The organism is Geodermatophilus sp. SYSU D00691 (assembly GCF_054050275.1).
In genome coordinates this window covers 1-41,777 of the sequence record NZ_JBJGYZ010000046.1, presented here as the reverse complement: position 1 = coordinate 41,777, position 41,777 = coordinate 1, and the positions used below count along the sequence as shown (strand labels likewise).

Below are 41,777 nucleotides of genomic sequence, written 5' to 3'. Positions count from 1 at the left end.
TCACACCCAAACAAAAAACACCCCACCCACGACCCCACAAACACCCCCCCCCCCCCCCCCCCCCCCCCCCCCCCCCCCCCCCCCCCCCCCCCCCCCCCCCCCCCCCCCCCCCCCCCCCCCCCCCCCCCCCCCCCCGCGCGGGTCAGGGGGCGAGCGTCGGGTCGCAGTCGCGCAGCAGCTGGGTGCAGCGCTCCTGCTCGGCGGTCTCGCCGATCGCCTCGGCGGCCCGCGCCAGCACCGTGACGCAGCGCAGGAAGCCGCGGTTGGGCTCGTGCGCCCACGGCACCGGGCCGTAGCCCTTCCAGCCGTTGCGGCGCAGCGCGTCCAGCCCGCGGTGGTAGCCGGTGCGGGCGTAGGCGTAGGCCTCGATCGTGTCGCCGAGCTGCCGCTCGGGGCGGTCGATGGCCTCCTCGGCCAGCGCCGCCCACGCCGCGCTGAAGGTGGGGTGGTGCGCCGCCACCTCGGCCGCCGGGACGCCGTCGGCCAGCTCCCCCGCCGCCTCGTCGTTGGCGGGCAGCAGGGTGGCCGGCGGTTCCCCCAGCAGGTTCTGGTGCGAGTGGGTCATCAGGCGCCCTGCGACTGGCCGGCCGACAGCAGGTCCTCGCAGGCCTCGACGACGCGCGCGGCCATGTTCGTCTCGGCGGCCTTGAGGTAGCTGCGCGGGTCGTAGGCCTTCTTGTTGCCGACCTCGCCGTCGACCTTGAGCACGCCGTCGTAGTTGCTGAACATGTGCCCGGCGATCGGGCGGGTGAAGGCGTACTGGGTGTCGGTGTCGACGTTCATCTTCACCACGCCGTAGGACAGCGCCTCGCGGATCTCCGACTGCGCCGAGCCCGAACCGCCGTGGAAGACGAAGTTGAAGGGCTTGGCGCCGTCGCCGAGGCCGAACTCCTGGGCGACGACGTCCTGGCCCTGCTTGAGGATCTCGGGGCGCAGCTTGACGTTGCCCGGCTTGTAGACGCCGTGCACGTTGCCGAAGGTCGCCGCGAGCAGGTAGACGCCGCGCTCGCCGAGGCCGAGGGCCTTGGCGGTCGCCACGAAGTCGCCGGGGGCGGTGTAGAGCTTCTCGTTGATGTCGTGCGCGACGCCGTCCTCCTCGCCGCCGACGACGCCGATCTCCAGCTCCAGCACGATCTTCGCCGCGGCGGTCTTGTCGATCAGCTCCTCGGCGACCTGCAGGTTCTCCTCCAGGTCGATCGCCGAGCCGTCCCACATGTGCGACTGGAACAGCGGCTCCTGGCCGGCGTCGACGCGGTCCTGGGACAGCGCGATCAGCGGCCGCACGTAGGCGTCGAGCTTGTCCTTGGGGCAGTGGTCGGTGTGCAGCGCGACGTTGACCGGGTACTTCTCCGCCACGACGTGCGCGAACTCGGCCATCGCGACCGCGCCGGTGACCATGTCCTTGACCCTCGTGCCGGAGGCGAACTCCGCGCCGCCGGTGGAGAACTGGATGATCCCGTCGCTGCCGGCGTCGGCGAACCCGCGCAGCGCGGCGTTGACCGTCTCGGACGACGTGCAGTTGATCGCCGGGTAGGCGAACCCGCCCTCCTTCGCCCGGCGGATCATGTCGGCGTAGACCTCAGGGGTCGCGATGGGCATCCCTGGCACTCCTCGCGTCGGCGGCGTACTCGCGGTCAGCATCCCACCCGGGCCACCGGCTGCGGCAGCCGCCCGATCACGGCTCGACCCGCAGCCCCAGCGCGGTCACGAGGACGACGGCCTGCGCGAGGTCCACCACCGCCCCGCGCAGCTCCACGGCGGCCGGGTCGAGGGCGGTCAGGTCGGAGCCGCGCAGGTCGGCGCGGGAGAGGTCGGCGCCGCCGAGCTCGGCGGCGGAGAGGTCCAGGTCGCGCAGCACCGCCCCGGTGCAGCGGGCCCCCGAGAGGTCGGCCTCCCGCATCCGCGCCCCGGTGACCGACGCCCGCGCCAGGTCGGCGCCGGCCAGCCCGACGAACGACCAGTCGCCGCCGGTGACGGTGAGCAGGTCGAACGAGCACCGGTCGAACCGGCTGCCGACGAGCTTGCACCGGTCGAACTCCGCCTCGAAGAACGAGCAGCCGGTGAAGGTGCAGTTGAGGAACGCCGCCTCGGTGTGCCGCGAGCCGTTGAACCGGCAGTCGTGGAACGTGCAGTCCTCGAAGACGGCGCCGTCGTCGGTGACCTCCGACAGGTCCACGCCGCTGAACGACACCCCGCTGTGCTGCTGCCCGCCGATGTCCTCGCCGTACCAGTCCGCGCCACGGATGTCCCCGGTCACCCGCGCTCCACCCGGCTGGCCACGCGGGCGGCGACGATCACCGGGTCGTAGGTGGGCGAGAACGGCGGCGCGTAGGAGAGGTCGGAGCCGGCCAGCTCCTCGGCGGTCAGACCGGCCCAGATCGCGGTGGCCAGGACGTCGATCCGCTTGCCGCTGCCCGGCCCGCCGACGATCTGCGCGCCCAGCAGCAGCCCCGACCCGCGCTCGGTGAGCACCTTGACCGCGATCGGGTCGGCGCCGGGGTAGTAGCCGGCCTTCGTCGTCCCCTCGACGGTCTCGGCGACGACGTCGAACCCGCCGTCCTCGGCCTGCGTGGTGCACAGGCCGGTGCGGGCGATCTCCAGCTCCCCCACCTTGGTCACCGCCGTCCCGAGGACGCCGGCGAAGCGGGCCGGCCGCCCGCCGATCACCGAGCCGGCCACCCGGCCCTGCTTGTTGGCGTGCGTGCCCAGCGCGACGTGCACCGGGTCGCCGGTGAGCCGGTGCACGGTCTGCGCGCAGTCGCCGGCGGCGAACACCTGCTCGTGCGAGCGGCTGCGCTGGGTGCGGTCGACGTCGATGGCGCCGGTGCTGCCCAGCCGGATCCCGGCGGCCTCGGCCAGCGCCACCTCCGGGCCCATGCCCAGCCCGAGGACGACGAGGTCGCAGGGGTAGCGGCCGACGTCGGTGCGCACCGCGGTCACCGCGCCGTCGGCGTCGGTCTCGATCTCCCGCACCGGCTGGTCGGTCTGCACGTCGAGGCCCATGTCGCCCATGGCCTTGCGGACCCGCTCGCCCATGTCGGCGTCCAGCTGGGCCATCGGCTGCGGATCGGCCAGGACGACGGTGACCTGCAGCCCGCGCAGCTGCAGCACCTCGGCCATCTCCAGGCCGATGTAGCCCCCGCCCAGGACGACGGCCCGCCGGGCGCCCGCCGCCAGCGCGGCCCGGATGGCGGCGCCGTCGGAGAGCCGGTGCACGCCGAAGACGCCGTCGGCGTCCAGGCCGGGCACGTCGGGCCGCAGCGGCCGGCCGCCGGTGGCGACGACGAGCGTGTCGAAGCCGATCCGCCGCCTGCCGGCCGCCACCGTGCCGGCGTCGAGGTCGATCCCCTCGGCGCGGGTGCCGGTGCGGACGGTGATGTCCTGGGCGGCGAGGTCGACCGGCGTGCGGGCGATGAGGGCGTCCCGGTCGGCGACGACGTCGCCCACCCAGTACGGGATGCCGCAGGCGGAGTACGAGGCCTCGGGGCCCTGCTCCAGCACGAGGATGTCGAGTTCGTCCGGGCCGCGCAGGCGTCGGGCCTGGGTGGCCGCGGACAGCCCCGCGGCGTCCCCGCCGATGACCACGAGCCGCTTCTTGGCGTCGCTCACGAGCGACAGCGTGTCACCGCCCGCTGAGCGCGGCGACGTCGGCGAGGGCGCCGACCGGGGCGCGGCGCAGCACCTTGCCCGGGTTGAGCAGGCCCTGCGGGTCCAGCGCGTCCTTGATCGCCCGGTGCACGTCCAGCGCGACCGGGCCGATCTCGCGCTCGAGCCAGTCGACCTTGATCGACCCGATGCCGTGCTCGCCGGTGACCGTGCCGCCGAGGGAGAGGCCGAGCTCGAGGATGTCGTCGAAGGCCGCGAAGGCGCGGGCGCGCTCCTCGGCGTCGGTCGCGTCGAAGCAGATCGTCGGGTGCATGTTGCCGTCGCCGGCGTGCCCGACGACGCCGATGGTGAGCCCGCGCCCGGTGGCGATCGCGTCGCAGCCGTCGAGGAACCCGGCGATCCGCGAGCGGGGGACGGCGACGTCGTCGATCAGGGTGCTGCCCAGGGTCTCGAGGGCCGGCAGCGCCATGCGCCGGGCGGCCAGCAGCAGGTCGCCCTCGGCCGGGTCGTCGGTGGCGTGCACGAGGTCGGCGCCGGCGTCGCGGCACAGCTGCGCCAGCGCCTCGATCTCCTGCGCGGCCGCCTCGCCGCCGGCGTCGGACTGGGCGACCAGCAGGGCGTGCGCGTCGCGGTCGAGGTCGGCCTTGAGCAGGTCGTCCACCGCGCAGATGCAGGTGTTGTCCATGACCTCGAGCAGGCTGGGCACCAGCCCGGAGGTGACCACCCGCTCGACGACCTCGCCGGTCTGCGCCGTGGTGGCGAAGGTGGCCACGAGGGTGACCGGGGGCTTCGGGGCCGGGCGCAGCTGCAGCGTCGCCTCGGTGATGACGCCGAGCGTCCCCTCGGAGCCGACGAACAGGCGGGCCAGGTCGTAGCCGGCGACGCCCTTGACGGTGCGCCGGCCGGTGCGCAGCACCCGCCCGTCGGCGAGCACGACCTCCAGGCCCAGGACGTAGTCGGTGGTGACGCCGTACTTGACGCAGCACAGCCCGCCGGAGTTCTGCGAGAGGTTGCCGCCGATCGTGCACCAGTCGTAGCTGGACGGGTCGGGTGGGTAGAACAGCCCGTGCCCGGCGACGGCGTCGCGCAGCGCCTTGTTCACGACACCGGGCTGGACGACGGCCAGCCGGTCGGCCGGGGACACCTCCAGGACGGCGTCCATCCGGGTCATGACCAGCGTGATGGCCCCGTCGACGGCGTTGCTCGCCCCGGCCAGGCCGGAGCCGGCGCCGCGCGGGACGACGGGCACCCCGTGCCGGCTCGCGACCAGCATGACCGCGGACACCTCGGCGGTGCTGCGGGGGAACACGACCGCGGCCGGGGTGCCGGCCTCGGCCAGCATCGCCTGGTCGCGGGCGTAGGCCGCCGTCACGTCGGGGTCGGTCAGCACACCGTCCGCGCCGAGCGCGTCGGTCAGTTCGGCGACCCACGTCGCCGTCACGGTGGTCACGGTCACACCGTACGACCCGCTGCCCGGCGAGATCGGCGGTCTCGCACGTCTTCGCCCGCGGGAGCGTGCGAGAACGCCGATCTCGCCGGGTTCAGCTGAGGCCGAGGTCCGCCAGCTCGAACGCCGCGTGGTACGCGAGGCCGGCCTGCTCGACCGCGGCCCGCCCGCCGCGGTCGACGATCACCGCGACGCCGATGACCTCGGCGCCGGCCTCCTGCAGCGCCTCCGCGGCGGTCAGCGGGCTGCTGCCGGTCGTGGAGACGTCCTCCACGACCAGGACCGCCCGCCCAGCGACGTCGGGCCCCTCGATCCGCCGCTGCAGGCCGTGCGCCTTGCCGGCCTTGCGCACGACGCAGGCGTCGAGGAAGCCCTCGCCGTCGGCGGCCGCGTGCAGCATCGCCGTCGCGACCGGGTCGGCGCCGAGGGTGAGCCCCCCGACCACGTCGTAGCGCAGGTCGCGGGTGAGCTGGCGCATCACGCGGCCCACCAGCGGCGCGCCCTCGTGGTGCAGGGTCAGCCGGCGCATGTCGATGTACCAGTCGGCCTCGCGGCCGGAGGAGAGGGTCACCTTCCCGTGCACGACGGCCAGCTCGACGACGAGCTCGAGCAGTCGGTCACGGTCCGGGAGGGCGGGGGCGGCCGTCATGGCGCCAACCTAACGGCCGCTCAGGCGGCGGCCTCGGGCGCCAGCACCTGGTCGATGATGTAGACGGTCGCGTTCGCCGTCTGCACGTTGCCGCAGATCACCGACGCCGGCTGCGCGGTGATCGTCTGCTCGCCGCTGATCGTGAAGTCCTCGCCGGAGCCCTCGATGGCCACGGTGTCGTTGTTCAGGGTGGTGTGCTCACCGGCGAGCTCGTCGGGCGCCAGCCGCCCCTGGATCACGTGGTGGGTGAGGATCGAGGTCAGCTGCGGCACGTCGGCGAGGACGGCGCCGAGCTGGTCGGGCGGGATCGCCGCGAACGCCGGGTTCGCCGGGGCCAGGACGGTGACGTCCTCCTGGGCGTTGAGCGAGTCGACGAGGTTGGCCGCGGTGACCGCCTGCACCAGGGTGGACAGGACAGGGTTGCTGCTCGCGGCGCTGGCCACCGGGGCGGTGCTCATCCCGGCGAAGCTGCCCGCCCCCTCGGCCGGCACCTGGGAACAGGCCGCCCCGAACGGCTGGTCGGACGTGGGGCCGGTCTCCTCGGCCATCCCGGACGAGGTCGCCGGGGAGCTGCTCTCCGAGCCCGAGGCGCTGCCGGCGTCCGACGAGCCGTCGGAGCTGCACGCGCCCAGGGTGAGGGCCAGCGCGACGGCGGCGGGGAAGATCGCGCCGCGGGTGAGGGTGGTGCTCTTCACGGGGGGGTGCTCCTGTCCTGTCCGTGCGAGACGCCGCGCGCCGGCGTGGCCGGTGCACAGCATGTCGCGGGGCGGGGTGGTGCGCCCGGACCGTCCTGCGGGCGGCCGGGATCGCGTCGCCGGCCACGGTGCCGGTGACGGGTATCGGGGGTGGTGCGGCTAGGTGACGAGGACCCGCACGGAGTGCCAGCCGCTGGCGCCGTCGGGGAACGGCGAGGCGCGGTCCTCGGTCTGCAGGTCGCCGCCGCCGTCGGTCGCGCGGACGGTGATCTCGTGGTGGCCGCCGTCGAGGTCCACGGGCAGCACCCACTGCCGCCAGACGTCGGCGTCGACCTCGGGGGAGAGCTCGGCCTCCTGCCAGTCGCCGTCGTCGATCCGGACCTCGACCTTGCTGATGCCGCGGCCCTGCGCCCAGGCCACGCCGGCGACCGCCCGCCGGCCGGCGCGGACGGGCCGCAGCGGACCGGGGGTGTCGATCCGCGCGGCGGTCTTGATCGGGCCCTGCGCGGCCCAGCCGCGCTCGACCCAGTAGGCGTCGAAGGCCTCGAAGGTGCTGGCCTCGATCTCGGTCAGCCACTTGCAGGCGGAGACGTAGCCGTAGAGCCCGGGGATGATCATGCGGACCGGGAACCCGTGCTCGACCGGCAACGGCTCGCCGTTCATGCCGAAGGCGAGCATCGCGTCGGGGGTGCGCAGCGCGGCGCCGGTGGGGGCGCCGATCGTCATGCCGTCGGTGGATCGGCAGACCAGCTGCGTCGAGCCGTCCTGGATCCCGTTCTCCCGCAGGAAGTCGCCGAGCGGGACGCCGATCCAGCGGGCGGTGCCGGCGAGCTCGCCGCCGACCTCGTTGGACACGCAGGTCAGGGTGATGTCCCGCTCGATCAGGTCGCTGCGGTCGAAGAGGTCCTGCAGCGTGAAGGTGCGCCGCTGGTCGAACATCCCGGACAGCGTCAGCCGGTACTCGGCGGGGCGGATCTGCGGCGTCGTGATCGCCGTGTCCACCCGGTAGAAGTCGCGGTTGGGCGTGAACAGCGGGGTCAGGCCGTCGACCTGCTCGGCGAGGTCGGCGCCGCGCGGCAGGGGGGCCGCCGGCGAGGCCGGGGTGGGCATCGTGATGTCGCCGCGGGCGTCGGCGACGTCGAAGCGCCGGCGCAGCAGCTGGCCGCCGCCACCGGCCAGCGCGGCGACGCCGAGGGCGACCCCGCTGGTGACGAAGAAGCGGCGGCGGTCGAGGCCGGCGCCCTTGCGGTCGCCCATGGCCAGCGCGGCCCGCAGGCGCTCGACGACCTCCTCGTCGCGGGCCTCGGTGCCGGTGCCGGTCGCGGCGACGGCGGGGGCCGGCGGGGTGAGCGGGCGGAGCAGGGCGAGCAGGGCGACGACGCCGGCCGCGGCGCCGACGACCGACGGCAGCGCGTCGAGCAGGCCGCCCGCCGGCCGGGTGAGCGCGGCGACCACGCCGATCAGCCCGAACAGCGCGATCCCCGCCACGCCGAGCCACCGGCGGCGCAGCGCGAGCACGCCGAGCACCAGGGCGTAGAGCGCCAGCAGGACCAGCGTGCCGACGACGAGGGCCACCTTGTCGTTCTCGCCGAAGGTCCGGATGGCGAAGCTCTTGACCGCCTCCGGCGTCAGCGTGATGACCGCGTCGCCGACGGCCACCACCGGCGACGACGCCGGCCGGACGAACCCGGCGACGAGCTGCCCGGCGCCCAGGGCCACCGCGGCGGCGAGCAGCCCGGCCAGCGCCGCGAGCAGCCGGCGCAGCCCGCGCCGGTCGGGACCCGGCTCGGGCCGGGCGCCGGCCGGCGCCGCCGGGCTCTGCTCGGTGGTGGTCACGGGAGTCGTTCGGCGCTGGGCCGGGATCGGTTCATGGCGGGACGTCGGCGCGCGGCCGTCAGCCTCTCTGGCCGGTGGCCCGCAGCCAGCCGCGGTACCGGTACCACTCGTTGGACGGCTTCATCGCCAGCAGGACGACACCGGCCAGGACCAGCAGGAACTGGAAGATGCTCAGGCCCTGCAGGAAGCCCGACACCATCATGCTGTCGCCGCCGCCGAGGGCGAACAGGCCGCTGACGATGCCGAACCCGCCGATGACGAACAGGACGATGCGCGCCCAGTTGCGGCCGTTCCAGGCGAACCACATGAACATCGCCTCGAGGCCGACGATGACCAGGCCGATCACGGCGCTGACCACGAGCACGGCGCGGACCGCGTCCTCGGTGAGGTCGACGGTGCCGCCCTGGGCCGTCGCCTCGGCCACCGCGCGGTCGACGAGGGAGTCGAGGTCGGCGAAGGTCACGATCGTGCCGATCACGCCCAGGATCAGGCTGGCGACGAACGCGCCGATGCCGAAGCGCACGGTGGCGGGGCGCTCCACCGGCTTCGGCCCGCCGCCCCACTGGGCCGCGGGCGCCGCGGGAGCGGGGCCGTACCCGGGCGCCGGCGGGTAGCCCGGCTGCGCGGGCGGGGCCCCGGGGTAGCCCTGCGGCGGCGGTGCGCCCTGGCCGGGTGCGCCCTGCTGCCCGCCGTCCCACCCCTGGTTGCCGGGCTGCCCCGTCGGCTGCTCCGGGAAGCCGCCCTGCCCTGACGTCATGTCCACTCCCTGCTCGGTGTCGGCCCACGATCATGGTGGACCCGTGCACCGCCCGGGCACACCCCGTCCGCGTGTCGGCCCGCCCCGTCCCCTCGGGAGGACGGGGCGGGCCCGGGCTCACGCGCGGCGGACGGTCAGCCCGCTCTCGCCGGCGAAGTCCTCCGCGGCGTCGACCAGCACGTCGTCGCCGTCCCGGATCTCCCCGGCGAGCAACGCCTTGGCCAGCTGGTCGCCGATCGCCGACTGCACCAGCCGGCGCAGCGGGCGGGCGCCGTACACCGGGTCGAACCCGTTGAGGGCCAGCCACTCGCGGGCCGCGTCGCTGACGGTGAGCGTCAGCCGGCGGGCCGCCAGGCGCCGGGCCAGGACGCCGACCTGGATGTCGACGATGCCGGCCAGCTCCTCGCTGCCCAGCGCCCGGAACACCACGACGTCGTCCAGCCGGTTGAGGAACTCCGGCTTGAAGTGCCCGCGGACGACGCCCATCACGGCGTCGCGGCGGCGCTCCTCGGGCACCGACTGGTCGGCGATCAGCTGCGAGCCGAGGTTGGAGGTCAGGATCAGGATGGTGTTGCGGAAGTCCACCGTCCGGCCCTGGCCGTCGGTCAGCCGGCCGTCGTCGAGCACCTGGAGCAGCACGTCGAAGACGTCGGGGTGCGCCTTCTCCACCTCGTCGAGGAGGACGACGGTGTACGGGCGCCGCCGCACCGCCTCGGTGAGCTGACCGCCGGCCTCGTAGCCGACGTAGCCCGGAGGCGCACCGACCAGGCGGGCCACCGAGTGCTTCTCGGAGTACTCGCTCATGTCGATGCGGACCATCGCCCGCTCGTCGTCGAACAGGAACTCGGCCAGCGCCTTGGCCAGCTCCGTCTTGCCGACGCCGGTGGGGCCGAGGAAGAGGAACGAGCCGGTGGGCCGGTCGGGGTCGGCGACGCCGGAGCGCGCCCGACGGACCGCGTCGGAGACGGCGCGGACGGCGTCGGGCTGGCCGACGACCCGCGTGGCCAGCTCGTCCTCCATGCGCAGCAGCTTCTGGGTCTCGCCCTCGAGCAGCCGGCCGGCGGGGATGCCGGTCCACGCCTGGACGACGTCGGCGATGTCGTCGGGGCCGACCTCCTCCTTGAGCATCGAGGCCTGCTCGGCCGCCTCTTCGGCGTCGGCGAGCGCCTTCTCCAGCTGGGGCAGCCGGCCGTAGCGCAGCTCGGCCACGCGGGCCAGGTCGCCGTCGCGCTCGGCGCGCTCGGCCTCGGAGCGCAGCCGCTCCAGCTCCTCCTTGATCTGCTGGATCCGGGTGATCGCGCTCTTGTCCTGCTGCCAGCGGGCGGTCAGCTCGGCGAGCTGCTGGCGCCGGTCGGCGAGGTCCTCGCGGAGGGCGGCCAGCCGCTCGAGGGAGGACTCGTCGTCCTCCTTGGCCAGCGCCATCTCCTCGATCTCCATCCGGCGGACGACGCGCTCGATCTCGTCGACCTCGACCGGGCGGCTGTCGATCTCCATGCGCAGCCGGCTGGCCGCCTCGTCGACCAGGTCGATCGCCTTGTCCGGCAGGAACCGGGCGGTGACGTAGCGGTCGGAGAGCGTGGCGGCGGCGACGATCGCGGCGTCGGTGATGCGGACGCCGTGGTGCACCTCGTAGCGCTCCTTGAGCCCGCGCAGGATGCCGATGGTGTCCTCGACGCTCGGCTCGCCGACCAGCACCTGCTGGAACCGGCGCTCGAGGGCGGGGTCCTTCTCGATGTGCTCGCGGTACTCGTCGAGCGTCGTCGCGCCGACCATGCGCAGCTCGCCGCGGGCGAGCATCGGCTTGATCATGTTGCCGGCGTCCATGGCGGAGTCACCGGTCGCACCGGCCCCGACGATCGTGTGCAGCTCGTCGATGAAGGTGATGATCTGGCCCTCGGCCTCGGTGATCTCCTGCAGGACGGCCTTGAGCCGCTCCTCGAACTCACCGCGGTACTTGGCGCCCGCGACCATCGCGCCGAGGTCGAGCGCCATGAGGCGCTTGCCCTTGAGGCTCTCCGGCACGTCGCCGGCCACGATCCGCTGGGCCAGGCCCTCGACGATCGCCGTCTTGCCGACGCCGGGCTCGCCGATGAGGACCGGGTTGTTCTTGGTCCGGCGGGAGAGCACCTGCACGACGCGGCGGATCTCGGTGTCGCGACCGATGACCGGGTCGATCTTGCCCTCGCGGGCGCGGTCGGTCAGGTCGACGGCGAACTTCTCCAGCGCCTGGAAGGTGTTCTCCGGGTCGGGACTGGTGACCTTGCGGTTGCCGCGCACCGTGCGGAAGGCGGCCAGGAGCGCGTCGCGGGTCGCGCCCGAGCTCTTCAGCACGGTGCCGGCCTCGCCGTCGGAGTCGGCCAGCCCGACCAGGAGGTGCTCGGTGGAGACGAACTCGTCGCCGAGCGCGCTCGCCTGCTCGGAGGCGAGGTTGAGGACGCGCAGCAGCTCGCGGGACGGCGACGGCGCGGAGACCGTCGCCCCGGTGACGCTGGGCATCCGCTTCAGCGCGGCCTCGGCCTTCGAGCGGACGTCCGCGGGCTCGGCGCCCACCGCCTTGAGCAGGGGCACGGCGATGCCGTCCGACTGCTCCAGCAGCGCGGCGAGCAGGTGCAGGGGCTCCAGGGCGGCCTGACCGCGGTCGACCGCGAGCCGCTGGGCGGCGGCGATGGCCTCCTGGGAACGGGTGGTGAGCTTGCTCTGAGCCATGGTCTCGGGCGCAGGTCCTCTCGGGAGCGGCCGGCGGATCGGCCGGGTGGTCTGTCACGCGGTCCAACGACCGCAAGGTTGAGTCTGTTCCGCTCAACCCCAGTCAACTCCGGTCGGGCCCGCGGGTCCAGCCGGGTGCGGCGCGCCGTCCCCACGGAGGTCTCTGGCACGCGAGGTGATAACGCACGACGCAATGAGCCGTAGGATCGGTGCATGAACCGCCTGCCGGCTCCGAGCGTGGTCCTCGACGACCAGCTGTGCTTCGCGCTCTACGCCGCATCCCGCGCCGTGACCGCGCGCTACCGCCCGATGCTCGACGAGCTGGGGCTGACCTATCCGCAGTACCTGGTGATGATGCTGCTCTGGGAGAACGACAACCAGACGGTCGGCCAGCTCGGGTCGAAGCTGGCCCTCGACAGCGGCACGCTGTCGCCGCTGCTCAAGCGGCTGACGGCGGCCGGCCTCGTCACCCGCCACCGGCGGGTGGAGGACGAGCGGTCGGTGAGCATCGCGCTGACCGACACCGGCCGCGCGCTGCGCGACAAGGCGCTGCCGATCTCCGAGGCGATGATCGGCGCGATCGGCTTCGACACCAGCGAGTTCGACGACCTCAAGGACCGCCTGCGGGTGCTGGTCGACCGGGTCAACAGCGGCGACACCGTCTGCTGATCGCGGGGGTCCGCGACCTGGGAGGGTAGGGGCGACGCGCCGGTCCAGCAGGGGGTCGGCCGCGACGTCTGGAGGGACCCATGCCCACCCGTACCGCTCGCACCGCCTGGAACGGCACGCTGCAGGACGGCTCCGGCCAGGTCGAGCTGTCCAGCTCCAAGCTCGGCACCTTCGACGTGAGCTGGCCGAAGCGCACGTCCGACGAGGCCGGCGGCTCCACCAGCCCCGAGGAGCTCATCGCCGCCGCCCACTCGGCCTGCTTCTCGATGGCGCTGTCCAACGAGATCGCCAAGGCCGGCGGCACGCCGCAGTCCCTCGAGGTCACCGCGGACGTCACGCTCGGCCTGCAGGACGGCGCCACGATCACCGGGATCAAGCTCACCGTGCGAGCCGAGGTCGAGGGGCTCGACGCCGGCGGGTTCGACAAGGCGGCCCAGGCCGCCAAGGTGGGCTGCCCGGTGAGCAAGGCGCTCGCCGCCGTCGACATCACCCTCGACGCCGCCCTGGAGAGCTGAGACCCCGGGCACGGGGAGCGATCCCTGCGTCCTAGGGTCGAGGACGCAGGGAGCGCTCCCCACGCCTCAGGCGGACTCGGTGGCGCGGCGCTCCTCGCCGTTCTGCGTGCTGAGCGCGATCTCGCGGATGAAGGCGATCGCCACGACGGCGACGACCGTGACCACCGCGGAGACCAGGAAGATCCGCCCGGTCGCGTCGCCGTAGGACACCCGGATCAGGGCCTGCAGCGCCGGCGGGGCGTCGGTCAGGTCGGCCAGGCCGACGTCCGTCGAGCCGGAGGAGGCCACGGCCGCCGCGACGGAGGGGTGGGTCGTCAGCCCCTCGCGGATCAGACCGGTGACCCGGCCGGACAGGACGGCGCCGAGCACCGAGACGCCGATCGTGCCGCCGAGGCTGCGGAAGAACGCGACCGCGGAGCTGGCCGCGCCGAGGTCGGCGGCGGCCACGGTGTTCTGCACGGCCAGCACCAGGTTCTGCATGGTCATGCCGATGCCGACGCCGAGCACGAAGAGGAAGACCCCGAGCAGCAGCACGGGCGTGGCGTGGTCCAGCCGCGACAGCAGGGCGAACCCGGCGACGACGAGCACCGAGCCGGCGACCAGGTACCGCTTCCACCGGCCGTACCGGGTGATGAGGACGCCCGAGACCGTGGAGCTGAGCAGCATGCCGCCGACCATGGGGACGGTGAGCAGGCCGGCCGCCGTCGGCGAGTAGCCGCGGGAGACCTGCAGGTACTGGCCGAGGAACACCGACGAGCCGAACATGGCCACACCGACCGCCACGCTGGCCAGGATCGCCAGCGTCGTGGTCCGGTCGCGGAACAGCCGCAGCGGCACGATCGGCTCGGCCGCCCGCAGCTCGGTGACGACGAAGGCGACGATCGCCAGCACGCTGCCACCGACGAACCAGGCGGTCTCGGCCGACAGCCAGGCGAAGCTCTCGCCGGCGAGCGTGACCCAGATGAGCAGGCCCGAGACGCCGGCGGTGAGGAAGGCGGCGCCGAGGTAGTCGATGGTCACCTTCCGCCGGGTGACCGGCAGGTGCAGCGTCCGCTGCAGCAGCACCAGCGCGACGGCGGCGAAGGGCACGCCGACGTAGAAGCACCAGCGCCAGCCCAGCCAGCTGGTGTCGACGAGCACGCCACCGAGCAGCGGGCCGCCGACCGTGGCCACGGCCATCGTGCTGCCTAGCAGGCCGGAGTACCGGCCGCGCTCGCGGGGACTGATCATCGCCGCCATCGCGATCTGCACCAGCGCCTGCAGGCCGCCCAGGCCCAGGCCCTGGAGGACCCGCCAGGCGATGAGGGTCTCGGCCGAGCCGGCGAGGCCGGCCAGCATCGAGCCGGCGATGAAGACGACGATCGAGATCTGGATGAGCAGCTTCTTGCTGAACAGGTCGGCGAGCTTGCCCCAGATCGGCGTGGACGCCGTCGACGCGAGCAGGGTGGCGGTGACCACCCAGGTGTACTGGCCCTGACTGCCGCGCAGGTCGGCGATGATCGTGGGCAGGGCGTTGGAGACGACGGTGGAGGACAGGAACGCCACGAACATCGCCAGCAGCATCCCGGAGAGCGCCTCCAGGATCTGCCGGTGCTTCATGCGCCCCTGCTGCTCGACCGGCGGCAGGTCCGCCGCGGTCCGGCCGACGGCGACCGGGGTCTCGAGGGTGGTGCTCAACGGTTCTCCTCGCGGTGGGTGGTCGCGGTCTCGAGGTCGGCGGTCAGCCGCTCCAGCAGCTCGCCGAGCCGCCGCGCGTCCGGCTCGTCCCAGCCGGCCAGCGCCCCGGCGGCCCAGTGGGTCCGCTCGGCGCGCGCCGCGGCCAGCGCGTCGGCGCCCGCGGGGGTCAGGCTGAGCAGCGACGCCCGCCCGTCGTGCGGGTCGGGACGGCGCTCGACGTGGCCGGCGTGCTCCAGCACGGCGACCTGCCGGCTGGCCACCGAGGCGTCGACGCCGGCGTGCCGGGCGAGCGCGCTGAGCCGCAGCGCCCCTTCGCGCTCGAGCGGCACGAGCAGCGCCGGCCCGAAGGACGGCAGGTCGCCGACGACACCGCGGGCACTGAGGTGCCGGCCGGCGCGGACGAGCTGCGACAGGCTCGACGTGATGCGCTCGCACGTGGCGGGGGTGACGGACACGGGATTTCCTCTGACGATCAGGTAGATGCAGACGGCAACCATACATCTTGTTGGTTGCTGTCAACAACCACACAACCCCGTCGGAGTGTTCCCGGAACGCGACGACGCCCGGACCGTCCTGCGGTCCGGGCGTCGCGCGGTGTCTCGTCCTAGCGGCTCGGCTGCGTCTGGCGCGCCTCGCGGGCCTCCCGCGCCTCGCCCAGCCGGTTGAGCCGGCCGAGCAGCTCTCCCAGCGTCGCGACGTCGCTGGCCGGCCAGTCGGCCATGTCGGCCTCCCACCGGGCGCGCCGCGCCTCGCGGATGCGGGCCAGCCGGGCCGACCCCTCCGCCGAGGGCGTCAGCACCTGGGCCCGCCCGTCCTCCGGATCGGCGGCGCGGTCGACCAGCCCGAGCGCGACGAGGCCGGCGACCTGCCGGCTCACCGTGCTCTTGTCGAGGCCGAGCCGGTTGACCAGGTCGCTGGCCCGCAGCGGGCCGGCGTCCTGCAGCAGGGCCAGCAGCCCGTACGAGGCGCCGTCCAGGTCGGGGTGCAGCTCGGCGGCCAGCCGCGCCTGGATGGCGCGGGACCGGCGCAGCAGCAGGCCGATCTCCCGTTCGAGGCGGACGAAGGCCTCGTGCGACTCGGTGCTCACCGGTCGTCCCGCGGTCGCCAGACGACGAGGGCGTTGGTGGACGGGCGCATGGGCACCAGGTCGCCGCCGTAGCCGTAGCCGGCCCGCAGCGCGGACTCGGCGGCCATCCGTCGTTGCTCCGACATCTCGAGCTCCTCGAGCAGCTCGTGGACGCGGGCCTGCAGCGCCTCCACCCGCGACTCGAGCTCGATGATGCGCTTGATCCCGGCCAGGTTGACACCGTCCTCCTGCGAGAGGCGCTGGACCTCGCGCAGCAGGGCGACGTCGCGCGGGCTGTAGCGCCGCCCGCCGCCCGGGGTGCGCCCGGGGCTGACCAGACCGAGCCGGTCGTACTGGCGCAGCGTCTGCGCGTGCATGCCGGCCAGCTCGGCCGCGACCGAGATGACGAAGACCGGCGCGTCGTCGGCCACCGCGCGGGCGGCGCCCTGCGGCGCCCTCCCCCTCGTCGGCGAGCTCACCGGGCACCTCCGTTCCGCACCGCGGCCGTGATCTGCGGCCTCGGGTCGTCGTCCAGCTCCTCGGCCAGCGCCTCGACGGCCTTGCGCTGCGCCGGGGACAGCTTCGCAGGAACGGCGACCTCGACGGTGACCAGAAGGTCGCCCGCGCGCGTCTTGCCGGGCACGCCCCGGCCCCGCACCCGCAGCGTGCGCCCGCTCGCGGTGCCCGCGGGCACCTTGAGCGAGACGCTGCCGTCGAGGGTCGGCACGGTCAGCGTGGTGCCGAGCGCCGCCTCGGCGAAGCTGACCGGCACGGTCAGCGTCAGGTCGTCGCCCTTGCGGCCGAACAGCTCGTGGTCGGTCACGTGGACGACGACGAACAGGTCACCGGGCGTGCCGCCGCGGCGGCCGGGCGCCCCCTTGCCGGGCAGCCGGATGCGCTGGCCGTCCTTGACCCCCGCCGGGATCCGCACGGTGATCGTGCGGGTCTGCGAGGTGATCCCGCTGCCGGAGCAGGTCGGGCACGGGTCGTCGATCACGGTGCCGGTGCCGCGGCAGTTGCGGCACGGCTCGGAGAACGCGAACGCGCCCTGGCTGCGGCTGGTCACCCCGGCGCCCTGGCACACCGGGCAGGTGTGCGGCGAGGTGCCGGGCTTGGCGCCGGTGCCGGAGCAGGTCGGGCAGGCGCCCGGGCTCTGCATCCGCAGCGGCACGGTGACGCCGAGGACGGCCTCCTCGAAGGAGAGGGTCGCCTCGGTCTCGACGTCCTGACCCTTGGCGGGACCGGACGCGGCCTGGCTGCGGGCGCGGGCGCTGCCCGTCCCGCCGCCGAACAGCCCGCCGAACAGGTCGCCCAGACCGCCGGCCCGGCCGCCCCCGGCACCGGCCTGGCCGAGCAGGTCGCCGAGGTCGAACGTGGTGCTCCCACCGCTGCCGCCGGGGAACCCGCCCCCGCCGCCGAAGCCCCCGAACGGGCTGCCCCCGCGGCCGGCGCCGGCTCCGAACAGGCGGCGCGCCTCGTCGTACTCGGCGCGCCGCTTGTCGTCGGAGAGCACGTCGTAGGCCTCGGAGACCTCCTTGAACCGGGCCTCGGCCTGCGCGTTGTCCGGGTTCTTGTCCGGGTGCAGGTCGCGGGCCAGCTGGCGGTACGCCTTCTTGATCGCCGCGGCGTCGGCGTCCTTCGGGACGCCCAGCGCGGCGTAGTAGTCCTTCTCGATGAAGTCCCGGGTGCTCATCGGACGCCCCCTCTCTGCGCTACTCGGACGCCGCGGTGCCGGGCTCGTCGGTGACCTGCGCGACCGGCCCCGCGGGGTCGGTCACCGCCACCATGGCCGTGCGCAGCACGCGGTCGCCGCGGCGGAAGCCCTGCCGCAGCACGGTGCTGGCCGTCGGCACGGCGACGTCGGACGACGTCTCGTGCATGACCGCCTCGTGCAGCGACGGGTCGAACGGGTCGCCGGCCACGCCGAACGCCGTCACCCCGAGGCCGTCGAGGACCCCGAGGACCCGGTCGGCGACCACCTTGAACGGCCCCTCGAGGTCACCGTGGTCCCGGGCCCGCTCGATGTCGTCGACGATCGGGAACAGCTGGGCGGCGAACCGCTCGGCCGCCTGGTCGACGACGAGCTGGCGGTCGCGGTCGACGCGGCGCCGGTAGTTGGCGTACTCCGCCGTGACCCGCTGCAGGTCCTCGGTGCGCTCGGCCAGCTGCTGGGCGACGTCCTTGGTGGCGGGGTCGCCGTCACCGCTCTGCGCCGGGGCGGCCGCCACCGGCGTCTCCTGCTCGCTCATCTGCTCCCCTCGTCCCGGCGGGGTGCCGGCCGGCTGCTCGCCGGCCGGCACCCGCACCTCGCCGCTGGCCGGGTCGATGCGCCGCTTGTCGCGGATGACGACCCGCGGCTCCTCCCCTGACTGCGGTCCGGTCATCGGCGGTCGGTGTCCTCGTCGTCGACGATCTCGGCGTCGACGACGTCGTCGTCCCCACCGCTGGTCGCACCGGGAGCGGGCCCGTCACCCGGGGCACCGGCACCGGCGCCCGCGGCGTTCGCCTCGGACTGCTGGGCGTAGAGCGCCCCGCCGACCTCCTGCGAGACCCGCGCGACCTTCTCCTGCGCGGACTTGATCGCCTCGATGTCCGAGCCGCCCAGGGCCGACCGCAGCTCGGTCAGCGCCTCGCCGAGCTCCTCCTTCTTGTCGGCGGGGATCTTGTCCCCGTTCTCCGCGAGGAACTTCTCGGTCTGGTACTGCAGCGACTCGGCCAGGTTGCGGGTCTCGGCCTCCTCGCGGCGGCGCTTGTCCTCCTCGGCGTGGGCCTCGGCGTCCTTCATCATCCGCTCGATGTCCTCCTTGGGGAGGGCCGAGCCGCCGGTGATGGTCATCGACTGCTCCTTGCCCGTCCCGAGGTCCTTGGCGGTGACGTGCACGATGCCGTTGGCGTCGATGTCGAAGGCGACCTCGATCTGCGGCACGCCGCGCGGCGCCGGCGGCAGCCCGGTCAGCTCGAACATGCCGAGCTTCTTGTTGTAGGCCGCCATCTCGCGCTCGCCCTGGAAGACCTGGATCTGCACCGACGGCTGGTTGTCGTCGGCCGTCGTGAAGATCTCGGAGCGCTTGGTCGGGATCGTGGTGTTGCGCTCGATGAGCTTGGTCATGATCCCGCCCTTGGTCTCGATGCCGAGGGACAGCGGGGTGACGTCGAGCAGCAGGACGTCCTTGACCTCGCCCTTGAGGACGCCGGCCTGCAGCGCGGCGCCGACGGCGACGACCTCGTCGGGGTTGACGCCCTTGTTGGGCTCCTTGCCCCCGGTCAGCTCGCGCACCAGGTCGGTGACGGCGGGCATGCGGGTCGAGCCGCCCACGAGGACGACGTGGTCGATCTGGCCGACGGAGATGCCGGCGTCGCGGATGACCTGGTTGAACGGCGCACGGGTGCGCTCGAGCAGGTCCTGCGTGAGCCGCTGGAACTCGGCGCGGGTCATGGTCACGTCGAGGTGCAGCGGGCCCTCGGCGCCGGCGGTGATGTAGGGCAGGTTGACGTTGGTCGACTGCGCGCCGGACAGCTCGATCTTGGCCTTCTCGGCCGCCTCGCGGAGGCGCTGCATGGCCAGCTTGTCCTTGGACAGGTCGATACCGTTGGACGCGTTGAAGGTCTGCACCAGGTGCTTGACGACCCGCTCGTCCCAGTCGTCGCCGCCGAGGTGGTTGTCACCGGCGGTGGCCTTCACCTCGATGACGCCGTCCCCGATCTCGAGCAGGGAGACGTCGAAGGTGCCGCCACCGAGGTCGAAGACGAGGATCGTCTGCTCGGTCTCGCCCTTGTCCAGGCCGTAGGCCAGCGCGGCCGCGGTCGGCTCGTTGACGATGCGCAGGACGTTGAGGCCCGCGATCTCACCGGCCTCCTTGGTGGCCTGGCGCTGGGCGTCCTCGAAGTAGGCGGGGACGGTGATGACGGCGTCGGTGACGGTCTCGCCCAGGTAGGTCTCGGCGTCCCGCTTCAGCTTCTGCAGGATGCGGGCGCTGATCTCCTGCGGGGTGTAGCGCTTGCCGTCGATCTCCGGCGACTTCCAGTCGGTACCCATGTGCCGCTTGACGCTGCGGATGGTGCGGTCGACGTTGGTGACCGCCTGGTTCTTCGCCGACTGGCCGACGAGGACCTCGCCGTTCTTGGCGAACGCCACGACCGACGGGGTGGTGCGCGAGCCCTCAGAGTTCGCGATGACCGTGGGCTCACCGCCCTCGAGGACGGTCACGACGGAGTTGGTGGTGCCGAGGTCGATTCCGACCGCTCGAGCCATGGAGCTGGCCTCTCTTCCGTGTGTGCTGGGGTGGTGCCGGGTCTGTTCCGGTAGCTGATGCACCAACCTTGCGCTCGGTGCGCTCAACTTTCCTGCCCAGCCTAACGGCACCCCGTCGGCCGGTGTTCCCGCCCCTCCCACCAATTTCCACGGAGGGGCTCGGCCACGATCAGCTCACCTGATCCCGCGGCCTCCTCCCCCACGGTGCAGCAGGAGGGAGGAGCCATTGCGGAGGGGGAGGACGCCGTCCTCGGGCTCAGGCTGCTTCGTCCGGTCGCGCGCCGGGCTCGTCGGTCCGGACGACGCGGAACCGGCGAGGGTCCACGAACGGCGCGACCAGGAGACGCCGCAGCCGTGGCGCCAGTTCCCGCCGCAGCCGGCCCACGTCCTCGTCGGCCAACCGGAGCACGCGGACACCGACCTCCCGGAGCGCGTCCTCGCGCCGCTTCTCGTCCCAGGCCACCTCGGCAGGCGTCCGCCCGTCCCGCGGTTCCAGGTACTTGATCTTCCCGTCGAGCTCCACGGCCACCGCCGCGTCGTCGTACCAGGCGTCGACTCTGCCGAGGAAGCGATCGCCGTCGTAGATCTCGACCTGCAGCTCCGGGCGCGGGAGCCCCTCGGAGAGCAGCGCCAACCGGCCGCGCGTCTCCAGGGGCGACTCGGCCCGGCCGTCCGCGAGGCTCAGCGCTCTCCCGGCGCTGCCGATGCCGACCCAGTGGCTACCGGCCCGGACCGCCGCCTCCAGCTCCGCCCTCGTCACCTTCTCGCGCTGGATCGCTGCGTCGATGGCGACGACGGAGTCCCAGAGCGGCCACTCCCTCGCGCAGTCGACCAGCGTGCGCGCGACCGTGGTGACGTCGAAGGACCGGCCACGGAGGACGTCACCCGGCGGCAACGAGGCCGGCGAGATGCGGTAGCCCCGACCGGTGCGCCACTCCCCGCGATCGGTGAGCCGGACCGTTCCGTGGATGCGCCGGGGCACGACCAGCCCGTGGAACCGGGCTGCAGACTCGTGGCTCAGGACCGGCCCCGGCGCGAGGGCGGCGAGGACCGCCGCGCACTCGATGAGATGGCGCAGGCGAGCATCCGCCGATGCGGCGACCCAGCGCTCTGTCTCGATGTAGATCCCGCGTCTGACCGACCGCCATTGCCGAGCGCGCAGCGCTGCGCTGATCTCGTCAGGCCGGTAGCCGGCGCGGCGGGCCTCCCGGGCGGTGAAGACGCCCATGCGTCGGTCGGCCGCAGAGGCGAGTTCGGGGAGCATCCGCCGAGCTTGTCCGCCGTCGACGGCCTCGGCGTGGGTAACGGCAGATCTGTGGACACCGCGTCCTCCCCCACCGCGATGGCTCCTCCCTCACGTGGCAGCACGAGGGAGGAGCCATGGGGATCAGGTGAGCTGATCGTGGCCACGAAATCGCGTGCGCGGGGCACTTGAAGTTACCGGCGAGTAGCCTCTCGGACGGCCAGCTATCGTGCGCTGGTGCGGGCAACGGCGTCCGTGCCGCGTCCGCGGGGGAGTAGGGAGAACCATGACCGGCCCGCTGCAGATCGTCCTGGGGACGATCGCCGTCCTGTTCCTGATCGTGGCCGTCGTGTACGCCACCCGCGCGGTGCGGGCCATGATCGGGATCATCCGGACCGGCCAGCCGGACGACAGCCGCAAGGGCCCGTTCGCCCAGCGCATCAAGGCCATGCTCATCGAGAGCCTCGGCCACACCCGGATGCTCAAGTGGTCGGCGATCGGCGTCGCGCACTGGTTCGTGTTCGTCGGCTTCTACGGCCTGTTCCTCACCCTGGTGCAGGCCTTCGGCGAGGTCTGGAACCCCGGCTTCCACCTGCCGCTGATCGGCGAGTTCTTCCTGTGGAACTGGTTCGTCGACCTGATCGGCGCGCTCACCGTCGTCGGGATCCTCTACCTGATCTACCGGCGGCAGAAGGACCACCCGCGCCGGCAGGGCCGCAGCAGCCGGTTCGCCGGCTCCAACGAGGGCCGCGGCTACTTCGTCGAGGCCGTCGTCCTCACCATCGGCATCTGCATCCTGAGCATCCGGGCGGCGAGCATCGCCAGCGGGCTGACCGAGACCCCGGCCTGGCAGCACCCGATCTCCAGCGCGCTGGCGACCCTCTTCCCCGACAGCCCCGACCTGGTCAGCGTCATCGCCTTCGTCAAGGTCGTCGTCTCGCTGATCTGGCTCGTGGTGATCTCGCGGATCCTCAACATGGGCGTCGCGTGGCACCGGTTCAGCGCGTTCTTCAACATCTACTTCAAGCGCAACCCCGACGCCGACGCCCCGGCCCTCGGCCCGCTGCTGCCGATGACGAGCGGCGGCAAGCCGATCGACTTCGAGGACCCCGACGAGGACGACATCTTCGGTCGCGGCAAGATCGAGGACTTCACCTGGAAGGGGATGCTCGACTTCACCACCTGCACCGAGTGCGGGCGGTGCCAGAGCCAGTGCCCGGCGTGGAACACGGGCAAGCCGCTCAGCCCCAAGATGGTGATCATGGACCTCCGCGACCACCTGTACGCGAAGGCCCCGTACCTCACCGGCGCGAGCAAGGCGTCGGACAACGCCCCGGACTTCGCCGAGTACTCGGTCCTCGAGCCCAGCGACGAGCAGGTCTGGAGCTCCGGCTACGCGCGCATCCCCGGCACCAACGACGCCCAGGCGCACCGCCCGCTGGTCGGCACCTTCGAGGAGGGCGGGGTCATCGACCCCGACGTCCTGTGGAGCTGCACCAACTGCGGGGCCTGCGTCGAGCAGTGCCCGGTCGACATCGAGCACATCGACCACATCGAGGACATGCGCCGCTACCAGGTGCTCATCGAGTCGAGCTTCCCGTCCGAGGCCGGCGTGATGCTGCGCAACCTGGAGAACCGCGGCAACCCGTGGGGCGTGCAGGCCAGCGTGCGCAACGACTGGATGAAGGAGCTCGACTTCGAGGTCACCGTCGCCGACGGCCCCCTCGACTACGACATCGAGTACCTGTTCTGGGTCGGCTGCGCCGGTGCCGTCGACGACCGGGCCAAGCGGACGACGAAGGCGGTCGCCACCCTGCTGCACATGGCCGGCGTCGAGTTCGCCGTCCTCGGCGACGGCGAGACCTGCTCGGGCGACCCGGCCCGCCGCATGGGCAACGAGTTCGTCTTCCAGATGCTGGCGCAGGAGAACGTCGAGACCCTCAACGGTGTCTTCGAGGGCCGCGTGCCGGGCATGCGCAAGATCGTCACGACCTGCCCGCACTGCTTCAACTCGCTCGGTCGGGAGTACCCGCAGGTCGGCGGCGAGTACGAGGTCGTCCACCACACCCAGCTGCTCAGCCAGCTCGTCGAGGAGGGGCGGCTCACGCCGGTCACCCCGGTCGACCGCAAGATCACCTACCACGACCCGTGCTTCCTGGGCCGGCACAACAAGGTCTACACGCCGCCGCGCGAGATCCTCGGCTCGGTCGAGGGCCTCACCACCCAGGAGATGCACCGCTGCAAGGACCGCGGGTTCTGCTGCGGCGCCGGCGGCGCGCGCATGTGGATGGAGGAGAAGATCGGCAAGCGGATCAACGTCGAGCGCACCGAGGAGGCGCTCGCGCTGGACCCCGACGTCATCTCCACCGCCTGCCCGTTCTGCATCACCATGCTGAGCGACGCGGTGAACAGCAAGCAGCAGGCCGGCGAGGCCGGCGAGCACGTCGAGGTGCTCGACGTCAGCCAGATCCTGCTGCGGTCGATGGCCCCGGTCGGCGCCCCCGGCACCGAGGAGGGCGCCAAGGTCGGCGACAAGGCCGACGACGTCGCCGGCGCCGGATCGGCGGCGACGGAGCACGGCGCCCAGGCCTGAGCCGGGGGCACACTGAGCGCATGACCACCACGGACGCCGCCGCGCGATGAGCTTCATCTTCGGCGGCGTCCGTGGTCGTTCCGACCCCGAGCTCGAGGCCGCCAACCGCCGGCACCGCCTGCGCATGGCGCGGGACATCAACGACGAGCGCACCCTGGCCGACCCCGACGGCGGCAGCGGCGCCCCGCGGCGCGGCCGGCACTGGCTGGTCCTCGCCGTCGCCGCCGCGGTGATGGCCGTGCTCGCCCTGATCGCCCGCGGCCAGGACGACGTCCCGCTCACCGCCGACTGCAGCACCCCCGCGATCGCCGTCGCCTCCAGCCGGGTCGACGCCGGCGCCGCGCTGCGCTTCCGGCTCACCGGGCCCAACGACACCCCCTACGTCGTCACGCTGGACGGCGAGCCGGTCCGCGGCGACGCCGGCAGCGTCGTCGGGTACCGGGAGACGCCGGCCGGGCCCGCGCTGCAGCTGCAACTGTGCCTCTCCCCCACGCTGACCATCGCCGCGCCGGCCGGGGACGGCCCGCACGAGCTCGCCCTGCTCGAGGTCGCCGGCGACGGCACGACGCGGGAGGTCACCGCCGTGACCGTGACCGTGACGGGCACGCGATAAGAACATCGCGTGCTGCTGCACCTGCGGGTCACCGTGCCCCCCGACCGGACCGCCGACGTGCGCGAGCTGTTCGCGCGCTCGCCGGGCACCGCGCACCTGGCGGTCCTCCCCGGCGCCGCCGAGTCCCCGGCGGGCGACCTGGTCATGGCCGACGTCGCCCGCGAGTCGGCGGACGCGCTCGTCACCGCCCTGCGCGAGCTGGGGATCGACCGCGACGGCGGCATCACCATGGAGGCGGTCGACGCGGCGGTCTCCCGCCGGGCGGAGGAGGCCGAGGAGGCCGCGCCCGGCGAGGGCTCGGACGCCGTCGTCTGGGAGCAGGTGGTGCGGACGACCGACGCCGACTCCGCGCTCTCGGTCTCCTACCTGGCGTTCCTGACCATCGCCACGCTGCTGGCGGCCGTGGCGATCATCAACGACTCGGCGATCCTCACGATCGGCGCGATGGTGCTCGGCCCCGAGTTCGGCCCGCTGGCCGCGCTGGCCGTCGCCGTCGTGCACGGCCGGCGGTCGATCGCCCGGCGGGCCGCCGTCTCGCTGCTGGTCGGCTTCGCCGTGGCCATCACGGTCACCGCGCTCGCCGTGCTCGCCGGCCGGGCGCTGGGCTGGTTCGGCACCGAGGTCCTCACCCAGGACCGGCCGGAGACCGGGTTCATCACCGCCCCCGACCGCTGGTCGGTCGTCGTCGCGGTGCTCGCCGGGATCGCCGGCGTGCTCTCCCTCACCTCGGCCAAGAGCGGGGCGCTGGTGGGCGTCTTCATCTCCGTCACCACCGTGCCCGCGGCGGCGGACATGGCGATCAGCCTCGCGCTGGGCGGCGGCGCGGAGTTCGCGCGCGCGGCCACCCAGCTCGGCATCAACCTCGCCGGCATCCTGGTCGCCGCGACGGCGACCCTGCTGGCGCAGAAGGCGCTGTGGCGGCGCATGCCGCGGGTCGTGCCGCACCTGGACCGCGTGAGCTGAGCCCGCCGCCGGAGCGGCCCGTCGGGAGGAGGAAGATCCTCCGGTGAGCTCCACCGCCCCGGCCCCCACGTCAGCAGCACCCGGGACCAGCCGGCAGCGCGGCCTCCTGCTCATCGCCGTCGCCATCGTGATGACCGGCCTGAACCTGCGGACGGCGGTCAACAGCGTCGGCCCGGTGCTCGAGGAGATCGAGCAGGGGCTCGGCATCTCCAGCGCCGCGGCCGGCGTGATCACCACGATGCCCGTGGTCTGCTTCGCGCTGCTCGGCTTCGCCGGCCCGCCGCTGTCGGCCCGCTTCCGCGACTCGCACGTGCTCGCCGGCGGCCTGCTCACGATGGCCGCGGGCCTCGTGCTGCGCGCCGTCGTCGACGACTTCGCGCTCTTCCTGGTCGGCACCGTGCTGGCCATGGCCGGCGGCGCGCTCGGCAACGTGCTGCTGCCGAGCCTGGTGAAGCGGTACTTCCCCACCCGCACCGGCCTGCTGGTCGGCGCGTACGGCGCCGCGCTCAGCCTCGGCGGCGGGCTGGCGGCCCTGCTCCCCCAGCAGGTGGTCGCCTCCGTCGGGGCCGAGGACGGCTGGCGCTGGGCGCTCGGCATGTGGGCGGTGCTCGCGGTGGTCTCCGCCGTCCCCTGGCTGTTCGTGCCGCCCCGGCCGGGCGCCTCCCGCGGCTCGCACACGCGGGTGCGGATGCGGCCGCTGGTCCGCAGCCCGCTGGCCGTGGCGATGGCGCTGTTCTTCGGCGTCCAGGCCATGCAGGCCTACGTGATCATCGGCTGGATCCCGCAGTACCTGCGGGACAGCGGGCTGCCGGCTGCCACGGCGGGGCTGCTGCTGGCGATCAACACCGTGATCACCATCCCGCTCAACGGCATCGTGCCGGTGCTGACCGTCCGGCCGCGGCTGCAGCGGCCGCTGCTGGCCCTCTTCCTCGCCTGCTACGTCGTCGGCTGGACCGGGCTGTGGGTCGCGCCGCGGGCGGCCGCCCTGCTCTGGATGCTGGTCCTGGCGCTGGGCCTGGCCACCTTCCCGATGGCGCTGACGCTCATCGGCCTGCGCGCCCGCACCCCGGAGACCACGGCCGCGCTCTCGACGGTGACGCAGGGCTGGGGCTACCTGCTCTCCGGCGCCGGGCCGCTGCTGGTCGGCGTGCTGCGCGGGCTCACCGGCGGCTACACCGGCATGTTCGTGCTGGCCTTCGTGGGCGTGGCCCTGCTCGGCGCCGCCGGCTGGGTGGTGACCCGGCAGCGCTACGTGGACGACGAGGTGGAGACCCGCGTCCCCGGCTGGTCACCGGCCGGCCGGCAGGAGGAGTGCATCGAGGTGGCCGGCGCCGAGTCGCCGGTGCACCTCAGGGAGCCGGACGACGCGTCTCGGCGCGGGTGAAGTTGCGGAACGACCGCGACGGCGTGGGACCGCGCTGGTCCTGGTACCGGGAGCCGTAGACCGGCGACCCGTACGGGTGCTCGGACGGCGAGGTCAGCCGGAACAGGCACAGCTGGCCGATCTTCATGCCCGGCCACAGCGTGATCGGCAGGTTCGCGACGTTCGACAGCTCGAGGGTGATGTGCCCGGAGAAGCCGGGGTCCACGAAGCCGGCGGTCGAGTGGGTGAGCAGCCCGAGGCGCCCCAACGAGCTCTTTCCTTCCAGCCGGCCGGCCAGGTCGTCGGGGATGCTCACGACCTCCAGGGTGGAACCCAGCACGAATTCTCCGGGGTGCAGCACGAACGGGTCGTCGCCCTCCGGCTCGACCAGCGTGGTCAGGTCATCCTGCTGCTCCGCCGGGTCGATGTGGGTGTACCGGGCGTTGTTGAACACCCGGAAGAACCGGTCGAGGCGGACGTCGATGCTGGACGGCTGCACCATCGCCTTGTCGTAGGGGTCGATGCCGAGCCGGCCCTCGGCGATCGCGGCGGTGATGTCGCGGTCGGACAGCAGCATGGCGCGGAGTCTCCCACGCCCGTCCCGGCGGCCCGACCGCCGCCGGTCGTCACCGGATCGAGCGAACCTGCGGCCACGGCCCTCAACGCGCCCCGGAGGCCTGGCGTTGGCGACCGGGACGACGTCTGCCCTGCGCCCGCAGGCTGCCGCCCCCTGGAACGGCCGGGGGCGACGCGTCGCGGAGGGAGCTCGATGTTCGGCACGCGGGGGAAGGCGGTCGTCCTCGTGGCGGCCGCGGTGGCGGCCGGGGCTGCGGCGTTCTCCGCCCCGGCGCAGCCCTGGGTGGCCATCGCCGAGGCCGCACAACCTGATCCGCCATTGCACGGGTGCGGCCGGTCTACGAGCAGTTGCTCGCCGAGGAGCGCCGGCACCCCGACGGCCGGGCGGCGGTCGAGGCGTCGCGACCTGGACGACGTCGCCACGGCGATGAGCACCGTCGGGACGACGGTCGGCGAGACGGACGGCCTGGTCGACGGCATCGCCGCGGCGGTCGACGGGTCGGCGTCCCTGGGCCCGGACGGGACCGACACCACCGGGCGCTCGGCCATGGCGGAGCGGCTGCGCTCGGAGGCGACCGGCTTCCTCGCCGAGATGCGGCGGTAGCTCCAGGGGTGGGTGGGTGCCGCTGCCCGCCCGCTGCCGGGTACTCTCGGCGTCACCTGCGGGTGTAGTTCAATGGCAGAACATCAGCTTCCCAAGCTGACAGTGGGGGTTCGATTCCCCTCACCCGCTCGCACTGCGATGTCGCGGGACACCGTTCACAGGTGTCCCGCGACATCGTTCACGTTCGGGCCTGTGGTTGGTAGTCCCGGGTCGGGTCGAGGGTCAGGTCTCGCAGGAGTGCTCCGCTGGTGCTGAGCACGCGGACGTGTAGGTCGTGCACGAGGACGAGGACGGTAGTGCCGGCGTGGCGGCGGCCGAGGCCGAGGTGGTGCAGTCGGCTGTTGTGCCGCAGGGTGAGTTTGCCGTTGCTGTAGATCTTGTCGTGGCGGACGCGGTAGTGGCCGTCGACGAACGGGATGCCGGAGGCGCTGGCTTTCGGGCGGGCGGTGTAGGCCTCGGCCGGGGTGTGTCGGCGTAGCGCGCGGTGCGGCCGGACGGTGTTGTAGTAGCCGGTGAAGGCGTCGAGCTGGGTCTGCAGGTCGGGGAGGGTGGCCGCGGCGGGCTGGGTGGCCAGCCATTTCTTGAGGGTCTGGTGGAAGCGTTCGACCTTGCCGCAGGTCTGCGGGTGGTAGGGCCGGGAGTGGGCGAAGACCACGCCGCGGGCGTGCAGGGTGACCTCGAGGGCGACCCGGCCACCGCCGCGGAAGCGGCCGGTGAACACCGCGCCGTTGTCGGTGAGCACCCCGGCCGGGTCGCCGTGGTCGGCGGCGATGCGGCGGTAGAGCCGGTCGATGGCGCCGGCGGTGAACACCGCGGCGGCGGTGGAGGCCAGGCAGAAGCGGGAGGGGTCGTCGAGCCAGTTGCAGATCTCGATGTCGGTGCCGTCGGCCAGCGGCCAGTGGGTGATGTCGGCCTGCCAGCGTTCGTTGGGCTGCACCGCTGCGAAGCGGAGGTAGGAGCTCTTGGGTCGTTTGTGCGGCTGGGGGGTGACGAAGCCGCGGGCGGTGAGGATCCGCCAGATGGTGGAGACCGCGGGGCTGGTGCCGTGCCGGCGTTCCAGGTGGGCGGCGATGGTGGCCGCGCCGGCCTCGTGCCCGTTGCGGTCGAGGTCCTTGCGGATGGCGACGATCTCGTCCTCGAGCTCGTCGGTGGTCCGGTGGGGGCTCGTGTGCGGCCGCCGGGAGCGGGGTCGCAGCCCGGCCTCGCCCTCGGCGAGGTAGCGCTGGACGAGGGTGATCACCCAGCGGCGGCAGACGCCGTAGTCCCGCGCGACCTCAGCCTTGGTGCGCCCCTCGACCAGGACCGCGGTGACCACCAGCTCCGGCATCCCCATCGCACACCCCTCACGTCAGGGTGTGAACGATGTCCCGAGACAGGTGTGCACGATGTCCTGAATTCACACACCCTCACCCGCTCGCACCGACGCCCCGCGCACCTCCCCGAGGTGCCCGGGGCGTCGTCGTCCCCGGACGCGTCAGGCGCTCTGGCCGGCCAGGACGTGCCGCCGGCGCCGCGTCAGGACGAGGACGTAGGAGAACACCGCGATGCCCATGCCGGTCAGCCAGACCGCGTTCTCGTACTGCGCCGGGTAGAGGGTGTCGCGCAGGTAGTGCGCGGTGAAGCTGCCCTCGTACGGCGTCCGCCCGCCCTGCTCCAGCAGCCACTTCTCGATGGCGGTGACCGGGCAGCGGAAGTCCGTCACGGTGACGTACACCGAGTAGAGGGTCGAGATGACGCTCGGCCAGATCCACGCGAACCGGTGCAGGGCCAGGAAGCCCCCGAACACCATGTAGCCCAGGTACGCCATGTGCAGGGCCGCGACCACCGCCGCGGCCACCAGGGCTGCCACGACCGGACCCTACCGCCGGAGTGATCCTGCGCACACCCGGCGCCCTCGGGCGGTTGAATGGCGCGTGGCCTCGTCGACCCGGGACGTCGAGCCGGCCAGGCGCGGGCCCGCCGGCCCGCGGCGGCGCTTCCTCGTCCCGCTCTGCCTCGCCGTGGTCGCCGTCCGCGCGCTCTACGTGCCCCGCCCGCTGCGCAACGACGAGGGCGGCTACCTGCTCGTCGCCCGGCGGTGGCACACGGGCGGGGAGTTCCTGTACGGCGACCACTTCGTCGACCGCCCGCCGCTGCTCCTCCTGATCTTCCGCGTCGCCGCGCTGGTGGAGTGGGACCAGGCCGTGCGCGTGCTCGCGATCCCGTTCGTCGTCGCGTTCGTCCTCGCCGGCTGGCGGGCCGGCCACCTGCTCGGCGGTGCGTCCGGCGGGCGCTGGGCGGCCGTCGTCGCGGCCGGGGTGGTGTGCTCGCCGGGACTGGCCGCCGACCAGGCCGACGGCGAGCTGTTCGGAGCGGCGCTGGTCATGGGGTCCCTCGCGCTGGCGCTCACGGCCTGGCACGCCGGGCACCGGTCCCGGCCGTCGTGGGCGCTGGCCGCCGGGGCGGTCGCGGCCGCGGCGCCGCTGGTCAAGCAGAACCTGCTCGAGGGCCTGCTCTTCCTCACCGGCCTGGTCGTCGCCGCCTGCTGGCGCGCCGGCGGTGCCGCGCGGGCACGCGCCGTCCGGTTCGGGGCGGCGGCCGCCCTCGGTGCCGGGCTCGTCGTGGCGGCGGGGTGGCTGTGGCTGGCGGCGGCGGGGATCGACGCGGCCGCGGCCTGGCGCGACCTGGTCGGCTTCCGCGGCGCCGCGTTCGACGTCATCTGGTCGGACGAGCCCGACGCGTCGATCAGGAGGGCCGGGCTGCTCCTCGTGCTGGGCCTGGCCACCGGTCTGCTCCCGGTCGTCCTCACGTGGTTCGCCGCGGTCCGCACCCGGCGGGGGCTGCCCGCGGCCGGCACGGTGACCGCCCTGCTGGTGTTCGGCCTCGCCGCGATCGCGGCCGGCGGCAGCTTCTGGCCGCCCTACCTGCTCCAGCTCGCCCCGGCCGCGGTCCTCGCGGCCGGCCTGCTGGCCCCCTCGCCGTCCCGCCCGGGCGCGTGGATGCGCGGGGCGGGCGGGGCGGTCGTGGCCGCCGCGGTCGTGGGCACCGTCGTCACGACCGCCGTCCCGGCGACCGACCCGGCCGGACCCGGCCGGCGGATCGGCGAGTGGCTCGCCGCGTCGCGGGAGGCCGGCGACACCGGCTTCGTCGCCTACGGGCTGCCCTCGGTCCTGGAGACCGCCGACCTGTCCTCGCCCTACCCCTACCTGTGGAGCGTGCCCATGCGCACCCTCGACCCGGACCAGTCCCGGCTCCGGGCGACGCTCGCCGGCCCGCAGGCGCCGGCGTGGGTCGTCGAGGTCACCGGTCTGAACGCCTGGGGCATCGACGACGGCGGGCGGCTGCGCGCCCTCCTCGACCAGGAGTACCGCGTGGTCGCGGAGGTGTGCGGCAGCCCGGTGTGGCTGCGCCGCGACCTCACCCGGCAGCTGGCGCCGCGTCCGGCCTGCTGACGTCGCCGGGGAGCACCGGACCCGGGCCGGACGCCACCGGCAGGCGGGACGCCGTGGACCGCGTCAGGGCGCCCGCCTTGACGGCGTAGTCCAGGCCGGTGACGACGGTCCAGACCACCGTGCCCACCACGACGACCGACAGCAGCGCCGTCCACCCGGGCGCGGCCAGGGCGAGCACGATCAGCGCCGTCTGGGCCACCGTCTTCACCTTGCCGCCGCGGCTGGCCGGGATGACGCCGTGGGAGAGGACGGACATGCGCAGCAGCGTCACGGCCGCCTCGCGGGCGAGGACCACCGCGGTCGCCCACCAGGGCACCAGCCCGCGGGCGGACAGGCAGACCAGCGCCGTCGCCACCAGCGCCTTGTCCGCGATGGGGTCGGCGAGGGCGCCGAAGGCGGTGCACTGGTCGCGACGACGGGCGAGCCAGCCGTCGGCGAGGTCGGTGAGCGCGGCGGCCACGAACAGCGCGAGCGCCGTCCACCGGCCCGCCGGGGTGCCTCCCCCGGAGACGAGCACCACCCCGAGGAAGGGCACCGTGAGCAGGCGCAGGCAGGTGAGGACGTTGGGCAGCGTCCGCATCTCCGCGATCACCGCTGGAACACCATGAGGGTGTAGCCGCAGGGCTCCTGCCCCTGCGCCACGTGCGCGAGGCGGAAGTCGGCCATGCCGGGGTGGTCGTGGATCGCCCGGTCGGTCGGGTAGTAGCCCTCGAACCGGCGGTCGTCGCGGCTGGCCAGCACCAGCACGTCGGGCGCGCGGCGGTGCACGAGGTCGGCGCGCACCCGGACCGGGAGCCGGCCGGTCTCCTGGATGAGCGGCTCGTTGAGGAAGAAGCTGTCGATCACGGTCCGCCCTCCTGCGCGGGCCGGCACCAGTCCGGCGTCCGAGATGGCGAAGGTGGTGTCCTCCGGCGTCGTGCGCAGCCAGCCGAGCACCGACTCCCGGGCGGCGACCCGGCAGTCCAGGTAGGCCTGCTGCGTGGCCTGGACGCTGCGGACGTCGGCCGGCGGCACCACCAGCAGCCCGGCGGCGGCGACGGCGGGCAGCGCCACCGCCCAGAACCGGCCACCGCGGCGCGCGAGCCGCGCGACGACGAACCCGACGACGACCGCGGCCAGCAGCGCCACCAGCGGCCACACCGGCATGAAGAAGCGGCTGTAGGCGTTGGCGCTGTCCAGCGTGCCGATCGACCCGGCCGCGTAGACGACCGGCGGCACCGCCAGCAGCCGCCCGCGCCCGCGCAGCAGCAGCGCGCCGGCCGCGGCCAGCGCCAGGGCCGGCCAGGCCTCCTCGAGGAACTTGGTGAGCACGGTGGTGCCGTCCCCGGCTCCCGACTTGTAGAGCACCGAGTTCGGCAGCAGGTGCCCGTACACGCCCAGGCGGACGAGCTCGAGCACGGCCTGCGAGGCCAGGGGCACACCGCCGAGCACGAGCAGCCGCCGCACCGCGCGCCGGCGGGTCGGTGACCGCAACAACCCCGGGAGCTCGCCAAGTGCCACCACCGCCCCGGCGATCACCAGCCCCTCGGGGCGCAGCCAGGGCAGCACCGCGAACGCCGCGGCGGCGAGCGCCGGCCGGCCGCCGTCGGGCCGGGCCACCAGGAGCGTGCCCGCGGTGAGGGCGAGCGCGACGAGGAGCGTCTCCAGGCCGCCGACGGCCCAGAAGGCGAAGGGCGCGCTGCACCCCGTCAGCAGCGCGGCGATCCGCGCGGCGCGCTCGCCGACCACGGCCCGGCCGGCGGCGTAGACGAGGGCCACGCAGGCCACGCCGCTGACCACGCCGAGCAGGCGGGCCGCGCCGGGTGCCGACCAGCCCACGAGGTGGGCGAGCGCCTCGATCGCGACGAGCAGCGGGTTGCTGAACCCCTCGACGGGGGGCCCGTCCGGGTTCCACCCGAACCCCGCCCCCGTGGCGAGGTTCTCCGCGTAGCGGACGGAGATCCACGCGTCGTCGGTGAGGAAGCCGCGGAACAGCCAGCACAGTGCCAGGTGCACCGCGGCGCCCACCCCGGCCACGGCCCAGCCCGCGCTCGACCGCGTCGTCCCCTCGCGTGCCCGGGGAGATGCGGCCGCCTCGGGCGGTACGGTGATCGTCCTCACGACCCTCCGAGTTCATCCAGTGTTGGCCGGCGGGTCGGGGACGACGTGCTAGCGGGCTCCGATTCAGTGAAGATAGCGAGGGATGAGCGAGGCTGCCGAGCGAGAAGTCCGCGATCGCGCCTACGCCCTGGCCGTCGCGGTCGCTCTCGCCACGGGGACCGTCGCCGTGGTCTGCGCCCTGGTGCTGGGGCTGCCGCTGCGCGACCCCGACGGGTTCCTGGGCCCCACCTACGTCCGCCTGCCGCTGATCGCGGGACTGCTGCTCGCCGCCGACGTGCTGCCGCGGGCGCTCCGGCGGACGCGCTCGCTGCGCGGGCTGCGGCTCGCGGCGGTGGAGATCTGGCGCGAGCGCTGGCCCTGGCGGCGGCTGCGCCCGGTGCTGATCGGCCTCGCCGCCTTCTACGGCACCTACGTCGCCTACCGGAACCTCAAGCACTACCTGCCGCTGCTGCGGCCGAACCTGGTGGACGACGAGCTGCGGGCCCTCGACAGCGCCTTCCTCGGCGACGTCCCGCCGGCGCAGTACCTGCACGACGTCCTCGGCACCGGCGTGGCCGCGCACGTCCTGTCCTGGGTCTACCTCGCGTTCCTGGTGTTCGTGCCCGCCTCGCTGGGGCTGGCCCTGGTGACCCGGGGCCGCTCCCGCGAGGCCAGCTGGTACGTCACCGCGCTCTGCCTCAACTGGTCGCTCGGCACCGCCAGCTACTACCTGCTCCCGTCGATGGGGCCCGTGTACGCCCAGCCCGGCCTGTTCTCGATGCTGCCGGAGACGGGCACGTCGGCTCTGCAGGAGAGCCTGCTGGTGTCCCGCTCGATCGTCGTCACCGACCCGGAGGCGACCGACCGGGTGCAGAGCATCGCCGCCTTCGCGTCGCTGCACGTGTCGATCATCCTGACCGCGGCGCTGATCGCGCAGTTCGTGCTGATGTCGCGGGCGGTGCGCTCGCTGATGTGGGTCTTCTTCGGGTTGACGGTCCTCGCCACCGTCTACTTCGGCTGGCACTACGTCGTCGACGACATCGCCGGGGTGCTGATCGCGGCCATCGCCGTCGGTCTCGCCGGCTGGGGGACCGGGCAGTTCCGCCGGGCGCCGGTCAGCGAGCCCGAGGCAGAGGCCGACGCGGCGGACGCCCGCCGTCGCTGGGCCGACGTCCCGGGGCGGCTGCGCCGCCGCCCCGGCACCTCACCGACCTGAGCCGGCCGGGACGCCGGCCCGCCGCCGGCGTCGCGGGGACCTCGCCGGCCCCGGCGACGGGTCCTCGGGGAAGACGAAGCGCCGGTAGGTGAGGAAGCGGAAGAGGCTGCCGAGAGCGAGCCCGACGACGTTGGCGGAGACGTTGTCGGCCACCGCGCTGGTGAGCCCCAGGACGTAGCGCGACACCGCGAGGCAGACCAGGGACAGCCCGAGCGCGACGGCGCTCAGCGCCATGTACAGCGTGTACTCCACCGCCATGCGGCCGCGGGGCCGGTCGCGGTAGGTCCAGAACCGGTTGCCGAAGTACGCGACGCTGGTGCCCGCGACGAGCGAGATCGTCTTGGCGAGCAGGGGCTGGCCGTCCAGCGGGCCGTCCCCGCCCAGGTGCACCAGCGCGTTGTAGCCGCCGATGTCGACGGCGAGGCCGAACGCGCCGACCAGCGCGAACCCGGACGCCTCCCTGCCCAGCGCCCGGCCCCGCCCCTCCTCCGGCTGCTCCGCGGTCACAGGGGGAGCCGGCGGAAGACGGAGCGCGGCAGGTGCCGCAGCGCGCTCATGACCAGGCGGAGCCGCCCGGGCACCCAGACGGTGTCCTTGCGCCAGCGGACCCCGGCGAGGACTGCCGCCGCGACCGCCTCCGGAGTCGTGCTCATCGGCGCGGGCGGCAGGTGCGCGGTCATCCGCGTCCGGACGAACCCGGGCCGGACGACGAGCACGTGCACCCCCGACCCGTGCAGTGCGTCGCCGAGCCCAGCGGCGAACGCGTCCAGTCCAGCCTTCGCCGAACCGTAGACGAAGTTGGACCGCCGCGGCCGCTCGGCGGCGACGCTGGAGAGGACGGCGAGCACCCCGTGCCCCTGCCCCTGCAGGGCCTTGACCAGCGGGATCACCAGCGAGACGGCCGCCGTGAAATTCACGGTGACGACGTCGACGGCGTGGTCGGCGTCCCGCTCGGCGCGCTGCTGGTCGCCGAGCACGCCGACGGCGAGCAGCGCCAGGTCGACGTCGCCCCCGGCGAAGGCCTGCTCGACGACGGCGGCGTGGGACGCCCGGTCGTGCGCCTCGAACTCCAGCACGGTGACGTCCAGCGCCGCGGGCGCCGCCGCCGCGCGCAGCCGCTCCCCCGCCGCCCGCAGCGCGACGGGGTCGCGGCCGGCCAGCACGACCCGCCGGGTGCGGTCGCGCACCAGCCGGTCGGCGACGGCGAGCCCGATCTCCGACGTGCCGCCGAGCAGGAGCAGCGACTGCGGGGAGCCGACGGCGTTGATCACAGGCCCAGCCTCCGCGCGAGGTCGGAGGAGAACGCGTGCCCCGGGTCGAGGCGGTCCCGGCCGGCCCGCCACTCGTCCAGCCGGGGGTACATCTGCGGCAGCACCTCCGGCCGCAGCCGCGAGTCCTTCGCCAGGTACACCCGGCCCCCGGCCGCGGCGACCAGCTCGTCGAAGCGGTCGAGCAGCGGGGCGAGGCCGGGCGTGCGGGTGGGCACGTCCAGCGCGAGGGTCCAGCCGGGCAGCGGGAACGACAGGGGCCCCGGATCGGCGGGACCGAACCGCTTGAGCACCGCGAGGAACGAGGGCGCGCCCGCCGCGCTGAGCTCCTCGACGACCGACCGGACGACGTCCTCCTGCCCGAAGGGGACGACGAACTGGTACTGCAGGAACCCGTCCGGCCCGTACACGCGGTTCCAGCGCAGCAGGCCGTCCAGCGGGTGGAAGAAGGTGGCCAGCGGCTGGACCTCGCCGCGGCGCTCCCGGGGCGCCCGGCGGTACCAGAGCTCGTTGAACGCCCGGACGGTGCTGCGGCGCAGCAGCCCGCCGGGCACCACGCCGGGCACCGTGGCGACCGGCCGGGGCGCGAAGCGCAGCGGATCCGCCCGGTGCCGCTGCCCGAGCGCCGCGCGCGGGGCGTGGTCGCCGCGGGTGAGCACCGCCCGGCCGAGCGCGGACCCGCGGGCCAGCAGGTCGATCCACGCCACCGAGTAGCGGTACCGGTGGTCGGTGGCGGCCAGGCGGGCGAAGAGGTCGTCGAGGTCGACGGCGCGCTCGGTGTCGACCGACATGTACGCCGTCTCGACAGGTAGCAGCCGGATCGACGCCCGGAGGACGACGCCGGTCAGCCCCATCCCGCCGGCGGTGGCCCAGAACGCCGCGGGGTCCTGCTCGGGGCCGACGCGCCGCACCTGCCCGTCGGCGGTCAGCAGGTCGGCCCAGCGCACGTGCTGGGCGAAGGCGCCCTCCCGGTGGTGGTTCTTGCCGTGGATGTCCGCGGCGAGGGCTCCCCCGACCGTCACGAAGCGGGTGCCCGGCGTCACCGGGGGGAACCAGCCGAACGGCAGCACCAGGCGCATGAGCCGGTCCAGGCTGATCCCGGCGTCGCACTCGAACACCCCGCGCTCGGCGTCGAGCGCACGGACCGCGTCGAGCGGCGTGAGGTCGAGCACCGTGCCGCCCGCGTTCTGCGCCGCGTCGCCGTAGCTGCGCCCGAGGCCGCGGACGACGACGCCGCGCGGGTCCCCGGCCGTGGCGACGGCCACCGCGGCGTCGTCGGCCCCCACGGGCACGACCCGCGCCGCCGTCGGCGCCGTCCCGCCCCAGCCGGCGAGCAGCTGCCGACCGCCGCCCGCCGCGCCGCTCGGGGCGCGGTCAGACACCGAGCGCACCGACGGTGAAGACGACCAGCCACACCAGCCCGATGACCTGCAGCCCGCGGTCGTGCAGCACGATGTCCTCGGGCTCGCCCGCGGCGCCGCGGTCGATGGCCAGGGTGTACCGGAGCACCGCGACGACGAACGGCGCCACGGAGAAGGCCAGCCAGGGCGCGGACGACCCCGGGTCGTGGGCCGCCGACACCTCGAAGGCCCACAGGCAGTACGTCGCGACCAGGACGGCGGCGGCCACCGTCCAGACGAAGCGCAGGTAGCTGGCCGAGTAGTTCTGCAGGCACGGCCGCATCGACGGGCCCTCGTCGCCGAGGTTGACCAGCTCGGAGTACCGCTTGCCGGCGACGACGTACAGCGAGCCGAACGACGCCACGGTGAGGAACCAGGGGGACAGGTCGAGCCCGGCCGCGAGCCCGCCGGCCATCGCCCGGAGCAGGAACCCGGTGGCCACGACCGCGAGGTCGACCACGGGCTCGTGCTTGAGCCACCGGCTGTACAGGCAGGTCAGGACGACGTACGTGGCGATGCACGCGGTCAGCGAGTAGTAGCCGCTGAGCAGCGGGACCAGCACGGCCGAGAGCAGGAGCACCAGGCCGGCCACCGTCGCCAGCCGCAGCGGCAGGTCACCGCTGGCGACGGCCCGGTACCGCTTGCGGGGGTGGATGCGGTCGCGCTCGACGTCGCCGACGTCGTTGAGGACGTAGGTGCCCGACGAGGCGAGGACGAAGGCGACGAGGGCCACCGCCGTGTCCAGGAGGACGTCGGGCCGGAACAGCACCCCCGCGGCCAGCGGCGCCGCCACCACCAGGCCGTTCTTGGGCCACTGCCGCACCCGCACGGCCTGGAGCAGGGCCGACGGGAGGGACCGCCGCGCCGGTGCCCGCGCACCCGCCGCGGCGTCCGCCCGGCTCGCCGTGACCCTCATCCCCGCCGCCCCCTCGCCGTCCGTGCTCCTCGGTCACGGCCCCGCCCGCTCGCATCCGGCCGCCGCAGACCTCCCAGCATGGCGGCAGTCCCCCGAGCCCGCTGGCTGAGCGGCGCAGAGCGCGCGCGGCGGCACCGGCCGCCCGAGGATGGGTCCCGTGCGTGCCGTCCCACCCTTCACGCTGGCCGCGACGCGGCACCACGGCCGCCGGGTCGACCGGCTGGCGGCTCGGCTGCCCCGGGTCGGCCTGGACGGCGTCCTCGCCGACCTCGACCGTGCGGGGGAACCGGGCGCGGTGCCGGGCGAGGCCGCGGGGGACGGTTTCACGTGGGACGCGGCCGACCGGTCCGACCCCGACTGGTGGCCGCAGGGCGTGGCCGCCACGCGGTCGGGTCGGGTGCTGCTGGTGAGCTGGTACGCGAAGCGCCGGCGCCTGCGCACCCAGGGCGTCCGCCTCTCGGTGGTCGACCGCTCCTCCCCGGCGGCGCCCCGCTACCGGCACGTCCTGCTGGTCGTGCCGCGCCGCCTCCCGGGGCTGCCGCCCTGGCTGGGTCGCGTCCCGGTGCACGCGGGCGGCATCGCCGTCTGCGGGGACCTGCTGCACGTCGCCGACACCGTGGCCGGCGTGCGGGTCTTCCGCCTCGGCGACGTCCTGCGCGCCCCGGGCGGCGGGTACGGCTACGTGCTCCCCCAGGTCACCGCCTTCCGGGTCCCGCTGCGCGCCGGCCGGCGCCGCCTGCGCTACTCCTTCCTGTCGGTCGGCACCGTGGACGGGCGGCCGCGGCTCGTGGTCGGCGAGTACCGCCGGGCGGGCTCGCACCCCCGCCTCGCGAGCTACCCGCTCGACCCGCGGACCGGTCTGCCGGCGACCGACGCGTCCGGGATCTGCGCGCCGCTCGAGGTCCACGAGGACCAGCCGGTCCGGATGCAGGGGGCCGCCGTCCACGGGTCGCGGTGGTTCCTGACGGCGAGCACCGGGGAGGGCCGGCCGGGGGACCTCCACGTGGGCGCTCCCGGCCGGTGGCGGCGCCGCGGGGGCGTGCTGCCGCCGGGACCGGAGGACCTGGCCTGGTCCCGCCCCGGCGAGGAGCTGTGGTCGGTCACCGAGTGGCCGGGGAGCCGCTGGGTGTTCCGCATGCGCACGGAGTCCGGCGACGCAGCGTGAACGGCACGGCGCGCCGCGTCAGGACGCGCGTGCATCGGGCCCCGCGGGCCGTTCCGGAGCGTGACCGGGTCGTCCGCTCCTGGGCCCTTGGGCCCTGTCACCCGGCGGAACCGGCCGGAACGATTCGGTTCATGAGCGAGGACCGACGGCTTCCCTCCGAGCACGAGCAGCCGCCTGCCCCCTCCGATCCCTCCGCCCGCGTGGAGCCGCTCCGGTTGCGCCCGCTCATCACCCGCCGCCAGACCCCCCGCCTGCTCGTCGAGGTCGACGGGACGCCGGCCAGCCACGGCGCGCTCGTCTGGGCGCTTCGCGAGGCCGCCCGGCGGGAGGGGACCGTCGTCGCGATCAGCGTGCTCGAGGACGACGAGGACGCGCCGCTCGGCGGCCGGCCGTCGCGGCGCGAGCACGCCGCCGTCCTCGAGCGCGTCGAGGCGCAGGTGCTGCGCGCCATCGCCGAGACCGGCGTGCACGGGCGGGCCCGCACGTCGGTGCTCGACCGGCCCGTCTTCGAGGCCCTGACCGCCGCCGCCCACGGCGCCGACCTGGTCGTCGTCGGCCCGGAGACCAAGACCCTGCTGCGCCCGGCCGTCCCACGCCCGCCGGGCCGCCGCCTGGCACGGGGCGCCTGACCGCGCGCCCGCCCCTCCCGGATCCGCCGGGGGTCTCCTACCGTCGGGCCGTGCCCCCGCCCGACCTCCCGGCGCCCGACCCGGGAGCGGAGCCGCCCGTCCTCCCTGCTGCCGTCCTCGCGGCCGCGGCGACCGGCCACCTCGAGACGACGCTGCACGACGTCCTCCGGACGGCGGTGGACCACGTCGGGGCCGCGTACGGCGCCCTCGGCGTCCTCACCCCCGACGCGCGCCGGCTGGACCGGATGGTCGTCGTCGGCGCCGACCCGCAGGAGGCCGAGCGCATCCGCCGGCTGCCCACCGGTCAGGCGATGCGGCTGCTGGTCGACACCCCGCGGGTCGTCACGTGGGACGACTTCGGCCAGGACCCGGCCGAGCTCGGCTTCGTCCCGGGGCACCCGGCGCACAACCCCTTCCTGGTCGTCCCGGTGCACGTGGGCGGCGCCGTGTTCGGCAACCTCTACCTGACCCAGAAGCGGAGCGGTGAGCCGTTCACCGCCGCCGACGTCGAGGTCGTGCAGGCCCTGGCCGTGGTGGCCGGCCTGGCGATCGGCAACGCCCGGGCGGCCGAGCGGGCGGAGCAGGGCCGCAACTGGTTCCTGGCGGGGACCGAGGTGGCCACGAGCCTGCTCTCGGGCGCCGAGCCGGAGGACGTGCTGCACGACATCGCCGACCGGGTCCGCGTGCTGGCCGGGGCCGACCTGGCCGGCGTGCTGGTCCCCGGCGAGGACGACGACCACCTCCGGGTCGCCGCGGCGTCCGGCCCCGGCGCCGCCGACATGGAGGGCGTCCGCATCCCGCTGCACGCGACGCACGTCGGGGAGGTGTACCGGTCGCGCACCCCCACGGCGATCGACGACGTGAGCAGCGATCCGGTGCTCGGCCGGCACGCCGAGGTGGCCGTCGAGATCACCCGGACCCTCGGGCCGGCCTTCATGACGCCGTTCGGGCAGCCCCCGGCCCTGGGGCTGGTCGTCGCCATGCGCCGCAAGGGCCGCGAGCCGTTCGAGCTCGGCCCGCACCACCCGATCGTCGCCTTCGTCACCCGCGCGGCGCTGGCGATGGAGCTCGCCCGCAGCCAGCGGCGGGAGCGGCGGCTGCAGGTGCAGGCCGACCGCGACCGGATCGCCCGCGACCTGCACGACCACGTCGTCCAGCGGATCTTCGCCACCGTGCTGTCGCTGGACCGGCTCAGCCGCTCGCTCGAGGCCAGCCAGCCGGGCATCGCCTCCCGGCTCGGCCGCAGCATCGACGAGCTCGACGCCACCATCGCGGAGATCCGGGCGGCGATCTTCGAGCTCCAGGAGGACGACGACGCGGCCGCCACCGTGCGCCGGCAGCTGGCCGAGGTGGTGCGCGGCATCACCGAGGGCCGGCCGCTGCGCCGCGACCTGCGGCTGCGCGGGGAGCTCGACACCCTGCCCCGCGACCTCGTGCCCGACCTGGTCGCGGTCGTGCGCGAGCTGGTCACCAACGTCGTCCGGCACTCCGGCGCCCACCGGGTGACCGTCGCCGCCGACGTGGACGGCGACGGCGACGTGCACGTGATCGTCACCGACGACGGGACCGGGCTGCCGGAGGTCTACGCGCGCAGCGGGCTGGCCAACCTCGCCGACCGCGCCGCGCGCCGCGGCGGCCGGCTGGACGTCTCCTCCGGGCAGGCGGGCACCGAGGTCCGCTGGACGGTCCCCCGCCCCTGACCCGCCCCTGGGACGCCTAGACGAGTAAGTCCTAACGCCCGGAGAGGCACAGGCCTGTAAGACAGGGCGGAGGGTGCTCAGGCTCTGGTTGTGACGACAGACCTCAACACCCTCCTGACCGGACTCTACGTCTGGATCGATGA

General features: G+C 74.3%; 39 protein-coding genes and 1 tRNA gene. 13 read left to right on the top strand and 27 right to left on the bottom strand.

The window, feature by feature from the left end; translation table 11 throughout:
* Positions 1 to 142: 142 nt before the first annotated feature.
* The 10 genes from ACI797_RS24995 to clpB all read right to left on the bottom strand — a co-directional run bounded on the left by ACI797_RS24995 (position 143) and on the right by clpB (position 11,696).
* A complete protein-coding gene (locus ACI797_RS24995) occupies positions 143 to 565 on the bottom strand; it encodes a DUF3151 domain-containing protein (RefSeq protein ID WP_456540372.1) in 423 nt (140 codons plus the stop codon).
* Complete coding sequence (gene fbaA / locus ACI797_RS24990; protein WP_456862476.1) at positions 565 to 1,599, bottom strand: class II fructose-bisphosphate aldolase; 1,035 nt, start codon at positions 1,597 to 1,599, stop codon at positions 565 to 567. Before fbaA ends, ACI797_RS24995 begins: the two co-directional genes overlap by 1 nt.
* A 76-nt stretch (positions 1,600 to 1,675) precedes the next feature.
* The gene (locus ACI797_RS24985; protein WP_456862474.1) at positions 1,676 to 2,257 is read right to left on the bottom strand and encodes a pentapeptide repeat-containing protein; all 582 of its coding nucleotides are present in this window, start codon (positions 2,255 to 2,257) and stop codon (positions 1,676 to 1,678) included.
* On the bottom strand, positions 2,254 to 3,609 hold the full coding sequence (locus tag ACI797_RS24980) for an FAD-dependent oxidoreductase (RefSeq protein WP_456862472.1): 1,356 nt from the start codon (positions 3,607 to 3,609) through the stop codon (positions 2,254 to 2,256). The genes ACI797_RS24985 and ACI797_RS24980 overlap by 4 nt, the downstream gene beginning before the upstream one ends.
* A 13-nt stretch (positions 3,610 to 3,622) precedes the next feature.
* Positions 3,623 to 5,056 carry an FAD-binding oxidoreductase gene (locus tag ACI797_RS24975; protein ID WP_456862471.1) on the bottom strand — a complete coding sequence of 478 codons (1,434 nt, stop codon included), beginning with the start codon at positions 5,054 to 5,056 and terminating at the stop codon, positions 3,623 to 3,625.
* 91 nt (positions 5,057 to 5,147) lie between these two features.
* Positions 5,148 to 5,702, bottom strand: a complete 555-nt coding sequence (gene pyrE / locus ACI797_RS24970) for an orotate phosphoribosyltransferase (protein ID WP_456862469.1) — start codon at positions 5,700 to 5,702, stop codon at positions 5,148 to 5,150.
* A gap of 20 nt (positions 5,703 to 5,722) precedes the next feature.
* Complete coding sequence (locus ACI797_RS24965; RefSeq protein ID WP_456862467.1) at positions 5,723 to 6,397, bottom strand: fasciclin domain-containing protein; 675 nt, start codon at positions 6,395 to 6,397, stop codon at positions 5,723 to 5,725.
* A 159-nt stretch (positions 6,398 to 6,556) separates the two neighbouring features.
* Positions 6,557 to 8,233, bottom strand: a complete 1,677-nt coding sequence (locus tag ACI797_RS24960; RefSeq protein WP_456862466.1) for a molybdopterin-dependent oxidoreductase — start codon at positions 8,231 to 8,233, stop codon at positions 6,557 to 6,559.
* A gap of 58 nt (positions 8,234 to 8,291) precedes the next feature.
* The gene (locus ACI797_RS24955; RefSeq protein WP_456862465.1) at positions 8,292 to 8,990 is read right to left on the bottom strand and encodes a hypothetical protein; all 699 of its coding nucleotides are present in this window, start codon (positions 8,988 to 8,990) and stop codon (positions 8,292 to 8,294) included.
* Positions 8,991 to 9,107: 117 nt separating this feature from the next.
* Complete coding sequence (clpB, locus tag ACI797_RS24950; protein ID WP_456862464.1) at positions 9,108 to 11,696, bottom strand: ATP-dependent chaperone ClpB; 2,589 nt, start codon at positions 11,694 to 11,696, stop codon at positions 9,108 to 9,110.
* Positions 11,697 to 11,909: 213 nt separating this feature from the next.
* Between clpB and ACI797_RS24945 the strand changes: the two genes are divergently transcribed.
* Together ACI797_RS24945 and ACI797_RS24940 are read left to right on the top strand one after the other, a co-directional pair.
* Positions 11,910 to 12,365, top strand: coding sequence for a MarR family winged helix-turn-helix transcriptional regulator (locus tag ACI797_RS24945; protein ID WP_456862463.1), 456 nt, complete (start codon positions 11,910 to 11,912; stop codon positions 12,363 to 12,365).
* 80 nt (positions 12,366 to 12,445) lie between these two features.
* On the top strand, positions 12,446 to 12,880 hold the full coding sequence (locus tag ACI797_RS24940; protein WP_456862461.1) for an OsmC family protein: 435 nt from the start codon (positions 12,446 to 12,448) through the stop codon (positions 12,878 to 12,880).
* Between the two features lie 66 nt (positions 12,881 to 12,946).
* On the opposite strand, the gene ACI797_RS24935 is transcribed toward ACI797_RS24940, so the two are convergent.
* From ACI797_RS24935 to ACI797_RS24900, 8 genes are all read right to left on the bottom strand, one after another.
* Positions 12,947 to 14,557, bottom strand: coding sequence for a DHA2 family efflux MFS transporter permease subunit (locus tag ACI797_RS24935; RefSeq protein WP_456862459.1), 1,611 nt, complete (start codon positions 14,555 to 14,557; stop codon positions 12,947 to 12,949).
* Positions 14,554 to 15,012: a MarR family winged helix-turn-helix transcriptional regulator gene (locus ACI797_RS24930; protein ID WP_456862457.1), complete on the bottom strand. Its 459-nt coding sequence runs from the start codon at positions 15,010 to 15,012 to the stop codon at positions 14,554 to 14,556. Before ACI797_RS24930 ends, ACI797_RS24935 begins: the two co-directional genes overlap by 4 nt.
* Positions 15,013 to 15,161: 149 nt before the next feature.
* Positions 15,162 to 15,644, bottom strand: a complete 483-nt coding sequence (locus ACI797_RS24925; protein ID WP_456862455.1) for a MarR family winged helix-turn-helix transcriptional regulator — start codon at positions 15,642 to 15,644, stop codon at positions 15,162 to 15,164.
* Entirely contained in the window at positions 15,641 to 16,102 is a 462-nt protein-coding gene (locus ACI797_RS24920) for a heat shock protein transcriptional repressor HspR (RefSeq protein ID WP_456862454.1), read from the bottom strand. Before ACI797_RS24920 ends, ACI797_RS24925 begins: the two co-directional genes overlap by 4 nt.
* The gene (dnaJ, locus tag ACI797_RS24915) at positions 16,099 to 17,316 is read right to left on the bottom strand and encodes a molecular chaperone DnaJ (RefSeq protein WP_456862452.1); all 1,218 of its coding nucleotides are present in this window, start codon (positions 17,314 to 17,316) and stop codon (positions 16,099 to 16,101) included. Before dnaJ ends, ACI797_RS24920 begins: the two co-directional genes overlap by 4 nt.
* Positions 17,317 to 17,335: 19 nt before the next feature.
* On the bottom strand, positions 17,336 to 18,007 hold the full coding sequence (gene grpE, locus ACI797_RS24910; RefSeq protein WP_456862450.1) for a nucleotide exchange factor GrpE: 672 nt from the start codon (positions 18,005 to 18,007) through the stop codon (positions 17,336 to 17,338).
* Positions 18,004 to 19,875 (bottom strand): molecular chaperone DnaK, encoded by a 1,872-nt coding sequence (dnaK, locus tag ACI797_RS24905; RefSeq protein ID WP_456862448.1) that lies wholly within the window; start codon positions 19,873 to 19,875, stop codon positions 18,004 to 18,006. The genes grpE and dnaK overlap by 4 nt, the downstream gene beginning before the upstream one ends.
* 256 nt (positions 19,876 to 20,131) lie before the next feature.
* Complete coding sequence (locus tag ACI797_RS24900; protein ID WP_456862446.1) at positions 20,132 to 21,139, bottom strand: type IV toxin-antitoxin system AbiEi family antitoxin domain-containing protein; 1,008 nt, start codon at positions 21,137 to 21,139, stop codon at positions 20,132 to 20,134.
* Positions 21,140 to 21,404: 265 nt separating this feature from the next.
* Here ACI797_RS24900 and ACI797_RS24895 point away from each other — a divergent pair, with 265 nt between their 5' ends.
* From ACI797_RS24895 to ACI797_RS24880, 4 genes are read left to right on the top strand one after another with little or no spacing between them, the layout of a single operon-like run.
* Positions 21,405 to 23,711, top strand: coding sequence for a (Fe-S)-binding protein (locus tag ACI797_RS24895; protein ID WP_456862444.1), 2,307 nt, complete (start codon positions 21,405 to 21,407; stop codon positions 23,709 to 23,711).
* 46 nt (positions 23,712 to 23,757) lie between these two features.
* Complete coding sequence (locus ACI797_RS24890; RefSeq protein ID WP_456862442.1) at positions 23,758 to 24,324, top strand: hypothetical protein; 567 nt, start codon at positions 23,758 to 23,760, stop codon at positions 24,322 to 24,324.
* Positions 24,325 to 24,333: 9 nt separating this feature from the next.
* Complete coding sequence (locus tag ACI797_RS24885; protein WP_456862440.1) at positions 24,334 to 25,287, top strand: DUF389 domain-containing protein; 954 nt, start codon at positions 24,334 to 24,336, stop codon at positions 25,285 to 25,287.
* 43 nt (positions 25,288 to 25,330) lie between these two features.
* Positions 25,331 to 26,671, top strand: coding sequence for a CynX/NimT family MFS transporter (locus tag ACI797_RS24880; RefSeq protein WP_456862438.1), 1,341 nt, complete (start codon positions 25,331 to 25,333; stop codon positions 26,669 to 26,671).
* Here the strand turns inward: ACI797_RS24880 and dcd are convergent.
* Positions 26,637 to 27,227 (bottom strand): dCTP deaminase, encoded by a 591-nt coding sequence (dcd, locus tag ACI797_RS24875; protein WP_456540396.1) that lies wholly within the window; start codon positions 27,225 to 27,227, stop codon positions 26,637 to 26,639. The two genes, ACI797_RS24880 and dcd, sit on opposite strands and share 35 nt — an antisense overlap.
* A 192-nt stretch (positions 27,228 to 27,419) precedes the next feature.
* Here dcd and ACI797_RS24870 point away from each other — a divergent pair, with 192 nt between their 5' ends.
* Together ACI797_RS24870 and ACI797_RS24865 are read left to right on the top strand one after the other, a co-directional pair.
* The gene (locus ACI797_RS24870; RefSeq protein WP_456862437.1) at positions 27,420 to 27,830 is read left to right on the top strand and encodes a hypothetical protein; all 411 of its coding nucleotides are present in this window, start codon (positions 27,420 to 27,422) and stop codon (positions 27,828 to 27,830) included.
* 58 nt (positions 27,831 to 27,888) lie between these two features.
* Positions 27,889 to 27,959: transfer RNA gene (locus ACI797_RS24865), tRNA-Gly, on the top strand.
* A 49-nt stretch (positions 27,960 to 28,008) separates the two neighbouring features.
* Here ACI797_RS24865 and ACI797_RS24860 read toward each other — a convergent pair.
* Together ACI797_RS24860 and ACI797_RS24855 are read right to left on the bottom strand one after the other, a co-directional pair.
* Complete coding sequence (locus tag ACI797_RS24860; protein WP_456862435.1) at positions 28,009 to 29,163, bottom strand: IS481 family transposase; 1,155 nt, start codon at positions 29,161 to 29,163, stop codon at positions 28,009 to 28,011.
* 141 nt (positions 29,164 to 29,304) lie between these two features.
* A complete protein-coding gene (locus tag ACI797_RS24855) occupies positions 29,305 to 29,679 on the bottom strand; it encodes a DUF2784 domain-containing protein (RefSeq protein ID WP_456862433.1) in 375 nt (124 codons plus the stop codon).
* A 64-nt stretch (positions 29,680 to 29,743) separates the two neighbouring features.
* Between ACI797_RS24855 and ACI797_RS24850 the strand changes: the two genes are divergently transcribed.
* The gene (locus ACI797_RS24850) at positions 29,744 to 31,261 is read left to right on the top strand and encodes a hypothetical protein (protein ID WP_456862431.1); all 1,518 of its coding nucleotides are present in this window, start codon (positions 29,744 to 29,746) and stop codon (positions 31,259 to 31,261) included.
* On the opposite strand, the gene pgsA is transcribed toward ACI797_RS24850, so the two are convergent.
* Together pgsA and ACI797_RS24840 are read right to left on the bottom strand one after the other, a co-directional pair.
* Positions 31,227 to 31,853: a CDP-diacylglycerol--glycerol-3-phosphate 3-phosphatidyltransferase gene (gene pgsA / locus ACI797_RS24845; protein WP_456862430.1), complete on the bottom strand. Its 627-nt coding sequence runs from the start codon at positions 31,851 to 31,853 to the stop codon at positions 31,227 to 31,229. The two genes, ACI797_RS24850 and pgsA, sit on opposite strands and share 35 nt — an antisense overlap.
* The gene (locus ACI797_RS24840; protein WP_456862429.1) at positions 31,850 to 33,361 is read right to left on the bottom strand and encodes a hypothetical protein; all 1,512 of its coding nucleotides are present in this window, start codon (positions 33,359 to 33,361) and stop codon (positions 31,850 to 31,852) included. Before ACI797_RS24840 ends, pgsA begins: the two co-directional genes overlap by 4 nt.
* 82 nt (positions 33,362 to 33,443) lie before the next feature.
* Here ACI797_RS24840 and ACI797_RS24835 point away from each other — a divergent pair, with 82 nt between their 5' ends.
* Positions 33,444 to 34,556 (top strand): phosphatase PAP2 family protein, encoded by a 1,113-nt coding sequence (locus ACI797_RS24835; RefSeq protein ID WP_456862428.1) that lies wholly within the window; start codon positions 33,444 to 33,446, stop codon positions 34,554 to 34,556.
* On the opposite strand, the gene ACI797_RS24830 is transcribed toward ACI797_RS24835, so the two are convergent.
* From ACI797_RS24830 to ACI797_RS24815, 4 genes are read right to left on the bottom strand one after another with little or no spacing between them, the layout of a single operon-like run.
* A complete protein-coding gene (locus ACI797_RS24830; protein ID WP_456862426.1) occupies positions 34,545 to 35,063 on the bottom strand; it encodes a GtrA family protein in 519 nt (172 codons plus the stop codon). The two genes, ACI797_RS24835 and ACI797_RS24830, sit on opposite strands and share 12 nt — an antisense overlap.
* Positions 35,060 to 35,827 (bottom strand): decaprenylphospho-beta-D-erythro-pentofuranosid-2-ulose 2-reductase, encoded by a 768-nt coding sequence (locus ACI797_RS24825; RefSeq protein ID WP_456862425.1) that lies wholly within the window; start codon positions 35,825 to 35,827, stop codon positions 35,060 to 35,062. The genes ACI797_RS24830 and ACI797_RS24825 overlap by 4 nt, the downstream gene beginning before the upstream one ends.
* On the bottom strand, positions 35,824 to 37,206 hold the full coding sequence (locus ACI797_RS24820; protein ID WP_456862424.1) for an FAD-binding protein: 1,383 nt from the start codon (positions 37,204 to 37,206) through the stop codon (positions 35,824 to 35,826). The genes ACI797_RS24825 and ACI797_RS24820 overlap by 4 nt, the downstream gene beginning before the upstream one ends.
* Positions 37,199 to 38,140, bottom strand: coding sequence for a decaprenyl-phosphate phosphoribosyltransferase (locus ACI797_RS24815; RefSeq protein WP_456862423.1), 942 nt, complete (start codon positions 38,138 to 38,140; stop codon positions 37,199 to 37,201). The genes ACI797_RS24820 and ACI797_RS24815 overlap by 8 nt, the downstream gene beginning before the upstream one ends.
* Positions 38,141 to 38,297: 157 nt before the next feature.
* Between ACI797_RS24815 and ACI797_RS24810 the strand changes: the two genes are divergently transcribed.
* The 3 genes from ACI797_RS24810 to ACI797_RS24800 all read left to right on the top strand — a co-directional run bounded on the left by ACI797_RS24810 (position 38,298) and on the right by ACI797_RS24800 (position 41,634).
* Entirely contained in the window at positions 38,298 to 39,305 is a 1,008-nt protein-coding gene (locus ACI797_RS24810; protein WP_456862422.1) for a hypothetical protein, read from the top strand.
* Positions 39,306 to 39,436: 131 nt separating this feature from the next.
* Entirely contained in the window at positions 39,437 to 39,934 is a 498-nt protein-coding gene (locus ACI797_RS24805) for a universal stress protein (RefSeq protein ID WP_456862420.1), read from the top strand.
* Between the two features lie 50 nt (positions 39,935 to 39,984).
* On the top strand, positions 39,985 to 41,634 hold the full coding sequence (locus ACI797_RS24800; RefSeq protein WP_456862418.1) for a GAF domain-containing protein: 1,650 nt from the start codon (positions 39,985 to 39,987) through the stop codon (positions 41,632 to 41,634).
* The last annotated feature ends 143 nt before the right edge of the window (positions 41,635 to 41,777 follow it).

Excerpts from the sequence above, each read along its gene's own strand:
- ACI797_RS24895 (WP_456862444.1), top strand. The coding sequence starts at position 21,405 with ATGACCGGCCCGCTGCAGATCGTCCTGGGGACGATCGCCGTCCTGTTC.
- grpE (WP_456862450.1), bottom strand. The coding sequence starts at position 18,007 with ATGACCGGACCGCAGTCAGGGGAGGAGCCGCGGGTCGTCATCCGCGAC.
- dcd (WP_456540396.1), bottom strand. The coding sequence starts at position 27,227 with ATGCTGCTGTCCGACCGCGACATCACCGCCGCGATCGCCGAGGGCCGG.
- ACI797_RS24890 (WP_456862442.1), top strand. The coding sequence starts at position 23,758 with ATGAGCTTCATCTTCGGCGGCGTCCGTGGTCGTTCCGACCCCGAGCTC.
- dnaK (WP_456862448.1), bottom strand. The coding sequence starts at position 19,875 with ATGGCTCGAGCGGTCGGAATCGACCTCGGCACCACCAACTCCGTCGTG.
- ACI797_RS24860 (WP_456862435.1), bottom strand. The coding sequence starts at position 29,163 with ATGGGGATGCCGGAGCTGGTGGTCACCGCGGTCCTGGTCGAGGGGCGC.
- clpB (WP_456862464.1), bottom strand. The coding sequence starts at position 11,696 with ATGGCTCAGAGCAAGCTCACCACCCGTTCCCAGGAGGCCATCGCCGCC.
- ACI797_RS24815 (WP_456862423.1), bottom strand. The coding sequence starts at position 38,140 with ATGAGGGTCACGGCGAGCCGGGCGGACGCCGCGGCGGGTGCGCGGGCA.
- ACI797_RS24835 (WP_456862428.1), top strand. The coding sequence starts at position 33,444 with ATGAGCGAGGCTGCCGAGCGAGAAGTCCGCGATCGCGCCTACGCCCTG.
- ACI797_RS24995 (WP_456540372.1), bottom strand. The coding sequence starts at position 565 with ATGACCCACTCGCACCAGAACCTGCTGGGGGAACCGCCGGCCACCCTG.
- ACI797_RS24940 (WP_456862461.1), top strand. The coding sequence starts at position 12,446 with ATGCCCACCCGTACCGCTCGCACCGCCTGGAACGGCACGCTGCAGGAC.
- ACI797_RS24945 (WP_456862463.1), top strand. The coding sequence starts at position 11,910 with ATGAACCGCCTGCCGGCTCCGAGCGTGGTCCTCGACGACCAGCTGTGC.
- ACI797_RS24900 (WP_456862446.1), bottom strand. The coding sequence starts at position 21,139 with ATGCTCCCCGAACTCGCCTCTGCGGCCGACCGACGCATGGGCGTCTTC.
- dnaJ (WP_456862452.1), bottom strand. The coding sequence starts at position 17,316 with ATGAGCACCCGGGACTTCATCGAGAAGGACTACTACGCCGCGCTGGGC.
- ACI797_RS24955 (WP_456862465.1), bottom strand. The coding sequence starts at position 8,990 with ATGACGTCAGGGCAGGGCGGCTTCCCGGAGCAGCCGACGGGGCAGCCC.
- ACI797_RS24870 (WP_456862437.1), top strand. The coding sequence starts at position 27,420 with ATGTTCGGCACGCGGGGGAAGGCGGTCGTCCTCGTGGCGGCCGCGGTG.
- ACI797_RS24805 (WP_456862420.1), top strand. The coding sequence starts at position 39,437 with ATGAGCGAGGACCGACGGCTTCCCTCCGAGCACGAGCAGCCGCCTGCC.
- fbaA (WP_456862476.1), bottom strand. The coding sequence starts at position 1,599 with ATGCCCATCGCGACCCCTGAGGTCTACGCCGACATGATCCGCCGGGCG.
- pyrE (WP_456862469.1), bottom strand. The coding sequence starts at position 5,702 with ATGACGGCCGCCCCCGCCCTCCCGGACCGTGACCGACTGCTCGAGCTC.